This window comes from Thermohahella caldifontis (assembly GCF_041153465.1).
GTDB lineage: Bacteria > Pseudomonadota > Gammaproteobacteria > Pseudomonadales > Oleiphilaceae > Thermohahella > Thermohahella caldifontis.
In genome coordinates, this window is sequence record NZ_CP154858.1 from 1,838,656 (window position 1) to 1,896,326 (window position 57,671).

47 protein-coding genes and 1 pseudogene (2 of these 48 only partly in view) are annotated in these 57,671 nt (G+C 56.8%); 15 read left to right on the plus strand and 33 right to left on the minus strand.

Annotated elements, in window-relative coordinates; translation table 11 throughout:
• Positions 1-831, plus strand: the 3' portion of a protein-coding gene (phoR, locus tag AAIA72_RS08940) for a phosphate regulon sensor histidine kinase PhoR (RefSeq protein WP_369599977.1). 507 nt of this gene lie to the left of the window's left edge; the window shows 831 of its 1,338 coding nt (coding positions 508-1,338); its start codon lies beyond the left edge, outside the window; it ends in the stop codon at positions 829-831.
• A 44-nt stretch (positions 832-875) separates the two neighbouring features.
• Here phoR and AAIA72_RS08945 read toward each other — a convergent pair whose 3' ends face one another.
• On the minus strand, positions 876-1,724 hold the full coding sequence (locus AAIA72_RS08945; protein WP_369599978.1) for a response regulator: 849 nt from the start codon (positions 1,722-1,724) through the stop codon (positions 876-878).
• 48 nt (positions 1,725-1,772) lie between these two features.
• A complete protein-coding gene (gene cysZ / locus AAIA72_RS08950) occupies positions 1,773-2,618 on the minus strand; it encodes a sulfate transporter CysZ (protein ID WP_369599979.1) in 846 nt (281 codons plus the stop codon).
• A gap of 50 nt (positions 2,619-2,668) precedes the next feature.
• On the opposite strand from cysZ, the gene AAIA72_RS08955 reads away from it, so the two are divergent.
• Positions 2,669-3,082, plus strand: a complete 414-nt coding sequence (locus AAIA72_RS08955; RefSeq protein ID WP_369599980.1) for a VanZ family protein — start codon at positions 2,669-2,671, stop codon at positions 3,080-3,082.
• 528 nt (positions 3,083-3,610) lie between these two features.
• On the opposite strand, the gene AAIA72_RS08960 is transcribed toward AAIA72_RS08955, so the two are convergent.
• Positions 3,611-4,261, minus strand: a complete 651-nt coding sequence (locus AAIA72_RS08960; RefSeq protein ID WP_369599981.1) for a methyltransferase — start codon at positions 4,259-4,261, stop codon at positions 3,611-3,613.
• Positions 4,262-4,337: 76 nt separating this feature from the next.
• Between AAIA72_RS08960 and mnmH the strand changes: the two genes are divergently transcribed.
• Positions 4,338-5,438 carry a tRNA 2-selenouridine(34) synthase MnmH gene (gene mnmH / locus AAIA72_RS08965; RefSeq protein ID WP_369599982.1) on the plus strand — a complete coding sequence of 367 codons (1,101 nt, stop codon included), beginning with the start codon at positions 4,338-4,340 and terminating at the stop codon, positions 5,436-5,438.
• A gap of 94 nt (positions 5,439-5,532) precedes the next feature.
• Positions 5,533-6,063: an aminoacyl-tRNA deacylase gene (locus AAIA72_RS08970; protein ID WP_369599983.1), complete on the plus strand. Its 531-nt coding sequence runs from the start codon at positions 5,533-5,535 to the stop codon at positions 6,061-6,063.
• On the opposite strand, the gene AAIA72_RS08975 is transcribed toward AAIA72_RS08970, so the two are convergent.
• On the minus strand, positions 6,064-6,669 hold the full coding sequence (locus AAIA72_RS08975) for a PDZ domain-containing protein (protein ID WP_369599984.1): 606 nt from the start codon (positions 6,667-6,669) through the stop codon (positions 6,064-6,066). It abuts the gene before it with no gap.
• Entirely contained in the window at positions 6,600-7,418 is an 819-nt protein-coding gene (locus AAIA72_RS08980) for a trypsin-like peptidase domain-containing protein (RefSeq protein WP_369599985.1), read from the minus strand. Before AAIA72_RS08980 ends, AAIA72_RS08975 begins: the two co-directional genes overlap by 70 nt.
• A gap of 77 nt (positions 7,419-7,495) precedes the next feature.
• Here AAIA72_RS08980 and AAIA72_RS08985 point away from each other — a divergent pair, with 77 nt between their 5' ends.
• Together AAIA72_RS08985 and AAIA72_RS08990 are read left to right on the plus strand one after the other, a co-directional pair.
• Complete coding sequence (locus AAIA72_RS08985) at positions 7,496-8,743, plus strand: FAD-dependent monooxygenase (RefSeq protein ID WP_369599986.1); 1,248 nt, start codon at positions 7,496-7,498, stop codon at positions 8,741-8,743.
• Positions 8,740-9,105: a histidine triad nucleotide-binding protein gene (locus tag AAIA72_RS08990; RefSeq protein ID WP_369599987.1), complete on the plus strand. Its 366-nt coding sequence runs from the start codon at positions 8,740-8,742 to the stop codon at positions 9,103-9,105. Before AAIA72_RS08985 ends, AAIA72_RS08990 begins: the two co-directional genes overlap by 4 nt.
• Before the next feature lie 68 nt (positions 9,106-9,173).
• Here AAIA72_RS08990 and nhaD read toward each other — a convergent pair.
• Positions 9,174-10,456, minus strand: a pseudogene (gene nhaD / locus AAIA72_RS08995) (sodium:proton antiporter NhaD).
• Between the two features lie 253 nt (positions 10,457-10,709).
• On the opposite strand from nhaD, the gene AAIA72_RS09000 reads away from it, so the two are divergent.
• Positions 10,710-12,020 (plus strand): ISNCY family transposase, encoded by a 1,311-nt coding sequence (locus AAIA72_RS09000; RefSeq protein WP_369599988.1) that lies wholly within the window; start codon positions 10,710-10,712, stop codon positions 12,018-12,020.
• A gap of 299 nt (positions 12,021-12,319) precedes the next feature.
• Here AAIA72_RS09000 and AAIA72_RS09005 read toward each other — a convergent pair whose 3' ends face one another.
• The 7 genes from AAIA72_RS09005 to AAIA72_RS09035 all read right to left on the minus strand — a co-directional run bounded on the left by AAIA72_RS09005 (position 12,320) and on the right by AAIA72_RS09035 (position 21,750).
• Positions 12,320-13,120 (minus strand): DUF2059 domain-containing protein, encoded by an 801-nt coding sequence (locus AAIA72_RS09005; RefSeq protein ID WP_369599989.1) that lies wholly within the window; start codon positions 13,118-13,120, stop codon positions 12,320-12,322.
• Between the two features lie 117 nt (positions 13,121-13,237).
• Entirely contained in the window at positions 13,238-13,966 is a 729-nt protein-coding gene (gene phoU / locus AAIA72_RS09010; protein ID WP_369599990.1) for a phosphate signaling complex protein PhoU, read from the minus strand.
• Positions 13,967-13,975: 9 nt separating this feature from the next.
• Entirely contained in the window at positions 13,976-14,827 is an 852-nt protein-coding gene (gene pstB / locus AAIA72_RS09015) for a phosphate ABC transporter ATP-binding protein PstB (RefSeq protein ID WP_369602989.1), read from the minus strand.
• A gap of 51 nt (positions 14,828-14,878) precedes the next feature.
• Positions 14,879-16,537 carry a phosphate ABC transporter permease PstA gene (gene pstA / locus AAIA72_RS09020; protein WP_369599991.1) on the minus strand — a complete coding sequence of 553 codons (1,659 nt, stop codon included), beginning with the start codon at positions 16,535-16,537 and terminating at the stop codon, positions 14,879-14,881.
• A 15-nt stretch (positions 16,538-16,552) separates the two neighbouring features.
• On the minus strand, positions 16,553-18,829 hold the full coding sequence (locus AAIA72_RS09025; RefSeq protein ID WP_369599992.1) for an ABC transporter permease subunit: 2,277 nt from the start codon (positions 18,827-18,829) through the stop codon (positions 16,553-16,555).
• Between the two features lie 92 nt (positions 18,830-18,921).
• Positions 18,922-20,622: a TIGR03545 family protein gene (locus tag AAIA72_RS09030; RefSeq protein ID WP_369599993.1), complete on the minus strand. Its 1,701-nt coding sequence runs from the start codon at positions 20,620-20,622 to the stop codon at positions 18,922-18,924.
• A gap of 147 nt (positions 20,623-20,769) precedes the next feature.
• Positions 20,770-21,750 carry a PstS family phosphate ABC transporter substrate-binding protein gene (locus AAIA72_RS09035; protein WP_369599994.1) on the minus strand — a complete coding sequence of 327 codons (981 nt, stop codon included), beginning with the start codon at positions 21,748-21,750 and terminating at the stop codon, positions 20,770-20,772.
• Positions 21,751-21,948: 198 nt separating this feature from the next.
• Here AAIA72_RS09035 and AAIA72_RS09040 point away from each other — a divergent pair, with 198 nt between their 5' ends.
• The 3 genes from AAIA72_RS09040 (at position 21,949) to AAIA72_RS09050 (ending at position 24,346) form a co-directional block, all read left to right on the plus strand.
• Positions 21,949-22,509 (plus strand): TRAP transporter small permease subunit, encoded by a 561-nt coding sequence (locus tag AAIA72_RS09040; protein ID WP_369599995.1) that lies wholly within the window; start codon positions 21,949-21,951, stop codon positions 22,507-22,509.
• Positions 22,509-23,879, plus strand: a complete 1,371-nt coding sequence (locus AAIA72_RS09045; protein ID WP_369599996.1) for a TRAP transporter large permease subunit — start codon at positions 22,509-22,511, stop codon at positions 23,877-23,879. Before AAIA72_RS09040 ends, AAIA72_RS09045 begins: the two co-directional genes overlap by 1 nt.
• A 65-nt stretch (positions 23,880-23,944) precedes the next feature.
• Complete coding sequence (locus AAIA72_RS09050) at positions 23,945-24,346, plus strand: acyl-CoA thioesterase (RefSeq protein WP_369599997.1); 402 nt, start codon at positions 23,945-23,947, stop codon at positions 24,344-24,346.
• A gap of 100 nt (positions 24,347-24,446) precedes the next feature.
• On the opposite strand, the gene AAIA72_RS09055 is transcribed toward AAIA72_RS09050, so the two are convergent.
• Both AAIA72_RS09055 and uvrD read right to left on the minus strand, forming a co-directional pair.
• Positions 24,447-25,568, minus strand: a complete 1,122-nt coding sequence (locus tag AAIA72_RS09055) for a TRAP transporter substrate-binding protein (RefSeq protein ID WP_369599998.1) — start codon at positions 25,566-25,568, stop codon at positions 24,447-24,449.
• Between the two features lie 98 nt (positions 25,569-25,666).
• Positions 25,667-27,814, minus strand: coding sequence for a DNA helicase II (uvrD, locus tag AAIA72_RS09060; RefSeq protein WP_369599999.1), 2,148 nt, complete (start codon positions 27,812-27,814; stop codon positions 25,667-25,669).
• A gap of 128 nt (positions 27,815-27,942) precedes the next feature.
• Between uvrD and AAIA72_RS09065 the strand changes: the two genes are divergently transcribed.
• From AAIA72_RS09065 to AAIA72_RS09080, 4 genes are all read left to right on the plus strand, one after another.
• Positions 27,943-30,915, plus strand: a complete 2,973-nt coding sequence (locus AAIA72_RS09065) for an EAL domain-containing protein (RefSeq protein ID WP_369600000.1) — start codon at positions 27,943-27,945, stop codon at positions 30,913-30,915.
• Between the two features lie 8 nt (positions 30,916-30,923).
• Positions 30,924-31,784, plus strand: coding sequence for a MurR/RpiR family transcriptional regulator (locus AAIA72_RS09070; RefSeq protein WP_369600001.1), 861 nt, complete (start codon positions 30,924-30,926; stop codon positions 31,782-31,784).
• Positions 31,785-31,891: 107 nt separating this feature from the next.
• The gene (locus AAIA72_RS09075) at positions 31,892-32,089 is read left to right on the plus strand and encodes a PA3496 family putative envelope integrity protein (protein WP_369600002.1); all 198 of its coding nucleotides are present in this window, start codon (positions 31,892-31,894) and stop codon (positions 32,087-32,089) included.
• A gap of 109 nt (positions 32,090-32,198) precedes the next feature.
• Entirely contained in the window at positions 32,199-33,266 is a 1,068-nt protein-coding gene (locus AAIA72_RS09080) for an LPS O-antigen chain length determinant protein WzzB (RefSeq protein WP_369600003.1), read from the plus strand.
• A 6-nt stretch (positions 33,267-33,272) separates the two neighbouring features.
• Here AAIA72_RS09080 and AAIA72_RS09085 read toward each other — a convergent pair whose 3' ends face one another.
• From AAIA72_RS09085 to thiI, 18 genes are all read right to left on the minus strand, one after another.
• Positions 33,273-35,240 (minus strand): polysaccharide biosynthesis protein, encoded by a 1,968-nt coding sequence (locus AAIA72_RS09085; protein WP_369600004.1) that lies wholly within the window; start codon positions 35,238-35,240, stop codon positions 33,273-33,275.
• A 53-nt stretch (positions 35,241-35,293) separates the two neighbouring features.
• Positions 35,294-35,845, minus strand: coding sequence for a sugar transferase (locus AAIA72_RS09090; protein ID WP_369600005.1), 552 nt, complete (start codon positions 35,843-35,845; stop codon positions 35,294-35,296).
• Positions 35,846-35,865: 20 nt separating this feature from the next.
• Complete coding sequence (locus AAIA72_RS09095) at positions 35,866-36,825, minus strand: UDP-glucose 4-epimerase family protein (protein ID WP_369600006.1); 960 nt, start codon at positions 36,823-36,825, stop codon at positions 35,866-35,868.
• Entirely contained in the window at positions 36,825-37,892 is a 1,068-nt protein-coding gene (locus tag AAIA72_RS09100; RefSeq protein WP_369600007.1) for a glycosyltransferase family 4 protein, read from the minus strand. The genes AAIA72_RS09095 and AAIA72_RS09100 overlap by 1 nt, the downstream gene beginning before the upstream one ends.
• A 93-nt stretch (positions 37,893-37,985) precedes the next feature.
• Complete coding sequence (locus AAIA72_RS09105; RefSeq protein ID WP_369600008.1) at positions 37,986-39,206, minus strand: O-antigen ligase family protein; 1,221 nt, start codon at positions 39,204-39,206, stop codon at positions 37,986-37,988.
• The gene (locus tag AAIA72_RS09110; protein ID WP_369600009.1) at positions 39,199-40,233 is read right to left on the minus strand and encodes a glycosyltransferase; all 1,035 of its coding nucleotides are present in this window, start codon (positions 40,231-40,233) and stop codon (positions 39,199-39,201) included. The genes AAIA72_RS09105 and AAIA72_RS09110 overlap by 8 nt, the downstream gene beginning before the upstream one ends.
• 2 nt (positions 40,234-40,235) lie before the next feature.
• Complete coding sequence (locus tag AAIA72_RS09115; RefSeq protein WP_369600010.1) at positions 40,236-41,312, minus strand: glycosyltransferase family 4 protein; 1,077 nt, start codon at positions 41,310-41,312, stop codon at positions 40,236-40,238.
• Positions 41,309-42,439 carry a glycosyltransferase family 4 protein gene (locus AAIA72_RS09120; RefSeq protein ID WP_369600011.1) on the minus strand — a complete coding sequence of 377 codons (1,131 nt, stop codon included), beginning with the start codon at positions 42,437-42,439 and terminating at the stop codon, positions 41,309-41,311. Before AAIA72_RS09120 ends, AAIA72_RS09115 begins: the two co-directional genes overlap by 4 nt.
• Entirely contained in the window at positions 42,429-43,322 is an 894-nt protein-coding gene (locus tag AAIA72_RS09125; protein WP_369600012.1) for a glycosyltransferase family 4 protein, read from the minus strand. The genes AAIA72_RS09120 and AAIA72_RS09125 overlap by 11 nt, the downstream gene beginning before the upstream one ends.
• A 304-nt stretch (positions 43,323-43,626) precedes the next feature.
• Positions 43,627-44,787: a hypothetical protein gene (locus AAIA72_RS09130; protein WP_369600013.1), complete on the minus strand. Its 1,161-nt coding sequence runs from the start codon at positions 44,785-44,787 to the stop codon at positions 43,627-43,629.
• 196 nt (positions 44,788-44,983) lie between these two features.
• Positions 44,984-46,146, minus strand: a protein-coding gene (locus AAIA72_RS09135) for an IS3 family transposase (RefSeq protein WP_369600014.1) whose coding sequence is annotated in 2 segments (ribosomal slippage) — positions 44,984-45,888 and positions 45,888-46,146 — 1,164 coding nt in all. Because the reading frame shifts where the segments join, the coding sequence is not laid out codon by codon here.
• 110 nt (positions 46,147-46,256) lie between these two features.
• On the minus strand, positions 46,257-46,838 hold the full coding sequence (locus tag AAIA72_RS09140) for a DapH/DapD/GlmU-related protein (RefSeq protein ID WP_369600015.1): 582 nt from the start codon (positions 46,836-46,838) through the stop codon (positions 46,257-46,259).
• A 611-nt stretch (positions 46,839-47,449) separates the two neighbouring features.
• Entirely contained in the window at positions 47,450-48,469 is a 1,020-nt protein-coding gene (locus AAIA72_RS09145; protein ID WP_369600016.1) for an SDR family oxidoreductase, read from the minus strand.
• Between the two features lie 18 nt (positions 48,470-48,487).
• Positions 48,488-49,762, minus strand: a complete 1,275-nt coding sequence (gene tviB / locus AAIA72_RS09150) for a Vi polysaccharide biosynthesis UDP-N-acetylglucosamine C-6 dehydrogenase TviB (protein WP_369600017.1) — start codon at positions 49,760-49,762, stop codon at positions 48,488-48,490.
• Positions 49,763-49,807: 45 nt separating this feature from the next.
• Complete coding sequence (locus tag AAIA72_RS09155; RefSeq protein WP_369600018.1) at positions 49,808-50,767, minus strand: Wzz/FepE/Etk N-terminal domain-containing protein; 960 nt, start codon at positions 50,765-50,767, stop codon at positions 49,808-49,810.
• Positions 50,768-50,777: 10 nt separating this feature from the next.
• On the minus strand, positions 50,778-53,204 hold the full coding sequence (locus AAIA72_RS09160; protein ID WP_369600019.1) for an SLBB domain-containing protein: 2,427 nt from the start codon (positions 53,202-53,204) through the stop codon (positions 50,778-50,780).
• A 199-nt stretch (positions 53,205-53,403) separates the two neighbouring features.
• Positions 53,404-54,723: a capsule assembly Wzi family protein gene (locus AAIA72_RS09165; protein ID WP_369600020.1), complete on the minus strand. Its 1,320-nt coding sequence runs from the start codon at positions 54,721-54,723 to the stop codon at positions 53,404-53,406.
• Between the two features lie 103 nt (positions 54,724-54,826).
• Positions 54,827-56,281, minus strand: a complete 1,455-nt coding sequence (gene thiI, locus AAIA72_RS09170) for a tRNA uracil 4-sulfurtransferase ThiI (RefSeq protein ID WP_369600021.1) — start codon at positions 56,279-56,281, stop codon at positions 54,827-54,829.
• 68 nt (positions 56,282-56,349) lie between these two features.
• On the opposite strand from thiI, the gene ppnN reads away from it, so the two are divergent.
• Positions 56,350-57,671, plus strand: partial view of a nucleotide 5'-monophosphate nucleosidase PpnN gene (gene ppnN / locus AAIA72_RS09175; protein WP_369600022.1) — the 5' portion only. 67 nt of this gene lie beyond the right edge of the window; the window shows 1,322 of its 1,389 coding nt (coding positions 1-1,322); the start codon lies at positions 56,350-56,352; the stop codon falls past the right edge of the window.

Here is a 57,671-nt window from a genome sequence, read left to right on the forward strand (position 1 = left end):
CGGGGCCCGCGTCGGCACATCCGCTTCCAGATCACCCTTTTTGGTGAAGGGGACAGACTGATTCTTGCCTCCGACGTGACGCGACTCCACCATCTGGAGAAAATGCGCCGCGACTTTGTCAGCAACGTATCCCACGAGCTGCGGACGCCGCTCACGGTCATCGAAGGCTACCTGGAAACCCTGCAGGACTATGGCGAGGACATTCCGCCCCGCTTCCGGCGCATGATCGACCAGATGGCCGGTCAGGCCAGGCGCATGGATGCGCTGGTCACGGATCTGCTCATGCTCTCCCGCATCGAAAGTCAGGGGGAGACCCTGCGCAGCGAACCGGTCAATGTTCCGGGCCTGCTGTATGCCATCTGTCAGGAAACCCGTCCCCTGGCACAGAACAAGCACCAGCACATGACGCTGACCGTGGACTGGGAAGGCGGCCTGCAGGGGGATGATCAGCAGTTGCGCAGCTGCTTTGCCAATCTGATCGTCAATGCCATCAAGTACACCCCCGAACGGGGAGAAATCCGCATCCGCTGGGCATGGGTTGACGGTGAGGCACGCCTGACCGTCAGCGACACCGGCATCGGCATTGATCCGGTCCACATCCCCCGCCTGACCGAGCGCTTCTACCGCGCCGACCCGTCACGCAGCCCGGATACCGGCGGCACCGGGCTGGGACTGGCCATCGTCAAGCATGTGCTGATCAACCACAATGCCCGGCTGGAGATTCACAGCCGTCCCGGCGAGGGCAGCACGTTCACCTGCATTTTTCCACCCCCCAGGCTGGTTCGCCCCGAAGCGCTGCCCCGGCCCACAAGGCGTACCAGCGAAGGCTGAACAGCGGCGCGGAACCGTTCCGGCACGGACCGGAGACAAGCGGTTCAGAGGCGTGCAATCAGGCGGGACAAGCTTTCGAGCTTTTGCGGATCTTCATCCACAAAGCGGACGATGATGCTCACGAAAGTGCTGTCTGCGGTGCGCTCAAGCGCCTGCAGCGCATGGATGTATCCGTTGAGACGCTCCACCTTGCCCTCTTCGATTTCCAGATCCACCACCGCCGGCTCCAGAATACCCGGAAATCCCTTTCCCGTGCGCACGACCAGCTTCACGTCCGTGAGGGCAATGGCCTTCACGACCGCAGGCAGGGCCAGCGAAGCGGATCGCAGCTGGGCCAGCATCTGACTTTTCACCGGCCTGGCCGGTTTGGTGTCTTCAGCCTTGCGTCCCCCCGTCAGCAACTGGGCACTGTCTGCAAAGGGGCCCGGCGTCTGATTCCGGGGCGGTGCCCCACCCGTGAGCACCTCGGCGGAGCCTGCAAAGGGATTTCTGGCCGCGGCCTGCGGAGCATTCCGGAGCTTGGAGCCCAGCGCCTTGGTGACCTTCTGGGTCAGGGCATCGGCACTGAAAGGCTTGGTCAGGTAGTCCGACACGCCGGCCTGAACGGCCTTCACCACATGATCCCGGTCTCCCCGGCTGGTGACCATGACGAAGGGGATGGTCTTGTAGGCATCATGCTGACGCGCCCATTCCAGCAGCTCGACCCCCGACATCTCAGGCATTTCCCAGTCGCAGAGAATCAGGTCAAAGTGCGTCTTGTTCATCAGCACCTGAGCACGCCGGCCATTGACCGCATCATCCACCTGCAGCTGCGGAAAGCGGTTGCGCAGCGTACGCTTGACCATGTCCCGGACGAAGGACGCATCGTCCACTACCAATACTTTCAGCGCCATGAAGCCTCACCTTGTCACCCTGTCTTTCAAGGGTAGCAGTTTTTTCTCTCAGCGCAGACGTTTGACGATTTCCGGCCGTTCCGGCTGCTCAGGCGTCGCTGCCGGCCTTCCGGCTCCGGTTGCGGCCGATGCCTCCTCGCCTGACTGCATGGTAGCCAGCGGTTTCATGAGGCCGCCTTCACGCACCCAGCAGGCCACACCACCGGCCACCGCCGCCGGAATGGCAAACAGGTTGACGAACGGAATCAGGGTCCCGACCCAGACACTGCCACCGAATCCGAGTGCCAGCGCCCGCCTTTCCCGCGCAAAACGTTTCACCGCCGAAAAGGGCTGGCCGTTGTTGTCCGCAATGTAGTCAAAGAATTCCAGCGCCATCATCCAGGCACTCAGCAACCACCAGAGCACCGTGGAGACCATCTGCACCACCGGCATCAAGCCGAGCACGAACAGCACCAGCGCACGAGGCAGGTAGTACAGAAGCTTCACCACCTCGCGCCACAGGGTTCTCGGCACCAGCAGCATCCAGTCCTGCCAGCCGCCGGCATCCTGTCGTCTGCCACCACGCAGCCGGACCTCCACCTTCTCCGCCAGGAGCGCATAGAACGGGGCGCCGATCAGTGTCGCAAAGAACACATAGGCATACACGATCAGCAGCACAAGCAGAATGGCAAACACCCCCCAGAGCAGCCAGGAGACAAATTCCAGCCAGCCCGGAATATAGCCCATCAGGCTGCTCATCCAGCCGTCAAATGCCTGCCACGCCCAGCGGAAGATGAAGACGAAGATGACCGTATTGAGAAAGATGGGGATCCAGACATAGCGCCGCATGCCCGGTTGCCGGATGATGCGGAAGCCTTCCATGAAATAGTCAAAGCCACGTCCCATTTCGTTCATTGCACGTCTGTCTCTTGGGTAAAGGGAGACTTTACTTTATCATCGCGCCCATGACGACGCACCCCTTATCCCCTGCAGCCCGCTGGCTGCTCGGTCTGTACAGGATACCCTGGCTGCTCTGGCCCCTGCGCGGTGGCCATGTGCTGTCGCTGGCGTGGGCATTCTGGCTGGCCCTCCGGCCGGTAGAAGAACTGCCCCTGCCCGACATCAATGACAAGGTCGCCCATGCCGTGGGACTGGGCGCGCTGACCCTCGCCGCCGGCCTGCTCCACCGGCGCCTGCCCATTGCCTGGCTGGCTGCGCTGCTGATGGGTTACGGCATCGCCATCGAAGTTGCACAGTCCTTTGTGCCCTGGCGCAGTGCCAGTCTGGCGGACGTGATGGCCGACGCCCTGGGTGTCCTGATCGCCACCGTCCTGCTGCACAACACCGCCATGCTGCGACAATTTCGTACATCCGTGTAATACATTGACTACAGTTTGCCTGCGATTTTGTCACTTTGTGACCATCCGAAATACCTGACACATGCGAACACGTCAATTTATCTGTTTGTTTTACAATACCTTTTTGTCAAGATGACAGACTGCGCCCGGAACCGCTGGCCCCCTCATAAATTTATACCCCCCCACAAGAGCAACTGACTGAGGCATAATTTCTCCTGTCAGGACGACACGGATACAGGACGCACCAGGACGGCATCTCCACAGGAAGTGGGGGGAAGCAGGGATCAGGGATCAACGCTTGAGGGATTCTCCAATTGCTGACCTGTCTGCCAGGGAAGGACGGACATCACGGCAGGACGCCGGAAATCTATTCCAGTTCCGCAGGGATCGCACCGTTCGGCAGGAGGCCGGCATCGCACGGACAGCACTTCACGGCAGGACGCCGTACTACGGAGCTATCAGGAAGGGAGTCGCACGAAGGCAGGATGCCAACAGGACCCAGTGCGTGAAAGGGCGGCTGACCACCGCCCTTTTTCTTTTCAGTGCAGGTCACACCCCCGGGGCGTGATACACACGCACCACGTTGAATTCCTCGAACTCATTGAGATCCGGACAGGTCACCGCCTCACCGGTGGACACCAGCCGGTAACCCTCGGCCTGCAGGGAGCGTATCCGCGAGTCCGCCAGCCACACGTCACGGGCCACCTCCCGGAAGCGGGCAAGCAGGGGCAGATTTTCCCGGTCATACAGGATGTCGGCAGCGGTCAGCACATCCACCTTGCCCTCCGGCAGCTGGTCGATGACGTCCAGCGCCACCCCATTGAGCACCGCGTTGGCCCGGACCGCTTCCAGTGCCAGCGGGTCAATGTCACAGGCCAGCACCTGTTTCGCGCCGGCCAGCGCCGCCGCAATGGCCACCACGCCGGACCCGGGCCCCACATCCACGACCACCTTGCCCCGCACGCGCTCCGGGTGATCCAGCAGATCCCGCGCCAGCACCTGGCCACTTGCCCAGCAAAAGCTCCAGTAGGCCGGCTCGGCCACCACACGCTGGGCCTCATCGTGGGACAGCGGCCCCTGCATGGACTCGGGATCAAACAGATACAGGCGGATTTCCGGCACGCGCGGCAGGGGCGTGGCCAGCAAACAGGCGCGCGGGAGGGTTTCCCGCAAGCGTTGAAGAAGGTGTTCCGGCGTCATGGCGGCCAAGCTTAGCAGACTCTGCACGCCCGGCACAAATGAGGTAAAATCAGCCCCCCGAATGAGGAGAAGACCCGTGCCCCAGCGACCCGATACGGACGACTACGCTTTCCTGCTGCGCCATGACGTGCCCATGATCGACCTGCGCGCGCCCATCGAGTTTGACAAGGGCGCATTCCCGACGGCCGTCAACCTGCCACTGATGACCGACGCTGAGCGCGCCCAGGTGGGTACCTGCTACAAGCGCAAGGGCCAGGAAGCCGCCATCGAGCTGGGTCATCGCCTCGTCAGCGGCGCCATCCGCGAAGCACGCATGGCCGCCTGGCTGGACTTTGCCCGCCGGCACCCGGAGGGCTACCTCTACTGCTTCCGGGGCGGTCTGCGGTCCCGCACCGTTCAGAACTGGCTTCGGGAGGCGGGCGTGCACTATCCGAGGGTGCTGGGCGGATACAAGGCACTGCGCCGCTTCTGCATTGACGACTTTGAGGCGCGGGTGCAACGCCAGTCCTTCTGGGTGGTGGCCGGCCCTACCGGCTCGGGCAAGACCCGCGTCATCCAGGCCTGCCGGCACGCCCTGGATCTGGAAGGACTCGCCCGCCACAAGGGATCCAGTTTCGGTCGCACGTTCGAACCCCAGCCGCCCCAGATCGGCTTTGAAAATGCGCTGGCCATTGAACTGATGAAACTGGGGGACAACGGCCCTCACCCCATTCTGGTGGAAGATGAAAGCCGCCTGATCGGCCGTTGTGCCCTGCCCCTCAACCTGCGGGACAAGATGGCCGCCAGCCCGGTGATCCGTGTGGAGGAGCCTTTTGAGAGTCGCGTGGAGCTGATTCTCGAGGAATATGTGCTGCAACCCCTGACCTGGCTGACTTCACGGAACGCTGATGCGCATGTCGCCTGGGAAGCGCTGTCCGAACGTCTGCTGAGCAGCCTGGATCGTATTCGGAAACGCCTCGGCGGCGCGCGGCATCAGACCTTGCGGGCCCTCATGGAAGACGCCCTGACGGCCCACAGGGAGCGGAATGACCTGGATGGCCACCGGGCCTGGATCACCGGCTTGCTTCAGGACTACTATGACCCCATGTATCGCTGGCAGATGGAAAACAAACCGCGGGACGTGGTGTTTCAGGGCAGTCGTGACGCCATTGCGGCCTGGCTTGCAGAGCGCACTTGACATAAATCACAGGATTTGACGATCTGACTTGAACGCCTCTCCCGAATGTGGACTATGCTGAAGGTATACGCTGCATCCAACCGGGAGGTGTACCATGCCAGTTGCACGTTTGAAACAGTATCTGGATGAGAAAGGTGTGTCCTACACCGCCATCCAGCATGCGCCGGCCTATACCGCACAGGAGCTGGCGGAAGCCGCCCATGTCTGCGGCAACCGGCTGGCCAAGACCGTCATCGTGATGCTGGATGGCAAGATGGCCATGATCGTGTTGCGGGCGACGGCAAAGATCCGTTGGGACCGGCTGTGCAATGAACTGGGCACGGACTTCATTGAGCTGGCCGACGAGGAAGAGTTTGCGGACAAGTTTCCGGACTGCGAAATCGGCGCCCTGCCGCCCTTTGGCAAACTCTACGGCATGCAGGTGTACATGGACGAGAAGCTGGCCAATGAGCCGGAAATCGCCTTCTGCGCCGGCACTCATGCCGAAACCATCCGCATGGCCACCAAGGACTACCTGGAGCTGGCGAAGCCCATCGTCATCAGCCGCGGATTCATGCAACCGGATGCCACACCGCCCCTGCAGCGCATTCGCCCGGGGCGGCAGCAGTTCCACCTGCATCCGTGATCATTCCAGCCTGAGCACATACAGGCGTCCGTCCCGCTGCAGCTGAAGCACCGCGCTTCGGCTGCGCCGGATACGGGATTTCATCTCGGCCGTGCTGCGCACCCGGGTCCGGTTTACCGCCAGGATGACATCACCAGCCCTGAGGCCTGCCTCCCAGGCGGGTGATCCCTTCTGCACTTCAACGATTTCCACGGCCACCGATTCGCCATTCTCGTACACATCCTGGAACAGCGCCCCGTCCAGATCCGGATGCATGGCACCGCCCGGTTGCCGAAGCCAGACCGGATCTTCAACGGTCACCGACACGTTCCGGGTCCTGCCGTCCCGCACGACAGACAGCTTCAGGGTCTGGCCGATGGGCGTCAGACCGATCCGCTTGCGCAGATCGTCCGCATTGCTGACAGGATGACCGTTGGCCTGAACCACCACGTCACCGGAACGCAATCCGGCCCGCTCTGCCGGTGCCCCGGGAACCACCCGGGCAATCAGGGCTCCGGAAGTGGAAGGCAGACCGAACGCATCCGCCAGCTCCGGTGTCAGATCCTGAAATTCCACACCAATGCCGCCGCGCCGCACTTCCCCATAGCGGGCCAGCTGATCCGCCACCACGCGGACAATTTCCGTGGGAATGGCAAACCCGATGCCCACGTTCCCGCCCGCAGGTGCCAGAATGGCGGAATTGATCCCGACCAGCTCCCCCGCAGATTCACCAGCGCACCACCCGAGTTGCCCGGATTGATGGATGCATCGGTCTGGATGTAGTCCTCGTAGCCATTGAGGCCCAGACCGCTGCGGCCGAGCGCGCTGACAATGCCGCTGGTCACCGTCTGCCCCAGGCCGAAGGGGTTGCCCACCGCCACCACGAAGTCTCCCACCTCAAGCTGGCGGGAGTCCGCCATGGGCAGAGCCGTCAGATCCCGGGCTTCGATCTGCAGCAGCGCCAGATCCACCTGCTCGTCGGAGCCCAGCAAGTGTGCACCGAACTTGCGGCCATCGGTCAGCAGCACCTCGATGCTGTCCGCATTCTCGATGACGTGATGATTGGTGATGACATAACCCTTCTCCGCATCAATGATCACACCGGAACCGGCGGACTGGGGGCGCTTTTCACGCTGCTGGGCCATGGGCGGCAGATCGAAGAAGTGCCGGAAGAAGGGATCGGCCAGCAACGGATTGACGTATTCCACCGTTGCATAGGTGGCGATATTGACCACTGCCGGTCGCACCGTCTTCAGCATGGGGGCCAGAGACGGCAGCTTCTCACCTGTACCGAGCGCCACGGGCAGCGCCGCCTGCGCCACCGATGCACACAGCAGCCAACCGGCTACCACCAGCCCCAGCCAACGTTTTGTCACACCCTTTCTCCCCTGACAGTTCTCATTTGCATGCAGGTTGCCTATCATACCTGAAATTCATTGCGCCGGAGACCTGCGTGAACGCTGAGCCCGACATCCTGATCATTGGCGGTGGCATGGTGGGAGCCGCGCTCGCCTGCGCCCTGGGCGGACAGGCCCGCACCGTGGTTGTGCTGGAACGCGGGCCCTGGCCCGACTTTCCGCCGGACAGCCCGCCGGACCTGCGTGTCTCTGCCATCAGCCTGGCCAACGAGCAGGCCCTGAACCGGCTGGGCATCTGGCCACGCGTACCGGCAGAACGACAGACCCCCTACCGCCGGCTGGCCACCTGGGAATGGCTGCGCACACCCTGGGGTCATTCTCTGCCGCCCTTCCAGGCCACGCGCTTCACTGCCGACGAGGCAGGCACGGATCATCTGGGCGCCATCGTCGAGAACCGGGCCTTGCAACGTGCAGCGCTGGAGCAGGCGTGCAAGACCGACGGGGTCACGGTGCTGACTGACACGGCTCCCGAAGACATGCGTTTCGTCCAGGGCCGGCTTGAAGTACGGGTGAACGGTTTCTGGTGGGCCCCACGGCTGGTTGTCGGTGCCGATGGCGCGTTGTCCCGGGTGCGCGACGCGGCCCGGATTCCCCTGGATGCTCACCCCTACGACCAGTGGGCCATGCTGATCAATGTCACCCTGGCGCACCCGCCGGGAGACGAAACTTGGCAGGCCTTCACCCCGGATGGCCCCCGCGCCCTGTTGCCCCTCGGTTCACCGGACGGCGTTCACCGGGCCTCACTGGTCTGGTATGACCATCCCGATGCCATTCGCCGCTGGCAACAGGCAGACGGGGAAACCCTGCTGCACGCCATCCGTGCTCACTTCCCTCCCCAACTGCCGGCCTTGCGCGCCGTGGAAGCCGTGGGTGCCTTCCCGCTGGTGCGCCGCCATGCACAGCGCTACTGGCACGGCAACACGGTACTGGTGGGCGATGCCGCACACACCATTCATCCGCTGGCCGGCCAGGGAGTGAATCTGGGCTTTCAGGATGTACTGAATCTGCATGCGCACCTCGCCCCCTGGCTTGAAGGTCGCACGGCTTCTCCCGGATCCGCCCCGGAAACCTATAGTCGTCAGCGGCGGGCCGCCAACCTGCTGATGATGCGGGGCATGGATGTGTTCTACCACGGCTTCAGCAGCCGCCTGCCGCCGCTGGCCCTGGCACGCAATGTGGCACTGGCACTGGCCCACCGGGCCGGGCCGGTGAAGAAGCAGGCCCTGAAATACGCGCTGGGCCTGACCGCTCCCTTTCAACCCCAGCAAGGAAGTCCGACATGAGTGAAACCATCTTTTCCAAGATCATTCGCCGCGAAATTCCGGCAGATATTGTTTATGAAGACGAACACAGCCTGGCCTTCCGGGACATCAATCCCCAGGCCCCGGTACATCTGCTGATCATTCCCAAGACGCCCATTGCCACCATTAACGAGATCAACGAAAGCAACAAGGATGTGGTGGGGCACCTGTTCGTGGTGGCCGCCAAACTGGCAAAGGAAATGGGCTTTGCGGAAGACGGCTACCGCGTGGTGATGAACTGCAACGAGCATGGTGGCCAGACGGTGTACCACATCCACCTTCACCTGCTGGCAGGCAAGCCGATGGGCTGGCCTCCCTACACGGAAAAGCTCAAGAAGGCCTGAAACGGCACTTCACCCACTCACAAAAAAGCCGGGACACACCCGGCTTTTTTGGTTTCGGAACAGCAGACTCAGCTGCCGTTGAGTGCAATGTGGGCAGCAATTGACGCCGCGTACCCCAGTGCGATAGCCCAGGTCCACTTCAGGTGCCCCAGGAAGGTGTAACGCCCCTTGGATGCGCCCATGAGGCCCACACCGGCCGCTGAGCCGATGGATAGCAGACTGCCGCCCACTCCCGCGGTCAGGGTGATGAGGAGCCACTGGGCATGGTTCATGTCCGGACCCATGCTGAGGACGGCAAACATGACCGGAATGTTGTCCACGACAGCGGACAACAGCCCCACCAGGATGTTGGCTGTGGTCGGCCCGAGATCCGTGTACATGGCCTTGGACATCATCTCAAGATAGCCAATGAATGCCAGGCCGCCCACACAAAAAATCACGCCAAAGAAGAACAGTAGTGTATCCCACTCGGCCCTGGCTACACGGCGGAAAATGTCAAACTGGATGTCGTCTTCCACGGAGCCGGTCTTGCGCAGATAATACGCAAAGAACATCAGCAAGGACATCCCGCTCATCATGCCGAGGTAAGGCGGCAGATGGAGGATATTCTCAAAGCTCACCGCTGTGGCAATGGTCATGCCAAACAGAGCTGCAATGATCAGCCCGCCGCGCTTGATGGGAACGATCCCCCCTCACCATGTGGTGTACCCTTGGGCAAAAAGGGATACATAATGGCAGCAGGCACGACAAAATTGATCAGCGACGGTACAAAAAGAGCCAGGAACTCGCCAAATTCAACATGCCCGGACTGCCAGACCATCAGTGTGGTGATGTCCCCGAAGGGGCTGAAAGCACCACCGGCGTTTGCTGCCACTACCACATTGATCATGGCCATAGTGACAAACTGTACGTTCTTACCGCCCACAGCGAGGATAACAGCCCCCAGAATCAGTGCGGTTGTCAGGTTGTCCGCCACCGGGGACAGGAAAAAGGCGATAAATCCCGTGACCCAGAACAGCTTGCGATAGCTGAATGCCTTCACGACCAGCCAAGAGCGCAGCGACTCGAATACATGACGCTCCTCCAGGGCGTTGATATAGGTCATCGCCACCAGCAGGAACAGGAACAGCTGCGCATATTCAATCAGGTTATGGTGCAGAGAAGCTTCCATTTCCGCTGACATACCCTTCTCGTGGGCAATCAGCGCTACCAACACCCAGATGATACCCGCAGCCAGCATGACCGGTTTGGATTTGCGCAGATGCAGAACTTCTTCGGCCATGACGGCAACATAGGCGAGCACGAACAGGATCAGTGCCACAATGGCCAGGGGCTCGCCCGTGGCATGCATGATGGGCAGACTTTCACCTTCCGAGGCGACAGCCGGCAGCCCGAACAGGGTCAGTGCAAACAGCAGGGAGTACTTGATCAATGACATGATTGAGCCTTGGGGGTTAATGAATTTTCATGATTGGCAAACGGGCGCCATTTTAGGGGGGGTCACGCCTCGATTCAAGGCAAATGCATGGGGGTGTTAGCCCAAAGCTGTAATGTCCCCTTCTCGCAATTCTAAAATGTCCCCTTTTGGGATACAGGAGGGGGCAATGGCAGAGGAGACCATTGCAATGACGCAAAAAGCGATCGATCGGCTGGCAATCATTCAGCAGGTGACCGCAAAACAGCTTCGGCAACAGGAAGCTGCCCGGCAGCTTGGGCTGAGTGTCCGGCAAGTTAAGCGTCTGGTCGCCCGCTTTCGTCAGAAGGGGCCGTCAGGACTGGTTTCCGGCCATCTCGGTAAACGCCCGGGCAATGCAATTCCCGGGGCCGTGCGCAAGGAAGTACTCTCTCTGGTTCGCACACGCTACCCTGATTTCGGACCAACGCTTGCCTGTGAAAAACTCACCGCACTGCATGGATACAAGCTGTCAGCCGAGACCCTCCGACAGTGGATGATCGCTGACGGACTCTGGAAACCCGGAAAACGCAAGGCCGCCCGGATTCACCAGCGACGTCCCAGACGGCCCTGTCGCGGCGAGCTGATTCAGATTGACGGCTCACCACATGACTGGTTTGAAGGGCGCGGCCCGCGCTGCACCCTGATCGTGTTCATTGATGACGCCACCAGTGAACTGATGGCATTACGCTTCGCCCCGGCCGAGACCACCTGGGCTTACCTGCAGACACTGCAAGGCTATCTGGCCGAGCACGGCCGCCCCGCTGCTTTGTATTCCGACAAGCACAGCATCTTCCGGGTAAACCAACCCGAGCGCGAAGGTGAGCTGACCCAGTTCACCCGGGCTCTCAAAACGCTGGATATCGAGCCCATTCATGCCAATACCCCTCAGGCCAAGGGGCGTGTCGAGCGTGCCAACCAGACGCTTCAGGACCGCCTCGTCAAGGAGTTGCGTCTTGCGGGCATCTCGGACATTGAGACCGCCAATGCCTGGCTGCCGGGCTTTATGCGCGATTTCAACGCACGCTTTGCCAAACCCGCCCAGAACGCCACGGATGCTCACCGCCCCGTTCTGCACACACCAGAGGAGCTGGCGCTCATCCTGTGCCTGCACAACCACCGAAAGCTCTCAAAGAACCTGACCTTTCAGTTCAGGAACCGGGAATACCAGCTCACCGGCTATGGAAAGGGCTATCGGCTCCGGGGCGCCCGGATCACCATCTGTGAAGCACAGGATGGCCATGTGACGGTGCTCCACAAAGGGCATCAACTGGATTGGCAAATCCTGAGCGAAGGCGAGCCCCCGGTCCCTTTGGATGACGAGAAAAGCCTCCACCAACGTGTCGACAAGGCGAGAGCCAGACAAAAGGCATCCTCAGGCAGAAAGCCCGCGCCGGACCATCCATGGCGACGTTCTCCGGTTGGTAAAGCGGCCTCCGGCAGGCAGTCGGTAACCTCCTGAAACAGGATACCCAAAGGGGACACTTTAGCTTTGGTAAAAAGGGGACATTTTAGAATTGGGTTGACAGGCAAATGCATGGGGGATTGACGCCGGTCAAGTCACATCCCCGAAAAGCCGTTTAAGATAGCGCCGTGGTTTTGAGGTATCGGCAACACCTCCCGGCAAACCGAAACAACCCTCAAGGCCAACGCAAGGTGAGGCTGGGTTCGTTCGCGGGGCTATTTTCTCTCCTCCACCCGCGGGCGAACCTTTTTTTGTTTCCCCGGACTTCTGTTTCCCGGACCCTTCTTGCGGCAGCATCAGACGCCGGAGTCCGGCACACTGCCGGCACCGGCGCGGGCCAGGCGCTCGCTCATCTGGTCTGACCGCTTCTGCAGAGTTTCCTTGAGAGCCGCGTTCACTCCCTGCACAAATGCCTGTCCGGCTGGACTGCGGGCGAAGGCAATATAGGCTTTCAGTTCGTCCAGGCTCAGATGCTGATAGGTGTACAGATAGTTGAGATACGCCTGCTCGCCCACTTCACCCCGCATGGCCGTGCGACGCTTCAGAATGATGGCCTTGAGGTCGTCATAGGTGGGCAGTGTGGGGCCGTGAACCACGGAGGTGATGGCGGCGGCCATGGCCAGCTGGAGAATCTGGGCATTGTCGAGCATGGTTTCGGTGGACCCGGTGGCCCGGTCAAAGGCGGCAAAGAGGCGCTCCCGCTCCGTGCCCCGGTAGCGTTCACGCAGCTGATCCAGACTCCCGAGGGCCTGCCCGTCGGCAACCGCACCCATTTCCGCCCTGACCACCTTCCGCCCCAGGGGGCTGGTATACCAGTCCAGCGCATGACCGGCCTCCTCCGGAGTCAGCCGGGTTGCCAGGGCCTGTGCAAATTCATCCAGCAGGTCATCGGGCTGAAAGCTGCTCCGGATGGCCTGATCAAAGACCTGCGAGAGACCGCGAGGCAGAGCCTTTCCGGCCAGATTGCGCGCCAGGGTACGCTGAATCAGCACCGGATACTGGGCCAGCAGATCATCCATCCCGGCCGAGCTGATGAGACGTTCCACCACCGGTACCGGGGCCTGGGGTACCGCACCCGCCGCCAGGCTCAGGCCCAACAGAACACATGATAGAAAGAGATGCCTGATCACGAACATGGCGCACCTGTCAGATGGGTTTGCTCTGAGTATAGTGCGCCGCCGTGTTACAGGATGTAAGGATTGGCTGGTTTTTGGTCAGCCTCGTTTGCCGTGTACGATGTTTTCAGCCGCCTCCAGTGACGAGTGGCGCACATCCCGCCCCCGTACCATGTAGATCACATGCTCACAGAGGTTGCGGGCATGATCGCCGATGCGTTCCATGGCACGCAGTACCCACATGACCGAGAGAATCGCCGAAATGTTGCGCGGATCTTCCATCATGAAGGTGACCAGTGCCCGCATGGCGGAACCGTATTCTTCATCCACCAGCTTGTCCTCCCGCATGACCCGGATCGCCTGATCGAGATCCAGCCGGGCAAAGGCATCCAGGGCATCACGCAGCATGCCGGTCACATGGTTTCCGATGCGCCGCACCTCGGTATATCCTCTCGGTGTGGCGCCTTCTTCGTCGATCCTGATGGCGTTTTTGGCAATTTTCTCCGCTTCATCACCGATCCGTTCCAGTTCGGTCACCATCCGGGCCACGGCTATGACCATGCGCAGGTCACTGGCCGCAGGCTGGCGCTTGGCAATCACCCGGGTACACTCTTCGTCTATCACCATCTCCAGCTCGTCCACGTCGTCATCCCGGCGGCGGACCTGCTCCGCCAGCGCCACATCGGCGTCAAGCAGGGAGCGGATCGCATCCGTGACCTGGGTTTCCACCAGGCCCCCCATGGTCATCAGGTGATTCTTGAGTTCCTTCAGTTCCGCGTTGAACTGATTGGAAATGTGCTGATACAGATGTTCTTCGCGATTGATCATGTCCTCACCTTAACCGTAGCGACCGGTAATGTAGTCTTCGGTCTGTTTCTTTTCGGGGTTGGTGAACAGCTGGTTGGTATCACCGAACTCCACCAGATCCCCCATGTACATGAACGCCGTGTAGTCGGACACGCGGGCGGCCTGCTGCATGTTGTGGGTCACGATCACGATGGTGTAGTCATCCTTGAGCTCGTGGATCAGCTCCTCGATCTTGAGCGTGGACAGGGGATCCAGCGCCGATGCCGGTTCATCCAGCAGCAGCACTTCGGGCCTGACGGCAATGGTACGGGCGATGACCAGACGCTGTTGCTGACCGCCTGACAGGCCCAGGGCGCTGTCGTGGAGCCGGTCCTTCACTTCATCCCAGAGTGCCGCCGACCGCAGGGCCCACTCCACTGTCTCGTCCAGAATGCGGCGTGACCTGATGCCCTGAATCCGCAAGCCATAGGCCACATTCTCGTAGATGGTCTTGGGGAAGGGGTTGGGCTTCTGGAACACCATGCCCACGCGGCGGCGCAGTTCGGCCACGTCCACCGAGCGGTCATAGATATCCTCGCCGTCCAGCATCACCTGTCCCGTAATGCGGCAGCTGTCCACAAGATCATTCATGCGGTTGAAGCAGCGCAGCAGCGTGGACTTGCCACAGCCGGAAGGGCCGATGAAGGCCGTCACCCGCTTGGCCGGAATCTTCATGCTGATGCCGTGCAGCGCGCGCTTTTCGCCATAGTACAGCTCCAGATTCCTGACTTCGAGAGCGATGGTTTCATCTTCCAGCCGCCGGATTTCGGTGCTGCGGCCAATGGCCGATATGTCCACGCCATGTGTCCGGGGCGTTTGCGGTACAGCGTTCGTGTCAGTCATGGTCATCTCGCGTGTTTCCGATTCAATCATTGTAGTGCCTCCGGGCAACCCTTACATTTCCAGTGCCTTGTAACGCTCGCGCAGCCGGTTGCGGATGAACACCGCGCTGAGGTTCAGCAGGGCAATGACCAGCACCAGCAGCAGCGCCGTGGCATACACCAGGGGCCGGGCCGCTTCCACGTTCGGGCTCTGGAAGCCCACGTCATAGATATGAAAGCCCAGATGCATGAATTTCTGATCCAGATGCAGGTACGGGTAGTTGCCGTCCAGCGGCAGGGACGGCGCCAGCTTCACTACACCCACCAGCATCAGCGGGGCCACCTCCCCCGCAGCACGTGCGATGGCGAGGATCATGCCGGTCATCATGGCCGGGCTGGCCATGGGCAGCACCACCCGCCACAGGGTTTCAAACTTGGTGGCCCCCAGGGCGAGGCTGCCCTCCCGGACCGAACGGGGGATACGCGCCAGCCCCTCTTCCGTAGCCACGATCACCACCGGCAGGGTCAGGATGGCCAGGGTCAGGGAAGCCCAGAGCAGGCCCGGCGTGCCGAAGGTAGGTGACGGCAGGGCTTCGGGGAAAAAGACCTCGTCAATGCCGGAGCCCAGGAAGTAGATGAAGAATCCCAGGCCAAACACCCCGTAAACAATGGAGGGCACGCCGGCCAGATTGTTGACCGCAATGCGGATGGTGCGCGTCAGGGCGCCCTGGTGGGCATATTCGCGCAGGTAAACGGCCGCCACCACACCCAGCGGGGTGACAAAGACCGACATGAGCAACACCATCAGTACGGTGCCGAAGATCGCCGGGAAAATGCCGCCCTCGGTGTTGGCCTCACGCGGATCGTCGGAGACAAACTCCCACAACTTGGCCCCATAGAAGGCCACCTTGTCACCCAGACCCATGGCATTGGGGCGGTAGGCCCGCACCACCTTGGCCAGGGGCACCCGGACCGTCCGGCCGTTCATGATTTCCAGCTCCAGGGCATCACGGCCGATCTCTTCATACAGGGCCTTGAGGTCTTTCTGAAGGGCGGCGTAGCGGGCCTGCTGTTCGGCGCGATCCGCCTCGATCTGCGCCATCGCCGCAGGGGTCAGTCGACCCTCGAGCTCCAGCCGGCGCTGCTTCAGGCGCAGGCGCTCCAGGGCATAGTTGATGGCCCCAATCTCCTTCTTCTCGATCCGGAGAATCTCGTCACGCAGCGCCCGGGCCCGTTCGATGCGCGGCAGCAGCGCATCCCAGGCGGACGCCCCTTCGGCCACCACACGCTCCCCTTCGAACACCCGTGTCAGACGACCATAGGCGTTGCCCCACTCTTCGCGCTCAAGCACGACCAGCTCTTCGGGGCGGTGGACACTTTCCAGACTGGTCTCATCCACCCAGCGGAAGTCGTAGCCCAGTTCCTGACGGTTACCCACCTTGAGCAGCAGGCGGTTGACGACTTCCACGCCATCCGGCACGTACTGACCGGCATCGCGCAACTGTTGCGCCGTGATCAGCTCTTCATCGGCAATCTGTCCGATGATGTGCTGGCGCTGACCGTCCTTGCCGGTCACATCCGCTTCAATCACCTCATGGGGCCAGAAGTGGCCGAGCCCGCGCACGGCAATGAGCGCCAGCAGGCCGAACACCATGATGGTGCTCAGCGCCACGGCCCCGGCATTGAGCCAGATCCAGGGTTCCCACTTGCCTGTCCAGGTTTTCAGTTGCATCGGTATACCCCTTCCTTACATGACGCTGTATTTGTCGCGCAGACGCTGACGGATGAACTCGGCCAGAGTGTTCACCACGAAGGTGAACAGGAAGAGCACGAGCGCCGCGAGGAACAGAACCCGGAAGTGGGTGCTGGCGACTTCCGACTCGGGCATTTCGACGGCGATGTTGGCGGCCAGCGTGCGCATGCCCTCGAAGATGTTCCAGTCCATGACCGGTGTATTGCCGGTCGCCATGAGCACGATCATGGTTTCGCCCACGGCACGCCCCAGGCCGATCATGATGGCGGAAAAGATGCCGGGGCTGGCGGTCGGCAGCACCACACGCACCAGTGTCTGCCAGGGGGTGGCACCCAGGGCCAGCGATCCGTGAATCAGGGACTTGGGTACGCTGAAAATCGCGTCTTCGGTGATGGAGAAAATGGTTGGAATCACTGCAAAGCCCATGGCCGCGCCCACCACCAGTGCATTGCGCTGGTCAAAGTCGATACCGAGCTCGGTGGTCAGCCAGTGCGGCATGTTGCCACCGAACAGCCACAGTTCGACGGCCGGGCTGATGGCAAAGCTGAACCAACCCACGATCAGGATCACCGGAATCAGCAGTACCGGGGCCCAGCCCTCCGGTACCCGGTGACGGATGGCGGCAGGCAGATTGGCCCAGACAAAGCCGAACACCACGATGGCCAGGGGCACCAGGATCAGCACGGTGAAGACGCCGGGCAGGTGGGCCTCCATGTAGGGAGCAAAGAACAGCCCGGCGAGAAAGCCGAGAATCACCGTCGGCAGCGCCTCCATGAGCTCGATGGCCGGCTTGATCTTGGTCCGCAGCCGCGGGGCCATGAAGTTGGCGGTGTAGATGGCCCCGCAGATGGCCAGCGGCATGGCCAGCAGCATGGCGTAGAAGGCAGCCTTCAGCGTACCGAATGCCAGCGGACTGAGACTGAACTTGGGTTCGAAGTCGTTGTTGGAAGCCGAGGACTGCCAGATGTAGGCCGGCTCCGCATAGCCTTCATACCAGACCTTCGACCAGAGTGCCGACCAGGAGACATCTGGGTGCTCGTTGTGCACCTCGTAAAAGCGAACGGTGCCGGTTCCATCCTCCGTGAGCAGGTAGTTGGCGCGCGGCGCCATGATCACGTTCCGCAGCGGCTGATCAGCGATACGGTCCATCCACACCCGCCGCTCGGAAGTGGTGTAGTAAAGCCCGAGGTGACCGGTCGAGGAAATGGCTGCGAATCCCTTGCGCTGATGCTCCGGGGCCAGCCCCTTCACCGGTCCGTCAAGCTGGAACCGGCGAATGGTTTCCAGACGGTACCGGTTGCTGTCGTCACGCACGGGGAACAGCTGTGTCACCACCCCGAGGCTGTCGCCGGCGAGCAGGGAAAAGCCGCCCAGCAGAAAGCGTGCGGACGTCAGTTCCGCGCCGGCACTCACAACCTTGAGCTGCTGATTGAGACGCGGCGATTCCCGGTCCTGCAGGTCAAACATGCTGACCTCGCCCTGCGGATCGAACACGTACAGCCAGCGGGTTTCCGGGCCCAGCAGGATCTGCGCAACCCGGCCGCGGACCTGCGGGAGGACGAGTTCGCTTTCCGTCAGTTCCACTTCGCCGGTCAGGAAGCTCTCTTCCTTGTCGTAGGCACGCCCGAGCAGCTCATGGTTGTCTGCCACGGCGACCACCATGAGGCTGCTGTCGTTGTCCCGGACAGCAATCTGATTGATGGCCCGTCCGGCTTCATCCAGCCTCACGGGTGCCTCACCGTAGGGGAAGGTGACCTGCGGCGTGATCAGACGGGTGGTGCCTTCCGGATAGGTCACCTTGTATTCGTGTTTCATGAGCAGGTAGCTGCCGTCACTGAGGCCGAGTGCGAGCAGGTGCTTGTCCACGCCCGCTTCGCCCACGGCGGTGACGCGCACGCCTTCCGGCAGGGGCAGGGCCACCTCGTCCATGACCGCACCGGTGGCCGTCCGGTAAAAGACCACCCTGCCCGCATCCCCGAGACGCATGGCAATCTCGCCCTGCTCTTCCATCCAGCCGTAGAGCGTGTTGCCGGCGCCGGGCGCAGGCAGGCTGTATTCTGCCCTGGGGGTCAGCTCTGCCGCGCGGAACAATGGCAGCACTTCGTAGAGCAGGTAGAAGAAAATGAGAGAGACGGCGACAATCACGGAAACGCCACCCGCCCCGATGGACAGGCCGGCAAGACGATCCGTCAGCGCACGACGCTTGCGCCGGCGCTTCAGGGCCGGCGCATCAAAATCGATGGCCGGTGGTTTGAGTGACGCTTGAGACATGGGGCACACATCCTGCTTTTCATGGATGTGCGCCACAATACCGGGGAAATGTGACAGTCATGTTACAGCCCTGTCACACTCCCGGGCCGGCGTCAGGGAATCAGCCGCGTGAGATCGCCGAACTGGCCCATCTGATCCTTGAGCAAGCCGTCCAGCCCCGCCAGCGGCCCCGTGGCCGTATTGAGCTGGCCGATCTTTTCCGCAGCCATGGCACTGAGGCGGCTTTCCAGCTGTGCCCTCAGCTTCTCCGCCTCCTGTTTGACGACCCCCTTGAGGGCACCGGACAGGACACGGTCTAGTGTCGATTTCACGCTCACCTTCGGATCCCCCAGCGCGCCCTGGGCCAGTACGTCGATATCAAAGCCGGAAACATTCTGCAGTGCGGCCACCATGGCCTGCTGGACACGGCTGAGATTTTCCTGCCTGAGCACCTGGGTCTTGAGGGCGTCCAGTACCACCTTGGTTTTCAGATCCAGACCACCGTTCTCAATGACCGCCTGACCACTGAGTGCCGCCGTGGCCGCTTCAATCAGTACCGGCAGGGTTTCCGGATCTCCCAGGGAAAGATTGCCCACATTCAGGCCACTGGCATCAAAGGTAATGAGATCCTTGCCGGCATCCGGCCGCACATGGTCAGCCACGGCCTGCAGCGACAGCTTGCCCAGCGCTTCGCTGGCACTCTTCAGGGCCAGTTCAAGGGGCTTGCCATAGATCTGTGGCTGGTGGGTCAGATCCTTGAGCTCACCCTGAACGGGAATGGCAGTATTCATGAGCGGAACTTCACCGCTGATGGTCATGTGCCGGACAAGGAACTTCGGCAGCCCGTCACTGTAATCCGTAGTATCCGGCTCTGCCGCTGCCTGGCCTTCATCGCTGCCTTCCAGATAGGGCTCAAGCCGGGTGTACCAATATTCCAGCCGTCCCAGCCAGGCCTTCACCTGAGGGCCGAACAGGGCCTCGGCCACCCCCTGAAGGGCATCCCCATCCAGGTTGACCAGCGCCATGGCCTTCTGCAGATCTTCCTGAGGGGCCTTCTTCAGGTTGAGGATGTCCTGGCGCAGGCTGGCCACATCCCGTTGCAGTTCCGTCCGCAGGTTCTTGATCGTGTCAATATCGCGCCGGATGTCATCCCGGATCTGCTTGAGCTCCCTGACCGCGTTCAGTCGCCCCATGATGCTCTTGTCACCCTTGAGCTGCTCGATGCGCTGCTTGTAGGCATCGAGCTTGTCCTTGCTGGCCACTTCCTTGATGCGGGACTTCCAGTAATCCTCGCGCGACTTGATCTTCTGCTCCAGTGCACGGGCCTGCGCTTCGGTTTTCAGGTCCACACGCTTGAGCACGTCATCCGGCGAGGGAATTTCAAAGGTTGGCAGCTTGAGATCTGCCTTCATCTGATCCAGCATGCCCGGCTGGTTGTCAGGCGCAGGCGTCAGACCCGGCACGGCACCGGAAACCTTGCGTGCCGTACCGGAGCGCATGCCCTCCAGTGCGGCCTCGTCCACGATGATCTTCCCGGCCAGCAGGGGCTTCACATCCACCTGAGCCAGGATGCGCTCCGCGTCGAGCACGTTGGTCATGGGCTTCTGGGGGTTGGTGACGCGCAAGCCCCTGAGCTCCACCGCCAGCGGGAAGAACTGAACCTTCGCATCATCCAGATCCACCCGGGCCTTCACCACCTGGGTGCCCACTTCTTCCACGGCCGTCCTGACGATACTGTCGATGAAAAACGCGGCCGTCACCAGCAGGACAATCACCAGGGCCAGCAGATAGCCAAGCCATTTGAATACTCTCATTCCATGCCTCCTTGAGGTTTTTTCTTCAGCTTAGCGTAACTCCCACCTGATAGAAATGAAAAACGCCGCATCCCTGAAGATACGGCGTGCTGATCGTACCGGCCCGCGCCTGTGCACGGTCCGGCCTGCCCAGATGTTGAGCCGGTATCAGTTCAGACCCAGCGTTTTCAGGGACTTCTGAACCACACTGTAAGGCAGCGGGATGTAGCCGTCCTTGATCACGACTTCCTGGCCCTGTTTTGACAGCACCATGCGCACAAACTCGGCGACCATGGGATCCAGCGGCTTGTTGGGCGCCTTGTTCACATACACCCAAAGGAAACGGGACAGCGGATATTTGCCTTTTACTGCCATTTCGGGCGTGGCCTCCACAAACGGCTGCCCTGCCTTCTTCGCCAAGGGCACGGCTCTCACACTGGCAGTCTTGTAACCGATACCGGAGTAGCCGATGCTGTTGAGCGACTCGGAAACACTCTGCACAACTGACGCAGAACCCGGCTGCTCGTTGACATTTGCCTTGAAGTCCCCTTTACAGAGGGCATGTTTCTTGAAGTAGCCATAGGTACCGGAGACCGAGTTGCGTCCATAGAGCTGGATGGAACGGTTTGCCCATTCACCGGTCAGCCCGACCTGCCCCCAGCGGGAGATGTCTTCCTTGTAACCGCATTTGCGGGTGGAGGAAAAGATGGCATCCACCTGAGGAATGGTCAGGCCCTGGATGGGGTTGTCCTTGTGCACGAAAACAGCCAGCGCGTCGATGGCCACTGGAATGGCTGTCGGCTTGTAACCGTATTTCTTTTCGAACGCCGCAATTTCCTTGTTCTTCATCTTGCGGCTCATGGGCCCCAGATTGGAAGTGCCTTCGGTCAGGGCTGGCGGCGCAGTGGAGGAGCCTGCCGCCTGGATCTGAATGTTCACGTTAGGATAGAAACGCTTGAAATCTTCCGCCCACAGCGTCATCAGGTTGGCCAGGGTGTCCGATCCCACGGAAGACAGGTTGCCTGCCACACCACTTGCCTTGGCGTATTCCGGCAGTTTGGGGTCTACCTGCTGGACGGCCCAGCTCTGGGTGGCGATCAGAGACGAGGCGGCGACCGCTGCGGCGGCGATGAGTCGTTTGAATGTCATGTTCAGGTGCTCCTTTGATGTCATCTTGTTTACAGTTGTGATCGGTATGGCCGTTACCTTACCGGGCACAGATGACAGAAATATGACATGACACCCGACCTGCACCGGGCCTGCAAGGGCGGGGCCCGGCCCACACCATTCAATTTCCCCGCCAAACCGACTACACTGCTGTTCTGAATCAGACTGACAGGTGATTGAATGACAACAACAAACGTCTCACGTCTGCTGGTCCGCACGGTCCGGGTGCTGGATCAGTTCACCGAGACCACCGGCCGAATGGTAGCCTGGCTGAACCTGCCCATGGTGGTCCTGACCTGTGCGGTGGTCATCCTGCGATACGTGTTCAATTCCGGCTCCATTGCCCTGCAGGAAAGCGTCATGTATCTGCACGGCACCATCTTCATGGTCGGCATGGCCTACACCCTGAAACATAACGAGCATGTGCGGGTGGACATCTTCTACCAGCGTCAGCGCCCACGGGTTCAGGCACTGATCGACCTTTTGGGCACCCTGTTTCTCCTCGGGCCCGTCGTGGGTTTCATTGCCGTCCAGAGCTGGGGCTACGTGGCCGACTCCTGGGCCGTGCGTGAAGTCTCCTATGAAGCCAACGGCCTGCCCTGGGTTTATCTGCTCAAGACCCTGATTCTGGTGATGGTCGCGCTACTGACCCTGCAGGGGCTGGCCGAGACGCTGCGCCACCTGGGGCGCCTGCTGGGGTGGCCCATGCCGGGTGACCCGGCTGTACAGGAGGGCGTGTAATGGAATATATGGCACTGGTGATGTTTGCAGTCGCCTGCGTGGTGCTCATGCTGGGCTACCCGGTGGCCTTTACCTTGGGCGGCGTGGCCCTGGCCTTCGCCTGGTTCGGTGATCAGGCAGGCGCGTTTGATCTGTCTTTGCTGCAGGCAGTGCCCAGCCGCCTGTATGGCCTGCTGACCAACCAGACCCTGCTGGCCGTTCCCTTGTTCGTCTTCATGGGCAATCTGCTGCAACGCTCCCAGCTGGCGGAAAGCCTGCTGGAAACCATGGCGGAAGTGTTCAAGCAGCTGCGTGGCGGCCTGGGAGTCTCCGTGGCGGTGGTGGGCATGCTGCTGGCAGCCAGCACGGGCATCGTGGGCGCCACGGTGGTGACCATGGGTCTGATTTCCCTGCCCACCATGCTGCGCAGCGGCTATCATCCGTCCATTGCCACGGGCACCATCTGTGCAACCGGAACGCTGGGGCAAATCATTCCGCCTTCCATCGCCCTGGTCCTGCTGGGTGACGTGCTGTCCAGCGCCTACCAGCAGGCGCAGCGTGAAATGGGCATCTTCAGCCCGGATACCGTATCCGTTGGGGATCTTTTCGTCGGCGCCCTGATTCCGGGCCTGATTCTGGTGGGACTCTACATCATCTACATTCTGGTCGTGGCCTGGCTTCGGCCGGACATCATGCCCCCGCACCCCCGCCGCGGCGAGGACGCCCGCAAGGATCTGCATATCTGGCGCGACCTGACGCCGCCGCTGGTACTGATTGTCACTGTGCTGGGCTCCATCCTGACCGGCATTGCCACACCAACGGAAGCCGCCGGCGTGGGCGCCATGGGCGCCATACTGCTGGCCGGCCAGCGGGGCAAGCTGACGCGTCAGGTGCTCGCGGACGTCTGCCAGTCCACCACGCGCATCACCTGCATGGTGTTCATGATTCTGGTGGGGGCTACGCTGTTTTCACTGGTCTTTCGCGGCTACAACGGAGATGACCTGATTCACGAAATCTTCACCAACATGCCCGGTGGCGTCTTTACCGCCATGCTGGTGGTGATGACGGTAATCTTTCTGCTGGGCTTCATTCTGGATTTCATCGAAATCACCTTCGTCGTGGTACCCATTGTCGGTCCGGTGCTACTGAAGATGGGGGTGGATCCGGTGTGGCTGGGCATCATGATCGGCCTCAACCTGCAGACTTCCTTCCTGACACCACCGTTTGGTTTCTCCCTGTTCTATCTGCGGGGTGTGGCACCCCCCAGCGTGCGAACGAGCGATATTTACAAGGGTGTGGCGCCCTACATCGCCATACAGCTGCTGATGCTCGCCATTCTGGCCCTCTGGCCGTCACTGGCCACCTGGTTGCCGGAGCAGATCTATGGTTAATTGCCGGGATTCTGGTAAGATTTGCCCCATCCCAATAACCACAAGATGTACAGGTGGCGCACAGCATGACAACTGAAACGGACGGCCCTCGCCCGGAGGGCACGCTAACCCTGAGAACGGTCGCCCTGGACCGGGATACCAACAGCAACGGCGACATCTTTGGCGGCTGGCTGGTCGCCCAGATGGATCTGGCCGCTTCCAACCTGGCCGGACGCATTGCCAAAGGCCGTACCGCCACGGTATCCATCGACAAGATGGACTTCATTTCCCCGGTCCGTGTGGGGGCCGAAGTGAGCTGTTATACCCATCTGCTGGACATTGGCCGCAGCTCCATGCGGATCCGCGTCGAGGTGTGGACCCGCGACCGCTACAGCACCGAAGCCCGCAAGGTCACGGAATCCGTGTTTGTGCTGGTGGCCATCGACGACATGGGGCGCATCCGGCCGGTGCCGGATCAGAACGGCTGACACACCGGTCTCGCACGAGACGAGGCAGCAGAGGTCAGCGCTTTCCCAAAAAAGAAGGGGCATCCCATGGACGCCCCTTTTTCGTGCCTGATCGGAGAAATCAGTCTGAACGTGCGTTGATGTAGGCCTGCTCGGAGATGTGATGATATTTCACCACATTCGCACGGAAGGCCTTGTAGGACTCGTAAACCTTTTTGGTCATCGGATCCTTGGCGGCCAGCTCGTCCAGTGTCTGACGTGACAGCGTCTCCAGTTCCTTCAGGACTTCATCCGGGAACTTCTTCACCACCACCCCATGCTTGTTCACCAGCTCATCCAGTGCGGACTGGTTGCGGGCCGTGTACTCGTCCAGCATGTCCTGGTTGACCATGCGGGTCGCCACTTCGATGATGGCCTGCAGATCGGACGGGAGGGACTCGAACGCCTTTTTGTTGACGGTGAACTCCAGCGAGGTGCCGGGCTCGTGCCAGCCCGGATAGTAGTAGTACTTGGCTGCCTTGTGAAGGCCAAAGGCCAGATCGTTGTAAGGACCCACCCACTCGGTGGCATCAATGGTACCGGTCTGCAGGGCCGTGAAGATTTCGCCGCCCGGCAGCTGAACCGGCGTACCGCCCGCGCGCTGCAGTACCTCACCGCCCAGACCCGGGATCCGCATCTTCAGACCTTTCAGGTCATCCAGCGAGTTGATTTCCTTGTTGAACCAGCCCCCCATCTGAACACCGGTATTGCCGCCCAGGAAAGGAATGACGCCAAAGGGCGCATACACTTCCTTCCAGAGCTCCATGCCACCGCCGTACATGATCCAGGCGTTGAGCTCCTGTGCAGTCAGCCCGAAGGGTACCGTTGCAAAGAACTGTGCGGCCGGCACCTTGCCTTTCCAGTAATAGGCCGCGGCATGTCCCATCTCCGCCGTTCCGCGGGACACGGCATCGAATACCTCCAGGGCCGGTACCAATTCACCCGCGCCATAGACCTTGATCTTCAGACGGCCATTGCTCATGCGCTCCACTTCCTTTGCAAAGCGCTCGGGCGCTTCACCCAGTCCGGGGAAGTTCTTGGGCCAGGAGGTGACCAGTTTCCACTGATAGGTTTCCTGAGCCGCGGCAGCTTTCTCCGCCTTGGCTCCGTTTTCGGAGGCAGCCTTGTCGGAACCGGAACACGCAGCCAGTCCCAGTGCCATCAGGCCGGCACCCAGCGTCCTGAAAAGAGTACGACGTTTCATGTATGCGGAACTCCTTCTTCGTTATTGTTGGTTGTTACAGTACGCCAGTATACCGGTTCCGTGATGTGTCACAAGCCCGGCAGTTGCCGGATTCCGGATCAGCCCAGCACTTCCAGTCTGGCGTAGGACAATACCAGCCACTTGCTGCCTGCCTCGTCAAAATTGACCTGGACACGGGCGTGAGGCCCCTGGCCCTCGCAGGCCAGGACAATGCCTTCGCCAAATCGCGGGTGCCGGACCCGCGCACCCAGCGACAGTCCGCCCGCTTCATCCTGCACCAACTGGCTGCCACGCTGTGCCGCGGCAGGGATGCTCACACTGCCCCGCAAACGGATTTCCTCGATCAGTTGCGGCGGAATTTCCCGCACGAAGCGGGACAGGGCCGGGTACTTGTCCTGTCCGTACAGGCGGCGGCTCTCGGCATGGGTAAGCACCAGCCGCTCCATCGCCCGGGTAATGCCCACATAGGCCAGACGCCTTTCCTCTTCCAGCCGGCCCGGTTCCTCCGCGGACATGGCGTGAGGAAACAGGTCTTCTTCCATGCCGGCCATGAACACCAGCGGAAATTCCAGTCCCTTGGCGCTGTGAAGGGTCATGAGCTGAACCGCATCCTGATCCTCGCTGGCCTGCTGCTCCCCCGCATCCAGTGCAGCCTGAGCCAGAAATTCCGTCAGCGGCTCTTCTTCCGACTCAAAGGCGGCCACGGCGTTCACCAGTTCTTCCAGGTTCTCCTTGCGCGCTTCACCCTTGTCCTTCTCATTGGCATGAAACTCCAGCAGCCCCGTTTCCTTCAGCATGCGCTTCACCAGCTCCGTCAGCGGCAGGCTGTCCGCGGCTTCACGCAAGGCATTGATCGTCTGGAAAAAGCGGGCCAGTCCACTTTGCCCCTTGCCCCGGATCAGCCCGGCCTGCAGGGCCTGCTCCCCGGCATGCCAGAGCGCAATGCGCTGGCTGCGGGCCAGCTCGCGCAGCGTTTCCACGGATTTGGTGCCGATGCCCCGGGCCGGCACGTTGACCACCCGTTCAAAGGCGGCGTCATCTCCGGGAAAACGGATCAATCTCAGATACGCCAGGGCGTTACGGATTTCCTGCCGGTCATAGAAACGCTGCCCCCCATAGACCCGGTAGGGCACCCCGTGGCGCACCAACGCCTCCTCAATCACCCGGGACTGGGCATTGGACCGGTAAAGCACCGCCACCTCGCGGCGCAAGCGCCCCCCCTCCACCCAGCGCTGAACCTGATCGACGATGAAATTGGCCTCATCCTGCTCGTTGAAGGCCGTATAGAGCTGAATGGGTTCGCCCTGCCCCCGGTCGGTCCAGAGCTGCTTGCCCATGCGCTCCAGGTTGCGGCTGATGACCGCGTTGGCTGCATCCAGAATGGTCTGGGTGGAACGATAGTTCTGCTCCAGCCTGACAATTTCCGTGCCCGGCATGTCGCGCCCGAACTGGCGAATATTCTCCACCCGGGCACCACGCCAGCCGTAGATGGACTGGTCGTCATCCCCGACCACAGTCATGGGCACCCGGCCGCCCGACAACACCCGCAGCCAGGCATACTGAATGGCGTTGGTATCCTGAAACTCGTCCACCAGGATGTGGCGGAAACGGTTCTGATAATGTTCCAGCAGGGCCGGCTTCTTCAGCCAGAGCTCGTGCGCACGCAGTAGAATTTCGCCAAAGTCCAGCAGGCCGGACTGCTGGCAGTATTGTTCGTAGAGGGCATACACCTGCTGCATGGTCTTGAGCCAGTAATCGCCGGCCGGATCCACGGCATCCGCCCGTCGCCCCTCATCCTTCTGCGTGTTGATGAAATGCTGGGCCTGACGCGGCGGAAAGCGCCCTTCGTCCAGTCTCAGCTCACGCAATACCCGCTTCACCAGCCGAAGCTGGTCTTCGCTGTCGAGAATCTGGAAGTTTTCCGGCAGCCCGGCATCACGCCAGTGGGCACGCAGCAGCCGGTGACACAGGCTGTGGAAGGTGCCCAGCCAGATTCCGGCCGCCCGGTCACCCACCAGCGCATCCACCCGCTCGCGCATTTCCCGCGCGGCCTTGTTGGTGAAGGTCACGGCGAGAATACTGTGGGCGGGTGCACGCCCCTCCAGAATCAGCCAGGCGATGCGATGAACCAGCACGCGCGTTTTGCCGGAACCGGCGCCGGCCAGTACCAGCAGACCCGGTGCTTCACAGGTGACGGCATCCCGCTGGGCGGGGTTGAGGGACTCCAGAAATGTGGTATCAGACATCCTGCTCTCGAAAAATGAACGCAAATTCACAAAATAGGCATATGGCCCGCTACAGGCCTTGTGTGGCGCGCGCCGATCCTTTTTAATGGTGTGCCATGAACCGCTGCGCTGAGGCGTCACATACTAACATGCCTGCTCCCGAAAACGAGACTCTGTCGGGCAGTTTCCGGCTGATGTCGGAAATGGCCAGACCGAAGCCCATTGCCGTACGCATGGAGCAGTTTGCCCGGCTGGGCAAGCGGGCCTCGCTGGCGGCACTGGTTCTCATGCTGTGTGCCGCAGCGGTGGCCGTGAGCCTGCAACTGACCGGTCGTGCTGCCGGCAGCCTGCCCTCCTGGGCCGTGCTGATGCTGGCCGAGGCGCTGCTGGTCCTGATTCTTGGGCGCAGCATACAGGGGCGGGTGCAGACGCCGGAGAGCACGCCTCCCAGAGTGCTCTACATTCTCAATGGCGTCACCAACCTGATACTGGCCGGCATTCCCCTGCTTCTGGGACCCGGCCTGGCCCTGCAGGTCAGCATGCTGCCCACGCCCGCGCTGGAAGTCATCGGCCAGGCCGTGCTGGGCGCCACCTGCCTGATTCTGTATTTCCTCGGCACCATGCCGTCGGGTTTCGTGCTCATTGCGTCCACCCCCATCGCCTGGCTGGCCGGGCTGGCATGGGCCAGGGGCGGTGACGTGCCGGCCCACCTGTATCTGGAAATGGCGACGCTGGCCGCCTTCCTCTACCCCGTGGCCCTGCTCTGGTTCCGGGCTTCGGCCCGCTATGCCCGCAAGGGCCTGATTCACCAGACACTCATCCGCTATCTGGACAATGCCCGACAGCACACCGAATCCCTGAATCAGCAGCTGGCGTGGGAAATCGGCCAGCGCGAACAGACGGAAGCGGACCTGAAGGCGGCTCAGGCAGAACTGCAGACCGCCGTACGCGAACGCACCCGCGAGCTGGAACAGGCCAACCGTCAGCTCAGCAAGCAGATCCGTCTGCGCAAATCCATCAGCGATGCACTGGTCAAGAGTCAGCATCGTCTCAGCCAGGCCATCGAAGCCACCGAACTGGCGCTCTGGGACTGGGATATTCCCGAAGGCAGGGTCTTCCAGTCGCCGTTCCATGATGCCTTCGGCCCGAGCGAACTGAGCTCCGAACACTTCGTCGCCCGCCTTCGCGACATCCTGCACCCGGAAGACGAGCGCACACTGCGCCAGGCCCTGGTCCGCTGCCTGAAGGACGAAGCCAGCGATTACCGGGTGCACTACCGGGTCCGCACCGACAACGGCTGGCTGTGGGTGGAGGATTGCGGCAAGGTGGTGAGCCGCGATGAGCACGGCCGCGCGACACGGATGATCGGCACCCGCCGCGATGTGACCCGCGACCATGAAATGGACGAACAGCTCCGGCTGGCCAAGACCGTCTTTGACTTCACGGCCGAGGGCATCTTTGCCCTGGATGCGGACTTCCGCTTCCTGACCGTCAACCCCGCCTTCACCCGCATCACCGGTCATGCCCCGGAAGATGTGCTGGGCAAGACCCTGATGGAAATCAGCGGTACGCCCCAGCGGGAGCAAGTCTTCCGGCGGATCTGCGAGGCCCTGAAAGCCGAAGGACAATGGCAGGGCGAGATATACGAAAAACGCCGTTCCGGCGACTACTATCCCCAGTGGATGCAGCTTTCCGCCGTCCGTGATGACCAGGGCCGCACCACCCTCTACGCCGGCATCTTCATCGACAGCAGCGAACGCAAGCGCACGGACGAACAGCTGCACTACCTGCTCAACTACGACGACCTCACCGGCCTGACCAACCGGGTTCAGTTCAAGAACCGGCTGCATCAGGCCCTCAACCAGATGCGCGAACACTTCGAGCGTTATGCACTGATGGTGCTGGATGTGGACCGCTTCCGCCATGTCAACGAAAGTCTCGGACATGATGGTGGCGACGCCCTGCTCAAGCAGGTGGCCCAGCGGCTCTCCGCACTGGCGCAGCAGGCCGAGACCCTGGCACGCCTGGGCAACGACGAGTTCGCCATTCTGCAGAAAGTCAGCAACCGGGCCGAGGCCGGCGCACTGGCCCAGCGCATCCTCGATGCCCTCAAGGTGCCCTTCAATGTGGAAGGGCAGGAAATCTACTTGGCCGTGTCCATCGGTATCACCCTGACCCCGGACAATGCCCGCGAACTGCAGACGCTGCTGGCCCAGGCCCAGTCCGCGGTACGTCAGGCCAAGTATCTGGGTGGCAACACCTTCGAGTTTTACAGCAAGATGCTGCAGAATCTGGCCGGCCAGCGCCTGTCACTGGAGTCCGAACTGCGCAAGGCGCTGGCCCGCAACGAGCTGGAAGTCTACTACCAGCCCAAGCTGAATGTGCGCACACAGATGATCGAAAGTGTCGAGGCACTGGTACGCTGGCACCACCCCGAACGGGGCATGATCTCGCCGGCGGAATTCGTGCCGGTGGCCGAGGAATCCGGCCTCATCATGGAAATCGGCGAACAGGTGCTCCGGCAGGCCTGCGCCCAGGCCGTGCGCTGGGCCGATCAGGGACTCGGGGATATCCGGGTGGCGGTGAACCTGTCCGCCTACCAGTTCCGCCAGAGCCACCTGGTGCGCACCGTCAGGGACATTCTCGACGAAACCGGCCTGCCCCCGAGCCAGCTGGATCTGGAACTGACGGAAAGCGCCCTGATGGAAAACCTGAGCCGCACCACCTTCACCCTGAGCCGGTTCCGGGAAATGGGCATCTACGTGACCGTGGATGACTTCGGCACCGGCTACTCCTCCCTCAGCTATCTCAAGCGCTTCCCCATCAATGCGCTCAAGATTGACCAGATGTTCATCAAGGATGCCTGCACCAATCCGGACGATGCGGCCATCACCCGGGCCATCATCCTGCTCGGGCAAAGCCTGAACCTGGAAGTGGTGGCCGAAGGCGTGGAAAATCAGGAGCACATCAGCTTCCTCAAGCGCTGCGGCTGTCATACCCTGCAGGGCTATTTCATTTCACCGCCACTGAGCACCCAACGGCTGAGCGAACTGCTGCACCGGCAACTTTCTGCGCCGCTGAGCGTTCCCGCAGTTGAAATGAACGCCCTCACCTCTCTATAGTACGGGGTATGGATACCCCTCAGGACATTCTCGGCTGGCTGAATCAGCATGAACAGACCCTGCGCAAGAGCGAGCGCAAGGTCGCGGAATACGTGCGCCGCCATCCTCAGGACGTCATCCACATGCGCATTGTGGATCTGGCCACCGAGGCCCACGTGAGCGAGCCCACCATCGTGCGCTTCTGCCGGGCGCTCGGCTACGCCAGCTTCCAGAAATTCAAGGTCAACCTGGCGCAGCAGCTTGTACAGGCCCAGGCACCGGTCATCTATCCGGTGCAGCCCGGAGATACCATCGACCGTATCGGCGAAAAGGTCATTCAGGGCATTCAGCACGCCCTGGCCCGGCTGCTGATGGATCTTGACTGGAAATCCATGCAGGCCGCCGCGGACGCCATCCGTGACAGCCGCCGGCTGCTGCTTTACGGTTTCGGGGCCTCCGGCGCCGTGGCCCAGGACGCCCAGCAAAAATTCTTCCGCCTCAAGCTGGACACCCTCGCCTGTCATGACCCCGATACCCAGGTCATGGCCGCCGCCCTGCTGGACGAACAGGACGTGGTGCTTGCCATCTCCCACAGCGGCCGCAACCGCAACCTGCTGGAAGCCTGCCGCAAGGTCCGTGAATCCGGCGCCCGGCTCATTACCCTCTGCCCGGCGAGCTGCCCCCTGGCCAGCCTGGCCGACATCCTGCTGGCGGTGCGCGTGAGCGAGGACACCGAAACCTTCACTCCCCTGGCTTCCCGCCTCATCCACCTGGCCGTGCTGGACATCCTCGCCACCGAACTCTACATGCAGATGGGTGAACCCGCCGAGACGCAACTGCGGCGCGTGAAGGACAACCTGCGAACACTGCGCTGGCAGGGCGACGCCTGAAATCCTGGCAGCCTCGGTCATAAAGGCTTTTCCAGAGCGTCATCATCTGGTAAAAATAATCCTGCAGGATTCATAACAACAATAACGGAACGACAGGAGCTGAAGCCATGGCCATGTCCTCCCACGGCAATACCGACCTCCATCAGACCCTCGTTGACGCCTTTCTGGATGTGACTCAGGAAGAACGCCAGCAAAGCGAACGCCTCACCGCCAAGCGCCGCCTCAAGGCCCGCCGCGCCATCGAAGACTATTTTGAACGCAAGCGCCTGGAACGGCAGATTGCGGACGGGTGGTGGCTGGAGTAAAGCCAGGCGGAAATCCATCCCGTTTACCGGCTGTCATGGCGGAAAAGCGTTAAAAACGGTAAAATTGCGGCCCTGAAGATAAAGAATCAAACACAACTCAGGGCCGTACATGAATTCACCTCAACCGACACCGCCGGTAACCTATCCCGTTGCTGACGACGAAATTGATCTCGGAGAGCTCGTTCGCAACCTCTGGGCCAGCCGCGGTCTGATCGCAGGCATTACGCTGCTCTGCCTGGCATTGGCGGGCGGCTATCTCGCCATAACCCCGCCGGTTTACATCTCCGATGCACGCGTGGATGAACCCAGCACTCAGCAAACCCTGACGCTGGCGCCACAGCCGATCGACAACTTCACGCTGACTTCGGAAGTCCTCTTCAAGCGCTTTGTTCAACTGGTGGAATCCAAGACGCTGCAGGCGGACTACTTCCAAAGCCAGCTCCCGGAAGACCTCAAAGGTGACGCTGACGCGACCAAGGGCTGGATTGAAAGCCGGCTCAAGGCATTCAAGGTGACCCGCCCGCGCAGCAAGGACGGCGATACCGCCGTCACCCTGAGCCTGGAAGCCAACTCGGCCGATCAGGCACAAACCGACCTCAGCGAACTGATCAAGCGGGCCAACGCGACTGCGCTGCGCCTGCTGGAAGAAGACTACCGTGCGGTGCTGGATGCCAACATCCGCACGCTGGAACGCAAGATCATCGAGCTGCGCGCCACGCACAATGAAACGGTCAGAGCCCGCATTGCCCAACTCGACGAGGCGCTCCAGATCGCCAGAAAGCTGGGCATTGAACAGGATGAAAGCTTCAAGGCCGTGGGGGGCGCACTCTCCCCCGAAGGGGCACCAAACCGGGCCGGCGGGGTGATCCAAGTCGTGGATATTCCGCTGTACCTCAAGGGCACCCGCACCCTGAGCGCACTCAAGGCGTCCTGGGAAGCGCGCCTGAATCAGGACGCCTTCGTGGCAGGGCTGGCGGAAGTCAAAGCCAAACTGGATACCCTCAAGCGCATTGAGACCAAAACCTTTGCCGGGCAGACCTTTACCCTGATCGACCCGCCCAGCAACCCGCTGGACCCCGCCAAGCCCAAGCGGGCGCTGGTGATGGCACTGGCGGGGGTGTTGGGCCTGATGCTGGGGGTCTTCGCAGCCCTTATCCGCAGAGCATTCAGAGACTGATTTTTGTCAGGAGGCGGACTCCGAAGAGCCCACCTCCTCAACCACCTCTCGCTGACTGTTGATGCACCAAATATGATCCACCGGATCATTGGCGGGTCGATATCCCAGCGGTGCATCCAGCAGCAACTGGCGAATCATGCCACAGTCAAACGCATGACAGGCCAGATCCAGCCGCTTCAGCAAACGCTCCACCTCAGGCCAGGGCAGACTGACCTCCTGAGCTTTCAGAATACGAGGATGATCCGTGCCGGTTGGATTATCACCAATCAGCAACTCCTCGTAGAGCTTTTCACCCGGACGCAGCCCGGTGTAGACAATTTCGATATCGCCATCCGGATTGGCTTCGGTTCTGGGCTCCAACCCCATCAGATGGATCATCTTGGCGGCCAGGTCAGCAATCCTGACCGGTTCGCCCATATCCAGCACAAATACCTCACCCTCGCCCCCCATGGCACCCGCCTGCAGCACCAACTGGCTGGCCTCCGGTATCGTCATGAAATAGCGGATGATATCCGGATGAGTCACCGTAACCGGCCCACCACTGCGAATCTGCTCGCGAAAGAGGGGGACCACCGAGCCGGAAGAGCCCAGCACATTCCCAAAACGCACCATGGCAAACTTCGTATTGTGCTGCCTTTGTGCCAATGCCTGCAGCACCAGCTCTGCACAGCGCTTGCTCGCCCCCATGACGTTGGTGGGCCGCACGGCCTTGTCCGTGGAAATGAGCACAAACTTCTCAACGCCCGAGCGGATGGCGGCTTCTGCTGCAAACCAGGTTCCGAACACGTTGTTCCGGATGCCCTCGATGATATTATGCTCAACCAAGGGAACGTGCTTGTAGGCGGCCGCATGGTAAACCGTATCAATCTCAAAGGCCTGCATGACGGACTCCAGCCGCCGCTGATGCTGGACGGAGCCCAGCACCGCAACGATGCGCACCTGCGGTGCTTCGTCCTGAGCCTCCAGTTCCTTCTCGATGGCATACAAGGCATATTCGGAGAGCTCAAAGAGCACCAGCGTCCGGGGACGCAGCCTGAGGATCTGCCGGCACAGTTCCGAACCAATGGACCCCCCGGCGCCGGTGACCATCACATTCTTGCCGGTAATGCCCTGACCGAGCAACGCCGGGTCCGGTGCGACCGGATCCCGCCCCAGCAGGTCCTCGATATCGATATCACGCACTTCCTCGATGCGCGCGCGGCCGGACATGATGTCGTCAATGTCCGGGATGGTCATGACCCGGATCGACTGCTGCTCGAGATAGCGCAGTACCAGCCGGCGCTGTCCGCGGGAGGCATGCCCCAGGGCCAGCAGTACCAACTCCGCACCACGGTCTTCCATGAGCTGTTTCAGCCCTGCAGGCGCATACACCCGGTGACCACAGACCACCGTTCCCTGCTTGGCGGGATCGTCATCCACAAAGGCCACGACCGAATATTCCGGCCCGCTCTGGAGGGCATTTGCCAGCCGACGACCGGAAACACCCGCACCATACACCACCACCCGCGTCTTTTCCTTGCTCGCCGCCTGATGGACGTAATAGCGCACCAGATAGCGGGTACCGCCCACGAACAGGGTGGCAAAGGCCCAGTAGATCACCGGGACGGAACGCGGCAACTGAAACGCCTGCAGCACATCACCCACCACCGAAAGAATCACCGCAGACAGTGTGGTGCCCGCCAGCACCGTGAACAGAACATGCTCCCCCATGTAGCGGATGACGGCGCGATAAAGCCCCAGCCTGACAAACACCAGCAAGCTTGAGGACAGCGTCACCAGCCACCCGAGCCAGAAGCCGGTCTCAGCAGGCAGAAAAACTTCACCCAAACGGAGCGTAAAGGCCATCCAGAGCGCCAGGGACAGCAGCACCGTATCTGCCGCCACGGAAATGAGACGTTTTTTCGGGCGTGGCAGTTCGAACAGCCAGTCAAATACCTTCACTACTCTGCTGCCACGCGTCACTGATCCTGCCATAATGCTCCCTTCAATTCTTCCGAAACTGACACACTAGTCTCCACAAGGGGCGGTCAGCCACGCACCCTGTCTCCCATTCCCTTTCCCAAAACCGTCAGAATAATGTATCTGCAGTAATTGGTCAGACTCATTGTATCAATCATTTCCTTGTCTGTGGCGGCCAAGAGTTCCGGCGTTGACATGTCAATGCCTTGAATCTGGGCCAGTCCCGTGATTCCTGGCCTCACCTCATACACACCGAGCCGATCGCGTGCCTCGGTCAGATCATGCTGGTTGAACAAACCCGGTCTGGGGCCAACCAAACTCATTTCACCTTTCAGCACATTCCAAAGCTGTGGAAGCTCATCCAGCTTTGTACGACGAAGAAAGCGACCTAGTGGCGTCACTGCTGCCGCGTTTGCTAGATGCGTGGCAACAGACTCGGTGTCAGGCCGCATGGTTCTGAACTTTACTAACACAAAGGGCTTTTTATGACGCCCGACTCTTTGCTGCCGGAAAATCGGCGATCCCGTGTCTATGTAACCCGCTAGACAAAGCATCACCAGTAATGGAAAGCTCACCAACAACCCCAATAACGAGAGTACAACATCAAAAAAACGAATCATTTTACCTCCGCCAAATTGCCTTAGTGAGCACTAGCCTCCCAGAAACACCTTCGCAACCCTTCTTCCAGCGTAACAGGTGGCGTCCAGCCAAGAATACTGCGAGCCTTAGATATATCCACTTGCAGGGAGCCAAGAAGCCGTTGCGCGATGTCCTCCTTCCCAGCCAATCGTGCACCTAGCCAAAGCAGCTTCTCAGGCACCGGAACCAGTCGAGCTGGTTTACCTACCGCTCGCCCAATTTTTCTCAAGAGTTCTGTTGTCGAAAGGTCTTGCCCATCACCGGCAAGGAATACCTGATTAGCTGCGGCAGGATGCTCTATACAAGTCACAAGCAAGTCTACCAGATTATCTCGTGCCACCAATGAACGTTTATTATGGATCGCTCCGAGAGGCAAGGGAACACCCTTCTTTATCATATAGATTATATTAGCGAAGTTCCCCTTTACCCCCGGACCGTATACGAGAGGAGGACGGATAATTACCACTTCCATACCTGTCTTGCACTGAATATCCCATAACCCCTGCTCAGCTTCAAACTTTGAAATAGCATATGCACCTTCTGGTTGTGGATAATCGGCCTCCGAAAATGCATACCCGCGCTTCGTAGTCTCTCCGTTGACCTTGATAGAACTGATAAAAATAAAACGCTTTATACCTAACGTAGCAGCCTGCCTCGCTAGATTTAGCGTCCCATAAACGTTCACACGACGATACTCTAACAAAGGGTCGGAACATTCATCTTTCATAATGTGTGAACGGGCCGCAGTATGTATGATGACATTTTGCCCAGACAAAATATTTGTCCAGTCCGTTCTTCCGTTAAAATCCTCAACAAAATATGTAGTGCAACCTTGGAATTCAGACTTAGCCCTCAAAGCAAGAGATACATCTATATTTTCATGTTTTTTTAACGATTGAACGACTGCTCTACCAACAAAGCCTGTCGCCCCGGTTACTAAGACTTGTAATCGCTTGTACATTAACTGAGCAGCTCCTTGTAAATTTCCAAATGCTGATCCACAATCTTTTCAATAGCAAAGTCCTTTTCAGCCAGACGGCGGCCAGCTAGCCCCATTTCTCTCCTTAAGCCCGGGTTTTCAATCAACTTTTGAATCGCATTAGCGAGGGATTCAACGTCCTTCACCGGCACCAAAAGCCCTGTCTTGCCAGGTATAACTGCGTCTCGACAGCCTGGTACATCAGTTGTTACGATGGCTCTACCGCAAGCTGCAGCTTCTAATAGACTTTTAGGCAGACCTTCACGGTAGGAGGGTAAGCAAACTATATGAGCAGCTGCGTATTGTTGCGCAATATCATCCCGAAAACCCAATAACACAACGTCTCCTTCAGCCTTCCATTGTTTCAGCATCGGCTCTGTTACACTCGTCGGGTTACCTGGGTCCGGTGAGCCAGCAAGACGCATTTCTACTGCCAGACCGCGGAGCTTTAAAAGCCTTGCAGCCGAAACAAATTCAAATACTCCTTTATCTCTAAGCAAACGTGCGGCCATTATTACAATCTCCTTGCCTTCAGGCTCAGGAATATAAGGATAATCAGATAAGGGTACACCAGCCCCCCTGATCAAATGAGTCTGGTGTAGTGAAACTAACTTTAGTGACACTAGTGCCTGACGATCATCCGGATTTTGGAATATCACAGCCAACTTTTTTTGCTTGAAAGCACAACGGTAAAGACCGATGACGATCCAACGCCTCACCCGTTCCAAGAGTGATTCAGCTAAAAAAACAGTTCCCAGCCCAGAAACGGCGCTAACCACCGCCTCAACGCCCGCGAGCCTCGCTGCGATGCCACCGTAAAGAACGGGTTTAATAGTTACTAGATGTACCAATGAAGGATTTGTTCCTCGAAACAGCCGCACTAGGCTAAACAATGTCCTCAACTCTTTTAAAGGATTCTGGCCACTACGTGCAAAAGGCACAATATGATGAATAAATCCTTTAGCCCGAATTAACTCGACGCTAGGTCCGTCTGCGGTTGCAACATGCACTTCATAACCGGCACTCTGCGCAGCCTCTGCCAATTGCAAGCGGTGAGAAAGAAAAAAATCCGGGTGTTAACCACATACAGAATAACTTTCGATGAACTATGCACGCCGTTTTTGTTGAAAAATGTCATATCATTAGTTAACATGCGAGACATATTTAGATGCTTTGCACTTATAAAAAACAAACCACGGAAGAAAGATAAAAAACCAAGTCATTGCAGTATTGAGATTGTTGTGCGTGAATGAAAAAAACACAATACCCGTCCAGCAGGCAAATAGAGGTGGCACATTGAAGCCATGGTAACGAACTATAATAACAAATGTTTTAGCGACAAAATAAACGCAAATAAAAAATGCTAAAAACCCGAGTTCTGCTAAGATTCTCAACAAATCATTATGGGTTACTCGTCTATCATATTTTGTTGGATCTATCGATCCAGAAGAAAGATCTACTTTATTAACACTTATAGAATAGTTCGAATATTCAGATACAAACCGCCCCCAACCAACACCGAAAGCGGGGTTATCATAGGCCATATTTATAGCCATTTTTGCAAAAATCAATCGCTCAGCATCACTAGCGCTGGTTTCCAACGACGAAAAGCGAGTCAAGCCAGAAGAAAATAATATAAAAATGCCCAATAAAAACATAAACCCATAAGCCAAACGCCTGTAACCAAGAGCACCTCTATAAAAAAGCCAACAAAAATGAATCAATGGAATTACTAATGCTGAACGAGATCCAGATAAAAAAAGCGATACAGTCATCACCGCAATAAAAAAATACTTAATAAATGAATTGCAGTAGCTTAATACTAGGACCCAGGATAGCGCGACGAATAATGCAAAATAATTAGGATTCGCGAATGTGCCTTCAATTCTGTCAGTCCCACCAATTAAATACTCAAAAATACCAGAGCACGACAAGAGAAATCCCAAAAACCCGATATATTTAAGCAATGAAATCAAGTCAGCTACTGAATGGATAGCCGTAAACAAAAACGTTAGAATAAGAAAAACCAAAATGAAATTAGCCGTTTGAACTTTGACATCCGAGTCAAATGGTGCAGCCCCTATAGAAAGAAAAACAAACAGGGCAAAAACCGAGAACAAACCAATTACTTTTGATAGCTTTCTACGTTTAGATATTAACAAAATAAGCATACAAACAAGAAACAATTGAATAAACTGATGAACTTCTCTAAATACAAAGACGAAGTTCTGAGAGAAAGAAACGGCGCTGGTAAAAAATAGGGCCGCAAGTCTTATGTTAGTCGAACGTTGTTTAATACAAAAAACCACATAAGCTACAAAAAACACAAAAGGAAATCCATATTTAACCACCACATCAGCCACTCAAAAGCCCCTCATAAATAGTTAAATGCTTACTAACAAACTGATCCAAACTATATTCATGAGATAAAATATCCCTTAGTTTTCTTCCCCTTTTGCGAGCTTCTTCGGGATTTTCTACAATTTTATCAAGAATAGTCGGAAAATCCCTCAAAGCCGTCAAATATCCACAAGATTTATTTATAAGCTCAGGGATTGCTCCAACTGGTGTAGAAACAACCGGAATTCCCCTGGCGCCAGCCTCTAGAATTACCATAGGTAAGCCTTCCCACAAAGAAGGTAATATAAGGCAATCCACTTCTGAAAACACGGCATCTATGTCTGAAACCTTTCCGATTACTCTTATTCGTGAGCTTAGTCCCTCCTTAAAAATCTTCGTCTCCAAGTCTTGGCGTAGGCTACCATCACCGGCGACAATGAATCTAGCCGTTTCATCCTTCATTCCCAATACAATATCAGTAATAGCCATTGGATTTTTAGGTGTTTCAAGGCGACCAAGAAACAAAAAAGTGAAATTATCACGGGATTTATAATGCCGAACAGCTTTAAGCTTTACGGAATTTTTGATGATAACTGGGGACGCATTCAAATGTGGGTGCTGTTTTTTGGAGAAAACTATATCATTTTCGCGCCATGACCTTGTCAGTTTTATGAAACCAACTCTAACAAACCCTCCCACCCGAAAAGTATGACTTGTAAAAACTATTTTTAGGTTCCGATTGAAAAATTTGAGAACGACGGCCAAAACCAACGAATGAAACATATGAGCGTGTATTATATTTATATTTTTATCTCTAATGTAACAATTAACCATTAAAAATGCATGCACAAAACCCTTAATAGTTTTAGCTATAGATAGCGCCTTATGTGGAAACTCAATATCTTTATATTGCTCCAAAATCTCAGTGTCTTCGTTTAATGAAATGACATGGACATCCAATCCACGTCTCTTCAACTCATTCGCTAGTTCAACAACTACACGCTCAGCTCCACCGACTCCGAGCCCGGTTACCAATTGAAGGATAGCCACCACTAACGCCTCCCCAAACCATCGAGCATCAAAGAAGATATATTTTGGGCGACACGTTCCCACTGATACTCCGCGCTTTTCCTTTTTGCATTAGTACTGATCCTATTAAGTTCTAACGGATTTTCCAAAATCTCTATAATTTTACTAGCGATCACCTCCGCGTCGAAATCGCTTGTTACAATGCCGTTTATATTATCACCGAGAATAAGAGAATAATCATTAGAAGGCGTTGTAACAACAACAGCACCGGCACTCATAGCCTCCAGCATAACAGTGGGCGTTCCTTCCGAAAGTGAAGTAAGGAGAAATATCTTAGTGTTCCTCATCAAATCTCTGATTTCGCTTGGAGTAAGCTGTCCAAGCAACTTAACATTATCTGCCTTAAGATATTGTATATAACGGGTGAGTTCTGATTGAAGCGCACCCGAACCAGCAATTGCAAATTTTAAAGAAGGAAGCTTATTCGCTACGTCTATGAAAAGCTTATGATTTTTAACAGGAACCAAAGAACCGACGGTCACAACGTCGTACTCAAATACTGTGTTTGCCCCTTCAGATAAAAACTCATTATCTACCCCACTAGGTTGCCAGAAAACTTTCACACTCGGCCTAACCTCATTTTTGAGATATAGGTATTCCGAGTATCCTGTGCAATATACTAGGTCATAATCCGAAAGTATTTTTGAATATATAGATCTGAATATTTTTGTTCTGCGCATTTTACCATGCACAGAGCAACAAAGTATTTTAGCCGAACATAATCTTGCCAACAAAGGGCCAAAATAAAAAGCCGTATAGTCGCCATGCAAGTGAACAACATCAAACCTCAACCTCCTAGTTGTTATATTTAAAACAACCGCAATATAAAATAAAAGATCTCTAACGACCTGAGGCCTAACCCTAGCTAGAGAAGCTCCGCGCAATAATCTGATGTCAAATGGCGAACTCATATTTCCACAATTAAATGCCACAACAACATCATGCCCCTGCTGCCTTTGAAGCTGAGACAGCCTCAAAACGTGTTTCTCCAAACCACCTTGCCTAGGCGGCAGAAATGGATATACTCTTAATATTTTCATAATAGTTCCATCCCTAGAATTTCATTTCTATATCTAGTAAAAACATGGTCCCATTCGTAGTTATCCTCTATATGACGCCTGGCATTATTACCAATCTGTCTTCTAAGATCTTCCGATGACAGCAATTTATTCAATATACATTTTAAACCGCGCCTATACGGCTTTTCGATTACAAATCCATTTTCACCACTTATGACAACGCCTTTTAGATAACCCACATTAGTAGTAATAACAGGCAACCCGCAAGCCATTGCTTCAAGCAAAGCCCTGGGAACACCCTCCGAAAGAGAATAATGTATATATAAATCACAATGTGGTAAAATCCTCGACAGCTCGCGATGAGATATATTCTCGTAAACAACAAGATTTTCAGCGTTACCCAATTCTTCGAAGATTTGAAAGTAAGCGCTTTTTAAGTCCCCACTGCCAATAATTGTCAGCCTAAAATCAATTCCAGTAGAAAAGAGGTCCCTGATTAAGCCTAAGTGATTTTTGAGGGGAGTAAATCTTCCAACAGTGACAATATTAACTTTTTCGTGAATAGCATAATCGGTTTTCCTAAATTTGAAAGTTTTTAGATCAACCCGATTTGGAACAACAACCAACTTATCCTCGAAAGACTTACCGTACACTGATATCACGACGTCTTTCATGTCTTCTGAAAGGCACCGTATTTTATCGGCTCGCTTAAAAGAATACATAACCAAACGCCTTAAAAATATAAAGAATATTTTCGACCTAAAACTCGTTGATCGGGGCTTGAAATAGTGTTCGCCATGCAGCTCAACGAAAACTTTATATTTGTATAAATTTTTACAAAGCACCGCCATCAATCCACCGAGTATTGGACATTGCGCCACAACATGAGTTGGCTTAATTTTTCTAATATAGAAAGGTAGAAAAAAGCTTAAAGCCATGAAAACGAATTGCCTTTTACTTAACGAAGGAAGCAAATGCAGATGTAGTTTGCCCTCAATAGTATAACTAGCCCTATTATTTGTAGACCGGCCAACAATATGATACTCATCAAATGCCTTGGCTAACTCTTGCCAAATGTTGGCAGTATGATGACTATTTGGTAATGGCGGATATTGATTTGCACTAATATGTAGACATTTATTTTTCATCGAATAGCACTTTCTTGTACATCAATACTACATTTTCTGTGGAAAAACGGCGAACATATTCCAAATTTTCATAAGCAAGTGATTGTTGCAGCCTACAATCGTTTAACAGCTCAACAACCTTATTAGTAAACATTACTGGGTCATTTTTATCTACAACAAACATTTTTTGTTTTGGACCCACCAACTGTTCCGAACCACCAGCATTAGTCGATACAATTGGCAAACCCGATGCCATAGCCTCCAATATGACTCTAGGAAATCCCTCATTAAACGTAGGATGCAAAAATAAATCCGCAACCTTATATAAACTTTGTATTTTATTATTTGGAACTTCGCCCATAAATACACATTTATTCTCGAGTTCATATTCTGCTGAAATTTTTTTAAGCTCTTCTAATTCACACCCGCCACCTGCTATCACGATTATTGTCTTTGAAGCCTCTGCTGCCCCCTTAAAACGTAATAACAATTGCCGAAAATAGAAGCCCGTTCTCCTTACCGGAGATAGTCTATGTACTATCAACAAAATTTTTGTATCGGCAGGCAGACTTAAGGAATTTAAAAAATCTGTCTTTGCAATCCTCTTCTCAGTGGTAGAACATGAAAATCGCTCAATATCAATATCGTTATACAAAAGCTTGATTTTTTCTTTTTTAACACCAACAATGCTTTCGTAATAATCTACCATATATTCCGGTCCAGTCACGAAATATGTAGTCATTTTTCTAGCAACAAAACCTGGTATATATGATTTTAAAAACCATCTTAATTTCTTAAATCCAAAAGGTTGCGCCCAATCCCATTCATGAGTTGTACCACTCTGCCAGAAAAAAGTTCTAGCCCCAGAAAAAATCGCCGCAAAACTCGCAACGATAGCAGTCACGCTAGAAATCCTGATAAATGTGTTTTTGTATCCTTTCTTATGATAACTTAAGAGCAATAAAAACAATTCAAGATATCTCACCAACCCTTTTCTATGCAAAGTATCGACGATTATATTTTTTTGTCTGAATTCTGGCCTATCGGCTGCCTTTTCAATAAGCAACACAACATTCACATTGCTTTCTGCCAAGACTGAAATTAGATTAATAACATGATAAAAATGTGACGATTCGTTCTTCGAATAACTATTAAGTATATAAATAAGATTTTTGTCACTTGTCTTACACATTTTTCACTTTCCTAGTCTATTTTCCGACGGAGATTCGAGAAAAAACTACCAAAAAAAGAGCCTGCAGAAACACCATGAATGAATACGATGCCAGCGCAAATGTTACCGTATTAGATTGAAAAATCCAAACATAAACGCCAAACCCAACGAGAGCCATAAGCAGAGCCTTGTTTATTATGTTAATTCTGTAGCTAGACAGTAACTTCGCTCGCTCCGAAATGACAATAGATATAGGATATACCGTGAACGAGAAGATGGTCAAATCTGGCCAACTCACTCCAATAGTAGAGTATAGATATATCGCGCCAAAACATAAAACAAACAGCTGAGAACAGGGAGCAGCAATATATAATATCTTCCTGTTAAAAATTTCAAAAAAGCCTCGGTTAAGCAAAAGAGACTCTATTGTCCTTATAAGACTAACCCCAAATGTTAGACACTTTTGATACAAAGAGAAAGCCCCTATAACATCTCGACTTAACACAGGATAAAACACTATTGCCGGTGCGTTATCTATTATCTTCTTTATAAATGCTGAAAGATAATAATTCTTTGCTAGAACATAAGATGCTTTTAGGTAAGAGTTTAATCTTCTTAACGACACCGGTCGAAGGGCCTTTCCATAAATCCTGAATGCAAATATAAACATTAAAATCAGAACAAAAATTTGAGATATAACAAAAATGCTAATCAATGATTTAATAGAAATAATTTCGGGCGACAAAACGATTACACCAGCCAGCTTCATAATGGACCATAAGGTCTGAAGAGAGAGAAAGATATCTAATCTGGCTTTAGCTTGAAAAAGAACATCGAAAAGATTAAATATTCCTGTAAGGCAACAAAAAACTCCAAACAAGAAACTCAAATAGATATCAAAAGACAAGAGATATTTGCCAACAAGGATAGAAACAATAAAAACTAACGGCTGAATATAACAGTAGAAACTTGTTACGATTTTTGAAACGCCGATTTTATCCTGAATCCTCATAAGAGAGAAGTTGGGCGGCATGACTAATTGCACGAGCAAAACCATTGAACAGGCTGCCAAAGCAATGTAAAGCTCTCCAACAAGTTTTGTAGAACCATAATGAACCAGCGCGTATACAAATAGAAATGCGAAAAAAGAATTTGCCAGATTCAAGATTGTTTGAAATAGTATCTTCTTAAATATCATAACATTTAAGGAACCTCTGAATTAATCCCCTTTAGAGCCACCGAAATTCAGCCCATAGACAGGTATCGATCAACAACCAAACAAATCTGGCCAAAGACAGGCCTTGTATTGTTCGCTTTCTGCCTAAAATGCGCTCTGACGGTGCATTTTAGGCTCAACGCCCCTATGATCCTACCCACCAACAACGGACACTCAACTAAGCGACTTTAAGTGCCTCAAATTTTCCCGGGCTCAAATTGCCGTTGGCGCTGTGTCTGCGATCCCGATTGTAATCCACTTCAATGTATTCGAACACAGCCCTTCGCATCTGTTCTCGTGTTCTGAATGGCTCCCCGTGTATGGCCTCCACTTTCAGGGAATGGAAAAAGCTTTCGGCACAGGCGTTGTCGTAACAGTTGCCTTTCGCACTCATGCTGCACCTGAGATTGTGCGCCCTGATCAGCTTCTGGTAATCACGGGAGCAATACTGGCTTCCCCGGTCGGAATGAACGATCACGCCTTCGGGCATGCCCCTGCGCCACAGCGCCATACCAAGCGCATTACAGACAAGGTCGGCTGTCATGCGCTCAGACATGCTCCAGCCCACAACCATCCGGCTGAACAGGTCAATCACGACTGCCAGATACAGCCATCCTTCGTCCGTCCACAGGTATGTGATGTCACCCACCCACTTCTGGTTGGGTGCCGTCGCCTCAAATTTCTGCTCCAGAAGATTCGGGGCAACCGGCAGATTGTGTTTCGACTGTGTGGTCGCTTTGAACTTCCTGGCAGCTCTGGCACGCAAGCCCTGTCGCTGCAGGCTCTTTGCGATGGTCTTGCGATTCAGGGCATGTCCGTTTTCGGCCATTTCTGCCACCAGCCGGGGAGCACCATAACGTCCCTTTTTCTGCCAGAAGGACTCACTGACGGCCTGATCTGTTGCTTCACGGCGATGCTGACGCGCAGAGCGTGCCACCTGCCTGCGGCGCCAGGCGTAATAGCCACTGCGTGAAACACACAGAACACGGCTCATCGTTTTCAGGCGGAACTCTCCTTCATGTGCCTGCATGAACACGTACTTCACTTCAGGCTCTTGGCGAAGTACGCCGCCGCCTTTTTTAAAATGGCCAGCTCCTCTGCCTGTTGTGCCAGTTGCCGCTTGAGGCGGGCGTTTTCCGCGGCGAGCTGCTGTTCTGCCTCGCTCTGGCCTTGTGCCTGCCTGGCCTTGCTGCGCCAGTTATAGAGCTGTGATTCGTGCAATCCCAGTTCTTTGGCTGCCGCACTGATGCCAACGCTGTCAGCCAACGCCAGCGCCTCCTTCTTGAAGTCCTCGGAGTAGCGCTTGCGTGTTGATTTGCCTTGTGTGTTCTTTCTTGCCATGGTTCACCTCTGTAGCGTAGTGTACTCGCTTAATGAGGTGTCCACTATTGCTGGGCAAGATCAGATAGTCCATGGCTTGCTCCTGGGCGCTGCTGGTATCTGATGGCTTATTATTCTTCATTTGGGGAGTTTTTCAGAGGTTCCTTTACAAATTCCTTTTTATGTCCAAGAGTGGCGTAAACAAATTTACCTTCAGATTTCAGAATATTGAATCTCTCAATATTTCGATATTTAACCACCCTCGCAGGATTACCAACTACAACAGCGCCATCAGGTACGTTTTTACTGACAACCGAACCAGCCCCTATTACTGCGCCCTCACCAATCGTAACACCGGGCAGTATTATTGCGTCCCTACCAATCCACACGTAATCCTTAATAATTACTTCTTTGCAAATCACTTTATTATCAAAAGGTATTGCTTCAAGTTTTTCTCCATCATAGTAATGTGTTCTGCTGTATATTTTTACACCAGGTGCAAATATAACTCCGGAACCAATGGTTATTCCTCCTGCTCCATCAAAATCCGCGCCCGGACCAATCGAAACATTATCACCAATACTGATTTGATTAGCAAAAGCAAAATTGCTTTTCAATGATTTATATAAAACATTAGCGCCTACTTCTCTAAAATGAATATGGCGATATTTTAGGTAGAGCAAGATTTTCTTTATCGGTCGCATAATACGCATAACAAACCTCCAAATACATCTTTTTTCTATTAGAGCTTTCTATCCGCCATGCAACGGACACTCGATCAGGATATAATCATGTTATTCCAAAAATCAGTTAGTCTTATTTCCTCCCTTAGTTTTCGCCCTGACGGACATTTTGGGTGCAATAATTCTTTGAAAAGCCTCGCTATCGTGGAATTCACCATCACGGCGGGCTTTGTCAGTCGGTTGATGTTCTTCAACATACTATTATAGTACCGCCGCACTAGATCAGGCTTTGCTACCCCAGTAGCCCGTTTACCGTATCCAGGATCTCCTGCCGCAAATTTTACTTTCCCATCTGATGCTAAAACCTCTGGATCGTCCATCCATCCTTAATAAGCCCCCATAGCTATGTCCCTTCAAAGCAGCGCCCAAGTTAGACTTCCTTCAGGTGGCCTAAGCGGAGGTGGCCTAAGCGGTTGGGTACATGTTTTTTAGAACGGTTGTACCATGTAGGTCTGGAGCATGTCAGATACTGGATAAGACTATCAATCCATCCATACTTGCTATATCAGCGGGCAACCACTGCACCAGGCGTGCCGCAACGTCAGCGGATCAATCTGACTATTAGCAACTTCATGACAAACTCACACATTATCGAGATACCACTCCATTGCAAGTGCAATACCATCTCGGATTCGATAATTCGGAGTGTAACCGAGCTTTTTTGTCGCCTTATTGATATCAGCTAGGGAATGCCGAATATCGCCGGGACGAAAATCCCTGTAAACTGGTCTTCTATCATAATGCACGCCTCTCTTTGCGAGTGCCTGCTTGACCTCATCAAAGAGCATATTCAGTGTTGTCCGCTCCCCAACAGCTACGTTGTATACTTCGTTTTTGTCATCATCGTCTGCTACAGCAGCTAAAATATTGGCCTGAACTGCGTTATCCACATAACAGAAGTCCCGACTGGTTTCACCGTCTCCGTTGATAAACACATCCTCGCCCCGTATCATGGCTGCGGTCCATTTGGGTATTACTGCTGCATACGAGCCATCCTGATCTTGTCTCTTGCCAAACACGTTGAAATAGCGCAGCCCAATAGTCTTGAAACCATAGGCTCTTGCAAACACGCTCGCATAAAGCTCGTTAACGTATTTTGTTACGGCATAGGGCGACAGGGGATTACCAATATTTTTTTCCACTTTTGGCAGGGCCGGATGATCCCCATAGGTCGAACTGGATGCTGCGTATGTAAAGCTCGAAACACACGCATCTCTGGCAGCAACCAGCATATTAAGAAATCCGCTTATATTAGTGTCATTGCTGGCTATTGGGTCATTAATGGATCGGGGCACCGAGCCCAAGGCTGCTTGATGAAGGACATGGCGTACACCTTCACATGCCTGTCGGCAGTCATTCAGATCGCGAATATCTCCCTCAATGAAATGGAATCGCGCCCACTTAGTGGCGCCGACCAAGGATTTGACTTCATCTAAATTCCGCTGGTACCCGGTTGCGAAATTATCCAGGCCTACCACCTCTTGATCCAGCTTAAGGAGAGTTTCGAGTAAGTTTGACCCAATGAAGCCCGCAACCCCAGTTATCAACCATTTAGTCGGCTTGCTGTGCAGCTCTTCACACAGAAGCTCATAGCGATGCATGTATCTCCTCCTTTAACCTTAAAGCCTCAAATCTGACGCTGCTTCAGGCAGAAGATACTTCAGGTCATACAATACGTGATTTGCTTTTCCCAACGCCCGAATCTTTTGCACTCCCATTTCACGGAACACATCGTGACCTACAGCCAAGATGATGCCGTCGTAAAAACTTTCGGCTGGTTCTTTGATTGGTTCAATTCCATACTCACTAATTGCCTCTACTGGGGAAACCCACGGATCATAGATATCCACCTGTGCACCGTAGTCTTCTAATTCGTGCACAATATCCACGACTTTAGTGTTTCTCAAGTCTGGGCAATTTTCTTTGAAGGCCAGTCCCAGTACCAAGATGCGCGAGCCCTCTACCTGTATCCGACTCTTGATAAGCGCCTTGACCAACTGAGCCGCTACGTATTGGCCCATGCTATCATTAATTCTACGGCCAGCGAGAATCATCTCCGGATGGTAGCCGATGGACTGAGCCTTATGCGTGAGATAATAAGGATCTACTCCGATGCAGTGTCCACCTACAAGACCAGGCCGGAATGGGAGAAAATTCCACTTGGTTCCAGCTGCTTTAAGCACCGCTTCGGTATCAATTCCCATTTTATTAAAAATCATCGCAAGTTCATTGACCAAGGCAATATTGATATCACGCTGTGTATTCTCAATCACCTTCGCAGCCTCGGCGATCTTGATACTTGCAGCCTTGTACGTTCCGACTGTGATGATTTCGTTGTAGAGTGCATCAACCAGGTCAGCCACCTCCGGTGTTGATCCTGATGTCACCTTTCTTATATTGGTCAAGCGGTGCGCCTTATCACCCGGATTGATGCGCTCAGGGCTGTAACCCGCGAAAAAGTCCTGGTTAAATACAAGCCCTGAGACACGTTCCAGAACAGGTACACAGTTTTCTTCCGTCGCGCCCGGATACACTGTAGACTCGTAAATAACGATATCGCCCTTCTTGAGGTATCGGCCAATAGTTTCACTAGCATTAATCAAGGGTGACAGATCCGGTTGCTTGTATTTGTCTATAGGCGTCGGCACTGTTACGATAAAAACATTGCACCCCTCGAGAGACGCCGGATCAGAGCTGAAACGAAGTTGCCGTGCTGACTGAAGCTCGTGCGCTTCTACTTCCCGCGTGCTATCGCGTCCCGCCAGCAACTCTTCGACCCGCCTCTGGTTGATATCGAAGCCGACGACCGGCCGTTTCTTGCCGAATTCGACTGCCAGCGGTAACCCCACATACCCTAAGCCAACAATAGCTAACTGTATATCTTTAAGCTGCATACTTTAACCCTATCCTTAATATTCAACCAAATACTACGAAAGTGCTTATCTGGACATGTACTGCCTGCCACTCCGCAAAAGCGATATCATCACACCAACCATTCCACCAAATAGGACACCCAAGGCCAGTATCATTGCCCGCTTCGGCTTCACCTTCTCCTCCGGCACCACGGCCGGGTCCAGCGTCTTGAAGGCGTACTCATCCCGCACATTTGCCAGCATGATGACCTTGGTATTCTGTTCGATCAGGCTGTAGAACACTTTCTGCATGTCCGCCAGTTGGGTCTTGGCGAGTTCGGCCTTGAGGTAGTCGATCTGTTTCTGGGCATCGTCCACGTCTTTCTGGCGCAGGTAGGCGTTGAGGTCCTGAACCAGCCATTCTACCCATTTTTGCGCCAGAATGGGGGAGACGTGTTCGATGGAAACGCTCACCAGGCCGGTTTGCTTGTCCTGGCTGACCTTGAGGATATCCTTGAAGGCCTTGTACAGTTCCCAGTCGCTGGGCTCGGGTGTCTGAGGTGGGTCCACGTCACGCACCCAGCGCTGGCCCGCTGCATCATAAACTTTCGGGTCAATAATCAGCTCTCCGCTTTCCCGGTTCCAGCCCTTTGCGGCCATGAGCGACACTTCCAGCTGGTGTTGCCGGATAAACCGAGTGAGGAAAACCCGGGATTTGAGGACTTCCATGGCAATGGCGGTGTTGTCCGCCTTGCCGGCGGGCAGTGAGACACCCGCCAGGCTGGCCAGCCCGCCGAACTGGGATGCCAGTGCGCTGAGTCCGCCGCCGCTTTGCTCGGAGGCGGGTGCCAGGACGGCCTTGCTCTGGTAGATATTGGGCTGGAGGACAGCCCAGCCTGCTGCGGCACCCCCAAACAGCACCATGCTCAGCAGGATCCACCACTTGCCGGCAACGATCCTGGCCCAGAGTTCACGGAGGTCGATTTCATCATCCGCCAGCATCTGAATCTGCTCACGGGGCTCAAACGGTGCAGGTGCCTGACTCATGCTAACCTCCTTACAGGCTGTTGACGGCGGCGGCGCCCAGTGCGATCTGGTAGAAAATCTGCGAGACGCTGGTCCAGAGCTTCAGGGAGTCGATGCGCTCCACGTCCAGCGGCACGTAGATGGTGTCTCCGGGCTCCAGGGCCTTGCTCTCTCCGCGGAACCAGCCGCTGCCACCGGGCAGCCAAACCTGACCGTTGGCCTTGACCACATAGATGCGCTGATCATCGGCACGGTTGGTCACGCCGCCACTGAGGTTGAGATAATCCCGCACACTGAGCCCCTGGTCAAACAGGTGGCTGGTAGGATACTGCACTTCGCCCAGCACCGTGACCGAGTCGGGCTTGGGCGGAATGTAGAGTGTGTCCCCATCCTGCAGCCGTACATCCTTGCTTTCATCACCAGCCAGCAGTGCGGGCAGGTCGATGGTCATGCGGCCGACGGGCTTGCTGGTTTCGAGACTGCTCAGAAATCCCGTGAGCGCCTGCAGTTCTTCCACCTTGGCATTGCCTGCATTGGCCTGCTTGATCTGCAGGGATGCCAGATCCTGCTTGATGCGTGCGCGCGCTTCCTGCAAACGCTGTGCTTCCAGTTCACGCAGTTTGGCGCGGGAGAAGACAGCCCCCTTGGGGTAGGCCTGTGCCGTCAGCCCGCCTGCACGGCGAATCAGTTCACTGAGCGTAGAGCCACGCTGGACGGTGTACTCGCCGGGAAAGTTCACTTCACCCTTGACAGCAATGGTGACGCGGGCATAGAACTCGGGAATCTGCTTGATGTGAATGCTGTCCAGGGGCTGCAGGGCCGTGGCCGACTGGGCCTCAGCCGTGCTGAGAGGTACGTTCACGATCTGTGTTTCCGCCTTGCCGTCGGCGTTGATCACGATGCGCGTGATTTCGCTGTTGAGGGTGTAGGCGGCCTCCGTGAGCCCGCCCGCGGCGCGAATGGCACTGGCCAGATCCGAATGCTGCGTGAGCGGATACGTCCCCGGGAACCGGACCTGGCCACTAATGGTGTAAACCGCTGACAGTTCACCGGGGCGGTTTTGTGCCCGAAGACGCTTGAGCAGCGGCTCAAGCTGGGCGACCCGTGGTTGCGATATTGCACCTTCCGGGGTCTTGGCCTGCTCGGCAGACAGGATCAACACCCGATCCCTCGGCTGCAGCACCAGATCATGCGCTCCACCGTTCTGGCTGATGGCGGCCACCGGATCAAAATCCAGCACCTGGATGTTGCCGGTCTCGGCGTTTTCCCGAACCACCAGGGCATAGTGGCGGTCAGCGGAGTCCTTCAGGTCAAAGCGAATACTGTGGATGAGGTCCGAAATGCGCAACCCCTTCTGCCACTCGACCGTCCGCGGCCGCAGGACTTCGCCTTCCAGGGCCACGCCGTTGGCCAGAACGCCTGCCTTGCCCGGGACGCTCACCACATCCCCATTACGGAGTGAGGCTGCCCCATCCGACTTCAGTGCCAGCGTCTGAATGAGTTGCCGGCCGCGGCTGTCCACGCGCGTCAGGGTGATCTGGCCGGGGTTGGCGTCGGGCGACAGCCCGCCGGCCAGTGTCAGGGCACTGCGCAGCGTGAGATCCCGTTCAGTCAGCTCGTAAATGGCCGGGCGCTTGACTGCGCCCTTGACGGTCACGGTCTGGCCTACGGTCGGCACGAAGATCACATCACCGGGCCGGAGACGCTGATCGGCACTGGTGTCGCCGTTGAGCAGAAAGCGATAGAAGTCGATTTCGGCAACGGTCTTGCCATCACGCTTGAGTGCCACGTGACGCAACGAACCGGTACGGCGAACGCCGCCACTGAGCCAGAGGGCATGGCTGAGGGTGGTCAGACTGCTGACCTCATAACTGCCCGGTTTGCGTGCTTCGCCCAGCACAAAAACCCGGAAACTGCGCAGCTTGCCCAGGGTGACGTCGGCTTCGACGCCGATCATCTTGTCCTGGATCAGTTTGCGGATCCGCGCCTGGGCCGCTTCCAGCTTCAGGCCCAGTACGGACACCCGGCCAAGCTTGGGCACGAGCACCTCTCCGGTGCGGTCCACCACCAGTTCCCAGCTCCCCGATTCCTTGCCCAGCAGGTTCACCCGCAACGTATCCCCGGGGCCCAGCACATAATCCAGCGGCACGGGAATATCGGTCACCGGCGCGAAGGTGGCGGGCTCGCCTTCGAACAGTTCATAGCCGAAGGGGCGGAGCTTGTCATTGGTATAGGCAACCTCTCTGGCAGGGCGCTTGACAACCTCGGGCGCTGGGGCAGCGTCAGCCGTTTCGCCACCGTTGCCCTGCAGCGCAGACAGATCCACACCCAGCTGTTTGGCCACCAGGGCCTGCTGGTCTACAGGCAGGGCCATGAGCTGCTGCAGCGCCGCCGGATCCACGGCCCGTGCGGAGGGGCTGAGCAGCACGAGCACCATGAGCAGGTGCCACGCACGCATCAGGGGTTTCAGTAGAGTGAGAGGTTGCCGCATCGCTATGTGCCTTTCCTTCTTGCTGCGTTATTCAGTTTGCCCGGTTCACCAGCGCCAGGTGCCGGACAGGCTCAGGGTATGTCGTCGGTAATCGTAATCCGCCTGGCGCACGGGGTGGCTCAGCATGTCCCAGCTCAGCCGGTAATTCAACCGCTGCCACCAGGCATCATAAAACAGGCCGCCCAGCCAACCACGACTGGCGGTATATTCCCCCCGGCGCGCTGGCGCGGAGGGTGCCGTCTTCGTTCAGCCTGTAACGCTGCAGGCGCACCCCCCAGAGGGTGCTGTCCTGCTGCCACAGGTACAGGCGCAGCGCCACGCTCCGGGCGTCGTTGTCCAACACTGACCCCAGGGCACGGGCCCGGTAGCGCAGGCCACTGGTGTAGATACTGTGGTTGTAGGTGATGTTGTACAGGATGCCACTGGGCCCGCCCTGTGTCCGGGTATCCGCCCAGCTCAATACCGCTTGCAGCAGGCCCAGCTCCGTGTCCAGCCCCTTGGACAGTTCGGCCAGACGCACCACATGTGACGGCAGGCCATTGGCTTCATCCTCACCCTGGACCTGCAGGGTCAGACGGGTCTGCCCGGGGCCGCTCAGCGTCAGGTCCAGGCCACCCACCTGATTGCCGGGCTCATTGTTGCGGTCGATCCCGTCGCTGCCCACGTTGTCCCGGCCCAGCGCCAGATCCACCAGGCTGGACATCGTTTGCGGCCGTCCCTCGCCCCCCCACTGAGCAATCCGGTAGAGACCTGCCTCAAACCATGGCAGCGGTTTGAAGGTGAAGCGGGCGCCCAGCACCTTCGTATGCGAGACGGCTCGCCCATCTTCCAGTTGCCCCACGAACAGGATCACGTGCCAGGGCCCCAGAAAACGCCAGATTCCCGCCGATGGTATGCTGCGATAGCGCTCGACCCACGCTGCCGGAAAATCGGAACCGTTTTCCGACAGCCCCAACGGCGTGGTCCAGCTTGCCCCCCAGTGGCGGGGCACCCAACCGGCACCGACCATCCAGTTGCCGTCCAGCCAGGAGAGCTGGGTATCCCGGACAGACCAACGGGTATCGTCCAGCAGGCTGGCACGTTCATGGCTGAGGCTGAGGGTCAGGGACCAATTGCCGGACAGGGCATCTGCCCGCGCCACGGCGCTGTTTTCGGGCTGCTCCTGCCAGGCCGCATCGGAGAGCGGCGCGCGGCCATTGGCAAGGCGGAATCCGGATTCGGAAGTGGCCGGTTGACGACGCACACGATCCAGCTCATATCCGAGGTAGGCCTGCTCCAGACCACGGGCAGCCGTCGGCGCCTGCGCCAGTGCGTCCTCCACCCGTCCCCAGGAGAGGGGCCAGACGGAGTGCAATCGGGTCTCGCCCGGCAACGCGTCCCAGGCGAGGCGTGCACGCACGTCATCCAGCGGCACCCAGGGCGCGGCGAGACTGCCGGCACTGAGGCTTACAAGCCAGATCACCACACCAATACCGCGTGAACCCATCAGCTCCCTCTGATCCCGAGGTGAATCGACCCCGTATTTGACACGAATTGTAACTGTTCGTAAAGCACCCTGCTAACGCAGGGCGCACAATATACCCTTTGGCCTATGCCAGGCGCAACACCTTCACCCGCTCCAGTCCCTTTGCCTCGCGCAGGTGGGCGGCGTGCAGGCGACTCATGACCCCCTTGTCACAGTAGAGCAGGTACGTCTGATCCGGACCCAGCTCGCTCACGCGGTTTTCCAGTTCATAGAACGGGATGGACAGCACCTTGTTGTGATTGAGGGTGAGCGGGTGCTTTTCCTGCTCGTTGGGGTGACGGATGTCGATCACCACATCCCCCGGTTGCGGCAGGCGCACTTCTTCCACCATGCCGGCGTGCTGGGTCGTGGCCATGACTTCGTCCAGGTTTTCGATCACGGCATTTTCAACGGCGGCATCCAGCACACTGAAATCGAAATTGGCCTCGGTGGCTTCCAGCCGGTCCATCCGGGCACGGGTGGTGGGCCGGTCGGAGATCACGCCACAGTATTCCGGCATGTTCTTGGCGAACTCGCCGGTGCCGATGCGGTCGGCGATATTGATGATGTCCTGCTTGTCCATGGTGGCCAGTGGCCGCAGCACGAGCATGCTGGTCACGGCATCGATGGCGCTCAGGTTGGTGAGGGTCTGGCTGGAGACCTGGGCCACGGATTCTCCCGTCACCAGCGCCCGGGCCTTGAGTCGCTGGGCAATGCGCTCGGCCGCCCGGTACATCATGCGCTTGAGCACCACACCCATGTAGCTGTGGTGAATGTTTTTGAGAATCTCGGCCACCACCCCCTCGAAGGGCACGGCAACAAACTTGACCCGGTGCGAGGCGCCGTAACGTTCCCACAGGTAGTGGGAGACCTGCTTGACCCCCACCTCGTGGGCGGTGCCGCCGAGGTTGAAGAAGCAGAAGTGGGTTTTCATGCCGCGGCGCATGGTGAGGTAGCTGGCCACACCGGAGTCGAAGCCCCCGGAAATGAGGGACAGCACCGGCTCCTGGGTGCCCAGCGGATAGCCGCCCAGCCCTTCCAGGCGGCCATCAATGAGATACAGCCGGTTGTCGCGGATTTCCAGCTTGATGGTGACTTCCGGATTGTGGAGATCCACTCCGGCGGTTTCACAGTGCTGGTTCAGGCCACCGCCCACATAGCGTTCGGCATCATGGGATGTGAACGGGTGCTTGCCGGTACGCTTGACGCGCACGACAAAGCGCTTGCCACGCAGGCTTTCGCCATAAGCCGCGCGAGTATGCTCGTAGATCTCGTGAAGGTTGGTAAACTCGACTTCCCGCACCATGAGCGCATTGGCAATGCCCGGCGTGCGGGTGAGCACATCGGCGGCGGCGGCCTCCACCGCAGGCTCGGCAGGCGTGATGACTTCGAGGTGATCCCAGCCGGCATTGACACGGATCCGGTCGTCCACCGCCCTCATGAGGCGGCGCAGGTTGTCGCGCAGCTGCTTGCTTTGCTGCTGGCGAACCGGTTTGCTCTTGATGGTGATTTCGGGAAACAACTTGACGAGGAACTTCATGGGCGGCGTGCCAACGTGCATTCTGCTGAACAAGCGGGCTATTATAGCGCTTTTACAGGAGGGGATGTATGGACTTTGATGAACCGGTGTATTCCGACACGCGCGTGAGTGCGCGCATCAACCCGGAAGGGGTGCTGGAGCTGGTATCCCAGTACGAGGCGGCACGCCTGATGGACAATCGCCAGGGCGGGCTGTACCGGCTGTTCCGCCAGTGTGCGCTGGCGGTGCTGAACAGTGGTCAGGAGACGGACGATGGCCGGGCGCTGCTCAACGCCTATGCGGACTTTGACATCCAGCTCATCCAGCAGCCGCGCGGCATCAAGCTCAAGGTGATCAATGCACCGGGGCACGCCTTTGTGGATGGCAAGATGATCCGCGGTGTGCAGGAGCAGTTGTATGCGGTGCTGCGCGACATTCTCTACACCAATGACGTGCTCTCCACCGACCTGCATCTGGATCTGAGCACGTCCGACGGGGTGACCAACCTGATTTTCCATATCCTGCGCAATGCGCGGGTGCTGATTCCCGGCCGCAAGCCCAATATCGTCGTGTGCTGGGGCGGACACTCCATTCCCCGGGACGAGTACGAGTACACCAAGGATGTGGGCTACATTCTCGGCCTGAAGGGCTTCGATATCTGTACCGGCTGCGGGCCGGGGGCGATGAAGGGGCCCATGAAGGGGGCGGCCATTGCCCATACCAAGCAGCGGATTCTGGATGGCCGCTATATCGGCATCACCGAGCCGGGCATCATTGCTGCGGAATCTCCCAACCCCATCGTCAACGAGCTGGTGATCATGCCGGACATCGAGAAACGTCTGGAGGCGTTCGTGCGGACCGGCCATGCCGTGATCGTGTTCCCGGGCGGGGTGGGCACGGCGGAGGAAATCCTCTATCTGCTCGGCGTGCTGATCAACCCGGCCAATGATCACCTGCCCTTCCCCATGATCCTGACCGGCGGCAAGGGGGCGGACGAGTATTTCGGCCAGATCGACGAGTTTGTGGGGCTGACGCTGGGCAAGGAGGCGCAGAAGCGCTACAAGATCATCATCGATGATCCCATGGCGGTGGCCCGGGAGGTGGAACAGGGTATCCACAAGGTGACCCATCATCGCCGGACCCACAGCGATGCTTTCTATTTCAACTGGTTGCTGAATATCGATCCGATTTTCCAGCAACCCTTCGTGCCGACCCATGCCACCATGCGGGCACTGAAACTCACCCACGAGCAGCCCATTCACGAGCTGGCGGCCAACCTGCGCCGTGCTTTCTCCGGTATCGTGGCCGGGAATGTGAAGGAAGAGGGGATTCGTCAGATCGAGGAAAAGGGGCCCTTCGAGATTACCGGGGATCCGGCCATCATCCGGCCGCTGGGAGCGCTGCTGGAATC

Bases quoted from the DNA above. Each gene is read 5' to 3' on its own strand.
- AAIA72_RS08970 (WP_369599983.1), top strand. From the start codon at position 5,533: ATGCCAGTTGCACGTTTGAAACAGTATCTGGATGAGAAAGGTGTGTCC.
- AAIA72_RS09140 (WP_369600015.1), bottom strand. From the start codon at position 46,838: ATGCGTATTATGCGACCGATAAAGAAAATCTTGCTCTACCTAAAATAT.
- AAIA72_RS09130 (WP_369600013.1), bottom strand. From the start codon at position 44,787: ATGATATTTAAGAAGATACTATTTCAAACAATCTTGAATCTGGCAAAT.
- AAIA72_RS09165 (WP_369600020.1), bottom strand. From the start codon at position 54,723: ATGGGTTCACGCGGTATTGGTGTGGTGATCTGGCTTGTAAGCCTCAGT.
- AAIA72_RS08955 (WP_369599980.1), top strand. From the start codon at position 2,669: ATGACGACGCACCCCTTATCCCCTGCAGCCCGCTGGCTGCTCGGTCTG.
- uvrD (WP_369599999.1), bottom strand. From the start codon at position 27,814: ATGTCTGATACCACATTTCTGGAGTCCCTCAACCCCGCCCAGCGGGAT.
- AAIA72_RS09095 (WP_369600006.1), bottom strand. From the start codon at position 36,825: ATGTACAAGCGATTACAAGTCTTAGTAACCGGGGCGACAGGCTTTGTT.
- AAIA72_RS09035 (WP_369599994.1), bottom strand. From the start codon at position 21,750: ATGACATTCAAACGACTCATCGCCGCCGCAGCGGTCGCCGCCTCGTCT.
- AAIA72_RS09090 (WP_369600005.1), bottom strand. From the start codon at position 35,845: ATGATTCGTTTTTTTGATGTTGTACTCTCGTTATTGGGGTTGTTGGTG.
- AAIA72_RS09045 (WP_369599996.1), top strand. From the start codon at position 22,509: ATGGAATATATGGCACTGGTGATGTTTGCAGTCGCCTGCGTGGTGCTC.
- AAIA72_RS09055 (WP_369599998.1), bottom strand. From the start codon at position 25,568: ATGAAACGTCGTACTCTTTTCAGGACGCTGGGTGCCGGCCTGATGGCA.
- AAIA72_RS09120 (WP_369600011.1), bottom strand. From the start codon at position 42,439: ATGAAAAATAAATGTCTACATATTAGTGCAAATCAATATCCGCCATTA.
- AAIA72_RS08990 (WP_369599987.1), top strand. From the start codon at position 8,740: ATGAGTGAAACCATCTTTTCCAAGATCATTCGCCGCGAAATTCCGGCA.
- cysZ (WP_369599979.1), bottom strand. From the start codon at position 2,618: ATGAACGAAATGGGACGTGGCTTTGACTATTTCATGGAAGGCTTCCGC.
- pstA (WP_369599991.1), bottom strand. From the start codon at position 16,537: ATGCAACTGAAAACCTGGACAGGCAAGTGGGAACCCTGGATCTGGCTC.
- AAIA72_RS09085 (WP_369600004.1), bottom strand. From the start codon at position 35,240: ATGGCAGGATCAGTGACGCGTGGCAGCAGAGTAGTGAAGGTATTTGAC.
- AAIA72_RS09115 (WP_369600010.1), bottom strand. From the start codon at position 41,312: ATGAAAATATTAAGAGTATATCCATTTCTGCCGCCTAGGCAAGGTGGT.
- AAIA72_RS08945 (WP_369599978.1), bottom strand. From the start codon at position 1,724: ATGGCGCTGAAAGTATTGGTAGTGGACGATGCGTCCTTCGTCCGGGAC.
- AAIA72_RS09075 (WP_369600002.1), top strand. From the start codon at position 31,892: ATGGCCATGTCCTCCCACGGCAATACCGACCTCCATCAGACCCTCGTT.
- AAIA72_RS09145 (WP_369600016.1), bottom strand. From the start codon at position 48,469: ATGCATCGCTATGAGCTTCTGTGTGAAGAGCTGCACAGCAAGCCGACT.
- AAIA72_RS09155 (WP_369600018.1), bottom strand. From the start codon at position 50,767: ATGAGTCAGGCACCTGCACCGTTTGAGCCCCGTGAGCAGATTCAGATG.
- AAIA72_RS09040 (WP_369599995.1), top strand. From the start codon at position 21,949: ATGACAACAACAAACGTCTCACGTCTGCTGGTCCGCACGGTCCGGGTG.
- AAIA72_RS09000 (WP_369599988.1), top strand. From the start codon at position 10,710: ATGGCAGAGGAGACCATTGCAATGACGCAAAAAGCGATCGATCGGCTG.
- pstB (WP_369602989.1), bottom strand. From the start codon at position 14,827: ATGACTGACACGAACGCTGTACCGCAAACGCCCCGGACACATGGCGTG.
- AAIA72_RS09065 (WP_369600000.1), top strand. From the start codon at position 27,943: ATGCCTGCTCCCGAAAACGAGACTCTGTCGGGCAGTTTCCGGCTGATG.
- AAIA72_RS09025 (WP_369599992.1), bottom strand. From the start codon at position 18,829: ATGTCTCAAGCGTCACTCAAACCACCGGCCATCGATTTTGATGCGCCG.
- thiI (WP_369600021.1), bottom strand. From the start codon at position 56,281: ATGAAGTTCCTCGTCAAGTTGTTTCCCGAAATCACCATCAAGAGCAAA.
- AAIA72_RS09160 (WP_369600019.1), bottom strand. From the start codon at position 53,204: ATGCGTGCGTGGCACCTGCTCATGGTGCTCGTGCTGCTCAGCCCCTCC.
- AAIA72_RS09070 (WP_369600001.1), top strand. From the start codon at position 30,924: ATGGATACCCCTCAGGACATTCTCGGCTGGCTGAATCAGCATGAACAG.
- AAIA72_RS09050 (WP_369599997.1), top strand. From the start codon at position 23,945: ATGACAACTGAAACGGACGGCCCTCGCCCGGAGGGCACGCTAACCCTG.
- tviB (WP_369600017.1), bottom strand. From the start codon at position 49,762: ATGCAGCTTAAAGATATACAGTTAGCTATTGTTGGCTTAGGGTATGTG.
- AAIA72_RS09030 (WP_369599993.1), bottom strand. From the start codon at position 20,622: ATGAGAGTATTCAAATGGCTTGGCTATCTGCTGGCCCTGGTGATTGTC.
- AAIA72_RS08960 (WP_369599981.1), bottom strand. From the start codon at position 4,261: ATGACGCCGGAACACCTTCTTCAACGCTTGCGGGAAACCCTCCCGCGC.
- AAIA72_RS09080 (WP_369600003.1), top strand. From the start codon at position 32,199: ATGAATTCACCTCAACCGACACCGCCGGTAACCTATCCCGTTGCTGAC.
- phoU (WP_369599990.1), bottom strand. From the start codon at position 13,966: ATGATCAATCGCGAAGAACATCTGTATCAGCACATTTCCAATCAGTTC.